This window comes from Shewanella waksmanii (assembly GCF_043643685.1).
Classification (GTDB): Bacteria; Pseudomonadota; Gammaproteobacteria; order Enterobacterales; family Shewanellaceae; genus Shewanella; species Shewanella waksmanii_A.
This window is the reverse complement of sequence record NZ_JBHZSN010000018.1, coordinates 1-57,538: the sequence shown is the minus strand read 5'-3', so window position 1 is coordinate 57,538 and position 57,538 is coordinate 1. Positions and strand designations below refer to the sequence as shown.

The 57,538-nt window shown below is 43.2% G+C and carries 59 protein-coding genes (1 of these 59 cut by a window edge); 22 read left to right on the top strand and 37 right to left on the bottom strand.

Going from position 1 to position 57,538, the window contains the following annotated elements:
* From ACHUFW_RS20230 to asnB, 3 genes are all read left to right on the top strand, one after another.
* A protein-coding gene (locus tag ACHUFW_RS20230) for an HAD-IIA family hydrolase (RefSeq protein WP_394205697.1) crosses the window boundary here: on the top strand, positions 1-260 show its 3' portion. The gene continues 487 nt to the left of window position 1, outside the view; the window shows 260 of its 747 coding nt (coding positions 488-747); its start codon lies beyond the left edge, outside the window; the stop codon is at positions 258-260.
* 249 nt (positions 261-509) lie between these two features.
* Positions 510-2,153 carry a M28 family metallopeptidase gene (locus ACHUFW_RS20225; RefSeq protein ID WP_394205696.1) on the top strand — a complete coding sequence of 548 codons (1,644 nt, stop codon included), beginning with the start codon at positions 510-512 and terminating at the stop codon, positions 2,151-2,153.
* Between the two features lie 360 nt (positions 2,154-2,513).
* Positions 2,514-4,172, top strand: a complete 1,659-nt coding sequence (gene asnB / locus ACHUFW_RS20220) for an asparagine synthase B (RefSeq protein ID WP_394205695.1) — start codon at positions 2,514-2,516, stop codon at positions 4,170-4,172.
* Positions 4,173-4,237: 65 nt separating this feature from the next.
* Here asnB and ACHUFW_RS20215 read toward each other — a convergent pair whose 3' ends face one another.
* From ACHUFW_RS20215 to ACHUFW_RS20185, 7 genes are all read right to left on the bottom strand, one after another.
* Positions 4,238-4,921, bottom strand: a complete 684-nt coding sequence (locus tag ACHUFW_RS20215) for a class I SAM-dependent methyltransferase (RefSeq protein ID WP_394205694.1) — start codon at positions 4,919-4,921, stop codon at positions 4,238-4,240.
* Positions 4,922-5,059: 138 nt separating this feature from the next.
* Complete coding sequence (locus ACHUFW_RS20210; RefSeq protein WP_394205693.1) at positions 5,060-5,389, bottom strand: zinc ribbon domain-containing protein YjdM; 330 nt, start codon at positions 5,387-5,389, stop codon at positions 5,060-5,062.
* A gap of 287 nt (positions 5,390-5,676) precedes the next feature.
* Positions 5,677-6,426, bottom strand: coding sequence for a substrate-binding periplasmic protein (locus ACHUFW_RS20205; protein ID WP_394205692.1), 750 nt, complete (start codon positions 6,424-6,426; stop codon positions 5,677-5,679).
* Between the two features lie 58 nt (positions 6,427-6,484).
* Positions 6,485-6,838: a 5-carboxymethyl-2-hydroxymuconate Delta-isomerase gene (locus ACHUFW_RS20200; protein ID WP_394205691.1), complete on the bottom strand. Its 354-nt coding sequence runs from the start codon at positions 6,836-6,838 to the stop codon at positions 6,485-6,487.
* A 3-nt stretch (positions 6,839-6,841) separates the two neighbouring features.
* A complete protein-coding gene (locus ACHUFW_RS20195; protein ID WP_394205690.1) occupies positions 6,842-7,192 on the bottom strand; it encodes a VOC family protein in 351 nt (116 codons plus the stop codon).
* A gap of 110 nt (positions 7,193-7,302) precedes the next feature.
* Positions 7,303-8,007 (bottom strand): DUF445 domain-containing protein, encoded by a 705-nt coding sequence (locus tag ACHUFW_RS20190; RefSeq protein WP_394205689.1) that lies wholly within the window; start codon positions 8,005-8,007, stop codon positions 7,303-7,305.
* Between the two features lie 157 nt (positions 8,008-8,164).
* On the bottom strand, positions 8,165-8,584 hold the full coding sequence (locus tag ACHUFW_RS20185; protein ID WP_394205688.1) for a GNAT family N-acetyltransferase: 420 nt from the start codon (positions 8,582-8,584) through the stop codon (positions 8,165-8,167).
* A gap of 341 nt (positions 8,585-8,925) precedes the next feature.
* On the opposite strand from ACHUFW_RS20185, the gene ACHUFW_RS20180 reads away from it, so the two are divergent.
* Positions 8,926-9,315 (top strand): VOC family protein, encoded by a 390-nt coding sequence (locus ACHUFW_RS20180; RefSeq protein ID WP_394205687.1) that lies wholly within the window; start codon positions 8,926-8,928, stop codon positions 9,313-9,315.
* Positions 9,316-9,403: 88 nt separating this feature from the next.
* Here the strand turns inward: ACHUFW_RS20180 and ACHUFW_RS20175 are convergent, their stop codons facing one another.
* Positions 9,404-10,402, bottom strand: a complete 999-nt coding sequence (locus tag ACHUFW_RS20175; RefSeq protein ID WP_394205686.1) for a 2Fe-2S iron-sulfur cluster-binding protein — start codon at positions 10,400-10,402, stop codon at positions 9,404-9,406.
* Between the two features lie 164 nt (positions 10,403-10,566).
* Between ACHUFW_RS20175 and ACHUFW_RS20170 the strand changes: the two genes are divergently transcribed.
* The gene (locus ACHUFW_RS20170; RefSeq protein WP_394205685.1) at positions 10,567-13,737 is read left to right on the top strand and encodes a DUF748 domain-containing protein; all 3,171 of its coding nucleotides are present in this window, start codon (positions 10,567-10,569) and stop codon (positions 13,735-13,737) included.
* Between the two features lie 298 nt (positions 13,738-14,035).
* A complete protein-coding gene (locus ACHUFW_RS20165) occupies positions 14,036-14,392 on the top strand; it encodes a glutaredoxin family protein (RefSeq protein ID WP_394205684.1) in 357 nt (118 codons plus the stop codon).
* An 81-nt stretch (positions 14,393-14,473) separates the two neighbouring features.
* Here ACHUFW_RS20165 and ACHUFW_RS20160 read toward each other — a convergent pair whose 3' ends face one another.
* The 4 genes from ACHUFW_RS20160 to ACHUFW_RS20145 are packed head-to-tail and all read right to left on the bottom strand — an operon-like array spanning position 14,474 to position 16,761.
* Complete coding sequence (locus ACHUFW_RS20160; RefSeq protein ID WP_394205683.1) at positions 14,474-14,899, bottom strand: CBS domain-containing protein; 426 nt, start codon at positions 14,897-14,899, stop codon at positions 14,474-14,476.
* A complete protein-coding gene (locus ACHUFW_RS20155) occupies positions 14,896-15,246 on the bottom strand; it encodes a P-II family nitrogen regulator (protein ID WP_394205682.1) in 351 nt (116 codons plus the stop codon). The genes ACHUFW_RS20160 and ACHUFW_RS20155 overlap by 4 nt, the downstream gene beginning before the upstream one ends.
* Positions 15,236-16,027 carry a DUF1538 domain-containing protein gene (locus ACHUFW_RS20150; RefSeq protein ID WP_394205681.1) on the bottom strand — a complete coding sequence of 264 codons (792 nt, stop codon included), beginning with the start codon at positions 16,025-16,027 and terminating at the stop codon, positions 15,236-15,238. The genes ACHUFW_RS20155 and ACHUFW_RS20150 overlap by 11 nt, the downstream gene beginning before the upstream one ends.
* A complete protein-coding gene (locus ACHUFW_RS20145) occupies positions 16,024-16,761 on the bottom strand; it encodes a DUF1538 family protein (RefSeq protein WP_394205680.1) in 738 nt (245 codons plus the stop codon). The genes ACHUFW_RS20150 and ACHUFW_RS20145 overlap by 4 nt, the downstream gene beginning before the upstream one ends.
* Before the next feature lie 293 nt (positions 16,762-17,054).
* Here ACHUFW_RS20145 and ACHUFW_RS20140 point away from each other — a divergent pair, with 293 nt between their 5' ends.
* Positions 17,055-17,474, top strand: coding sequence for a hypothetical protein (locus ACHUFW_RS20140; RefSeq protein ID WP_394205679.1), 420 nt, complete (start codon positions 17,055-17,057; stop codon positions 17,472-17,474).
* 222 nt (positions 17,475-17,696) lie between these two features.
* On the top strand, positions 17,697-17,894 hold the full coding sequence (locus ACHUFW_RS20135) for a DUF2986 domain-containing protein (RefSeq protein ID WP_394205678.1): 198 nt from the start codon (positions 17,697-17,699) through the stop codon (positions 17,892-17,894).
* A gap of 52 nt (positions 17,895-17,946) precedes the next feature.
* Here the strand turns inward: ACHUFW_RS20135 and ACHUFW_RS20130 are convergent, their stop codons facing one another.
* Both ACHUFW_RS20130 and ACHUFW_RS20125 read right to left on the bottom strand, forming a co-directional pair.
* The gene (locus tag ACHUFW_RS20130; protein ID WP_394205677.1) at positions 17,947-19,455 is read right to left on the bottom strand and encodes an MATE family efflux transporter; all 1,509 of its coding nucleotides are present in this window, start codon (positions 19,453-19,455) and stop codon (positions 17,947-17,949) included.
* 71 nt (positions 19,456-19,526) lie between these two features.
* Complete coding sequence (locus ACHUFW_RS20125; protein ID WP_394205676.1) at positions 19,527-20,366, bottom strand: ion transporter; 840 nt, start codon at positions 20,364-20,366, stop codon at positions 19,527-19,529.
* 298 nt (positions 20,367-20,664) lie between these two features.
* Here ACHUFW_RS20125 and ACHUFW_RS20120 point away from each other — a divergent pair, with 298 nt between their 5' ends.
* Together ACHUFW_RS20120 and ACHUFW_RS20115 are read left to right on the top strand one after the other, a co-directional pair.
* Positions 20,665-21,216, top strand: coding sequence for a L,D-transpeptidase family protein (locus ACHUFW_RS20120; protein WP_394205675.1), 552 nt, complete (start codon positions 20,665-20,667; stop codon positions 21,214-21,216).
* Positions 21,217-21,233: 17 nt separating this feature from the next.
* A complete protein-coding gene (locus ACHUFW_RS20115; protein WP_394205674.1) occupies positions 21,234-21,806 on the top strand; it encodes a VOC family protein in 573 nt (190 codons plus the stop codon).
* Between the two features lie 68 nt (positions 21,807-21,874).
* Here ACHUFW_RS20115 and ACHUFW_RS20110 read toward each other — a convergent pair whose 3' ends face one another.
* From ACHUFW_RS20110 to ACHUFW_RS20050, 13 genes are read right to left on the bottom strand one after another with little or no spacing between them, the layout of a single operon-like run.
* Positions 21,875-22,399 carry a DUF3833 domain-containing protein gene (locus tag ACHUFW_RS20110; protein WP_394205673.1) on the bottom strand — a complete coding sequence of 175 codons (525 nt, stop codon included), beginning with the start codon at positions 22,397-22,399 and terminating at the stop codon, positions 21,875-21,877.
* Positions 22,396-22,902, bottom strand: coding sequence for a chalcone isomerase family protein (locus ACHUFW_RS20105; protein ID WP_394205672.1), 507 nt, complete (start codon positions 22,900-22,902; stop codon positions 22,396-22,398). The genes ACHUFW_RS20110 and ACHUFW_RS20105 overlap by 4 nt, the downstream gene beginning before the upstream one ends.
* A gap of 13 nt (positions 22,903-22,915) precedes the next feature.
* A complete protein-coding gene (locus ACHUFW_RS20100) occupies positions 22,916-23,434 on the bottom strand; it encodes a DUF2878 domain-containing protein (RefSeq protein WP_394205671.1) in 519 nt (172 codons plus the stop codon).
* Complete coding sequence (locus ACHUFW_RS20095) at positions 23,412-24,677, bottom strand: class I SAM-dependent methyltransferase (RefSeq protein ID WP_394205670.1); 1,266 nt, start codon at positions 24,675-24,677, stop codon at positions 23,412-23,414. Before ACHUFW_RS20095 ends, ACHUFW_RS20100 begins: the two co-directional genes overlap by 23 nt.
* A 36-nt stretch (positions 24,678-24,713) precedes the next feature.
* Positions 24,714-25,439 carry a DUF1365 domain-containing protein gene (locus ACHUFW_RS20090; RefSeq protein WP_394205669.1) on the bottom strand — a complete coding sequence of 242 codons (726 nt, stop codon included), beginning with the start codon at positions 25,437-25,439 and terminating at the stop codon, positions 24,714-24,716.
* Between the two features lie 12 nt (positions 25,440-25,451).
* Complete coding sequence (locus ACHUFW_RS20085; protein ID WP_394205668.1) at positions 25,452-26,705, bottom strand: NAD(P)/FAD-dependent oxidoreductase; 1,254 nt, start codon at positions 26,703-26,705, stop codon at positions 25,452-25,454.
* A complete protein-coding gene (locus ACHUFW_RS20080; protein WP_394205667.1) occupies positions 26,702-27,421 on the bottom strand; it encodes an SDR family NAD(P)-dependent oxidoreductase in 720 nt (239 codons plus the stop codon). The genes ACHUFW_RS20085 and ACHUFW_RS20080 overlap by 4 nt, the downstream gene beginning before the upstream one ends.
* On the bottom strand, positions 27,422-27,856 hold the full coding sequence (locus ACHUFW_RS20075; RefSeq protein ID WP_394205666.1) for a nuclear transport factor 2 family protein: 435 nt from the start codon (positions 27,854-27,856) through the stop codon (positions 27,422-27,424). It lies immediately after the preceding gene.
* Positions 27,857-27,868: 12 nt separating this feature from the next.
* Positions 27,869-29,272 (bottom strand): deoxyribodipyrimidine photo-lyase, encoded by a 1,404-nt coding sequence (phrB, locus tag ACHUFW_RS20070; RefSeq protein WP_394205665.1) that lies wholly within the window; start codon positions 29,270-29,272, stop codon positions 27,869-27,871.
* Entirely contained in the window at positions 29,272-30,216 is a 945-nt protein-coding gene (locus ACHUFW_RS20065) for a YbgA family protein (protein WP_394205664.1), read from the bottom strand. The genes phrB and ACHUFW_RS20065 overlap by 1 nt, the downstream gene beginning before the upstream one ends.
* Positions 30,217-30,237: 21 nt before the next feature.
* Positions 30,238-30,912, bottom strand: a complete 675-nt coding sequence (locus tag ACHUFW_RS20060; protein WP_394205663.1) for a ChrR family anti-sigma-E factor — start codon at positions 30,910-30,912, stop codon at positions 30,238-30,240.
* Entirely contained in the window at positions 30,905-31,531 is a 627-nt protein-coding gene (locus ACHUFW_RS20055; protein ID WP_394205662.1) for a sigma-70 family RNA polymerase sigma factor, read from the bottom strand. Before ACHUFW_RS20055 ends, ACHUFW_RS20060 begins: the two co-directional genes overlap by 8 nt.
* 59 nt (positions 31,532-31,590) lie before the next feature.
* The gene (locus ACHUFW_RS20050) at positions 31,591-32,226 is read right to left on the bottom strand and encodes an LON peptidase substrate-binding domain-containing protein (protein WP_394205661.1); all 636 of its coding nucleotides are present in this window, start codon (positions 32,224-32,226) and stop codon (positions 31,591-31,593) included.
* 148 nt (positions 32,227-32,374) lie between these two features.
* Here ACHUFW_RS20050 and ACHUFW_RS20045 point away from each other — a divergent pair, with 148 nt between their 5' ends.
* Positions 32,375-33,196, top strand: coding sequence for a phytochelatin synthase family protein (locus ACHUFW_RS20045; protein WP_394205660.1), 822 nt, complete (start codon positions 32,375-32,377; stop codon positions 33,194-33,196).
* Between the two features lie 514 nt (positions 33,197-33,710).
* Entirely contained in the window at positions 33,711-35,309 is a 1,599-nt protein-coding gene (locus tag ACHUFW_RS20040) for an HD domain-containing phosphohydrolase (protein ID WP_394205659.1), read from the top strand.
* A gap of 68 nt (positions 35,310-35,377) precedes the next feature.
* Here ACHUFW_RS20040 and ACHUFW_RS20035 read toward each other — a convergent pair whose 3' ends face one another.
* Positions 35,378-35,605, bottom strand: coding sequence for a cytochrome c3 family protein (locus ACHUFW_RS20035; protein WP_394205658.1), 228 nt, complete (start codon positions 35,603-35,605; stop codon positions 35,378-35,380).
* 442 nt (positions 35,606-36,047) lie between these two features.
* Here ACHUFW_RS20035 and ACHUFW_RS20030 point away from each other — a divergent pair, with 442 nt between their 5' ends.
* Complete coding sequence (locus tag ACHUFW_RS20030) at positions 36,048-38,225, top strand: sensor domain-containing diguanylate cyclase (protein ID WP_394205656.1); 2,178 nt, start codon at positions 36,048-36,050, stop codon at positions 38,223-38,225.
* Here ACHUFW_RS20030 and ACHUFW_RS20025 read toward each other — a convergent pair.
* Positions 38,217-39,701: an alpha/beta hydrolase gene (locus ACHUFW_RS20025; RefSeq protein ID WP_394205654.1), complete on the bottom strand. Its 1,485-nt coding sequence runs from the start codon at positions 39,699-39,701 to the stop codon at positions 38,217-38,219. The two genes, ACHUFW_RS20030 and ACHUFW_RS20025, sit on opposite strands and share 9 nt — an antisense overlap.
* Positions 39,702-39,921: 220 nt before the next feature.
* Between ACHUFW_RS20025 and ACHUFW_RS20020 the strand changes: the two genes are divergently transcribed.
* On the top strand, positions 39,922-40,371 hold the full coding sequence (locus tag ACHUFW_RS20020) for a DUF6942 family protein (RefSeq protein WP_394205652.1): 450 nt from the start codon (positions 39,922-39,924) through the stop codon (positions 40,369-40,371).
* Here ACHUFW_RS20020 and nadE read toward each other — a convergent pair.
* Entirely contained in the window at positions 40,349-41,179 is an 831-nt protein-coding gene (gene nadE, locus ACHUFW_RS20015) for an ammonia-dependent NAD(+) synthetase (RefSeq protein WP_394205650.1), read from the bottom strand. The two genes, ACHUFW_RS20020 and nadE, sit on opposite strands and share 23 nt — an antisense overlap.
* A 320-nt stretch (positions 41,180-41,499) precedes the next feature.
* Here nadE and ACHUFW_RS20010 point away from each other — a divergent pair, with 320 nt between their 5' ends.
* The gene (locus ACHUFW_RS20010) at positions 41,500-42,159 is read left to right on the top strand and encodes a LysE family translocator (RefSeq protein ID WP_394205648.1); all 660 of its coding nucleotides are present in this window, start codon (positions 41,500-41,502) and stop codon (positions 42,157-42,159) included.
* A gap of 14 nt (positions 42,160-42,173) precedes the next feature.
* Here the strand turns inward: ACHUFW_RS20010 and ACHUFW_RS20005 are convergent, their stop codons facing one another.
* The 4 genes from ACHUFW_RS20005 to ACHUFW_RS19990 form a co-directional block, all read right to left on the bottom strand.
* Entirely contained in the window at positions 42,174-43,427 is a 1,254-nt protein-coding gene (locus tag ACHUFW_RS20005) for a magnesium transporter (RefSeq protein ID WP_394205646.1), read from the bottom strand.
* A gap of 424 nt (positions 43,428-43,851) precedes the next feature.
* On the bottom strand, positions 43,852-44,781 hold the full coding sequence (locus ACHUFW_RS20000; RefSeq protein ID WP_394205645.1) for a M14 family metallopeptidase: 930 nt from the start codon (positions 44,779-44,781) through the stop codon (positions 43,852-43,854).
* 131 nt (positions 44,782-44,912) lie between these two features.
* A complete protein-coding gene (locus ACHUFW_RS19995; RefSeq protein WP_394205643.1) occupies positions 44,913-46,268 on the bottom strand; it encodes a sigma-54-dependent transcriptional regulator in 1,356 nt (451 codons plus the stop codon).
* Positions 46,269-46,280: 12 nt separating this feature from the next.
* Positions 46,281-47,897, bottom strand: coding sequence for a sensor histidine kinase (locus ACHUFW_RS19990; RefSeq protein WP_394205642.1), 1,617 nt, complete (start codon positions 47,895-47,897; stop codon positions 46,281-46,283).
* Positions 47,898-48,414: 517 nt separating this feature from the next.
* Between ACHUFW_RS19990 and ACHUFW_RS19985 the strand changes: the two genes are divergently transcribed.
* From ACHUFW_RS19985 to ACHUFW_RS19970, 4 genes are all read left to right on the top strand, one after another.
* On the top strand, positions 48,415-49,170 hold the full coding sequence (locus tag ACHUFW_RS19985) for a V-type ATP synthase subunit I domain-containing protein (RefSeq protein WP_394205640.1): 756 nt from the start codon (positions 48,415-48,417) through the stop codon (positions 49,168-49,170).
* Between the two features lie 159 nt (positions 49,171-49,329).
* On the top strand, positions 49,330-49,680 hold the full coding sequence (locus ACHUFW_RS19980; protein WP_394205638.1) for a hypothetical protein: 351 nt from the start codon (positions 49,330-49,332) through the stop codon (positions 49,678-49,680).
* Positions 49,681-49,895: 215 nt separating this feature from the next.
* Entirely contained in the window at positions 49,896-50,570 is a 675-nt protein-coding gene (locus ACHUFW_RS19975) for a response regulator (RefSeq protein WP_394205704.1), read from the top strand.
* Positions 50,561-51,913, top strand: a complete 1,353-nt coding sequence (locus tag ACHUFW_RS19970) for an ATP-binding protein (RefSeq protein WP_394205636.1) — start codon at positions 50,561-50,563, stop codon at positions 51,911-51,913. The genes ACHUFW_RS19975 and ACHUFW_RS19970 overlap by 10 nt, the downstream gene beginning before the upstream one ends.
* Here the strand turns inward: ACHUFW_RS19970 and ACHUFW_RS19965 are convergent.
* Entirely contained in the window at positions 51,906-52,604 is a 699-nt protein-coding gene (locus tag ACHUFW_RS19965) for a 2OG-Fe(II) oxygenase (RefSeq protein WP_394205634.1), read from the bottom strand. The two genes, ACHUFW_RS19970 and ACHUFW_RS19965, sit on opposite strands and share 8 nt — an antisense overlap.
* Before the next feature lie 116 nt (positions 52,605-52,720).
* On the opposite strand from ACHUFW_RS19965, the gene ACHUFW_RS19960 reads away from it, so the two are divergent.
* Both ACHUFW_RS19960 and ACHUFW_RS19955 read left to right on the top strand, forming a co-directional pair.
* Positions 52,721-53,986, top strand: coding sequence for an HD-GYP domain-containing protein (locus tag ACHUFW_RS19960; RefSeq protein WP_394205633.1), 1,266 nt, complete (start codon positions 52,721-52,723; stop codon positions 53,984-53,986).
* Positions 53,987-54,058: 72 nt separating this feature from the next.
* A complete protein-coding gene (locus ACHUFW_RS19955; RefSeq protein WP_394205631.1) occupies positions 54,059-54,373 on the top strand; it encodes a DUF3135 domain-containing protein in 315 nt (104 codons plus the stop codon).
* Between the two features lie 5 nt (positions 54,374-54,378).
* Here the strand turns inward: ACHUFW_RS19955 and corA are convergent, their stop codons facing one another.
* Entirely contained in the window at positions 54,379-55,326 is a 948-nt protein-coding gene (corA, locus tag ACHUFW_RS19950; protein WP_394205629.1) for a magnesium/cobalt transporter CorA, read from the bottom strand.
* A gap of 121 nt (positions 55,327-55,447) precedes the next feature.
* On the bottom strand, positions 55,448-55,813 hold the full coding sequence (locus ACHUFW_RS19945) for a hypothetical protein (protein ID WP_394205627.1): 366 nt from the start codon (positions 55,811-55,813) through the stop codon (positions 55,448-55,450).
* A gap of 214 nt (positions 55,814-56,027) precedes the next feature.
* Here ACHUFW_RS19945 and ACHUFW_RS19940 point away from each other — a divergent pair, with 214 nt between their 5' ends.
* Entirely contained in the window at positions 56,028-56,738 is a 711-nt protein-coding gene (locus tag ACHUFW_RS19940) for a YccT family protein (RefSeq protein ID WP_394205625.1), read from the top strand.
* Positions 56,739-57,538 lie beyond the last annotated feature (800 nt).

Here is a 57,538-nt window from a genome sequence, read left to right as displayed (position 1 = left end):
GTATTTCAGGTCGTAAACCTTTCTATGTGGGTAAGCCCAGTAGCTGGATAATTCGTTCAGCGTTAAATCATATTGATGGTCATAGTGAAAACACTGTGATTATTGGTGACAACATGCGCACAGATATTTTAGCCGGATTCCAAGCAGGGCTTGAAACTGTGTTAGTGACCAGTGGTGTCAGTCAGCTTAGTGATATCGACAAGGAACCATTTAGACCTAATCATATTTTCGATTGTGCTGGCGATATTGATATCGTGTAAACGTGAATGCTATTTGATGGGTTGCAATGCCAATGCAACCCATCAAAGTGCCGCCAAGCAAACGCCTCTCTAGACCGCCTTAGCGAAATACTCGCTTTACCATCAAATGTGCAATATTGAGTAACAATTTAAATTCCCGCACTAGTTGCTTCTATCAGCTTGCATCAGTCATGATACGGACAAACCGCAAAGACGGTACCAGCAAGCAAAACAATAATAAAATACAATAACAATATTACGGGAACAGACATGCGACATATTCTACCGCTTTGCGCAGCACTGATTGTCAGTGCCTGCAGTCAAGGAGCTTCAGATCCAAGCAGTGATACTTTCAGCCCCCAATTTGATGAACAGCGCTTTAGAGATGATATTCAAATCTTAGCCAGCGACAGATTTGAAGGACGAGCGCCTACCACTCACGGGGAAAAACTCACACTAGACTATTTATCCAATGCATTTGAGCAAGCTGGGTTAGTTGGTGCTAACGATGGCAGTTATCTACAAGCTGTGCCTATGGTTAGCTATACCGCTTCTGAAAATCAGTCTATCTCACTTGCAGGAATCCCCATGCAATATCGCGATGACATTGTATTAAGCAGCCGTCATAACCAGCCACAGATCAGTATTAAAGATGCGCCTTTAGTGTTTGTCGGTTACGGCGTCAATGCACCAGAATACGACTGGAATGATTATAAAGGCATTGATATGAAGGGGAAGATTGCTGTCATATTAGTCAATGACCCCGGCTTTGCTCACCCCGAATCCAAACGCTTTAATGGCAAAGCAATGACCTACTACGGCAGGTGGAGTTACAAGTTTGAGGAAGCCAGCCGCCAAGGTGCGTTAGGTGCCATCATTATTCATGATACAAAACCAGCTTCTTACCCTTGGTCGGTCGTCGAAAACAGCTGGACTGGCCCACAGCAAGATTTAGTGCTAAGCCAAGAGATTATGGACCAACGTGTTCAAGTCGAAGGCTGGATCCAGCTCGAGCAAGCAAATGCATTATTTGAAAAAGCTGGTTTATCCCTTGATACACTAATGGATCGCGCTGCGGCTGCGCCTATCGCCATTGCATTAAATCAATCTGCCGATATTGCATTTGCTAACAATGCGACTTTTACCGATAGCTATAACGTTGTCGCCACCTTACCAGGTAAAGCCGCTGCTGATGAGCATATTCTTTTCACCGCTCACTGGGACCACATCGGCACCGATGATAGTAAACAGGGCGATAAAATCTACAATGGCGCGCTTGATAACGCCTCTGGCACCGCTGGTATCTTAGAAATTGCTAGACAATTTGCCCAACAAGCAACACAAGGGCATCCCAACGACCGCTCCATCACCTTTATTGCCACAACAGGTGAAGAGCAAGGGTTACTCGGATCGCGCTATTATGCTGCTAACCCAATTTACCCCATTGAAAAATCAGTTGCTGTATTTAACCTCGATAGCACTAATGTCTACGGTAAAACCAAAGACTTCACTATTGTTGGCAAAGGTAAATCGGAGCTTGAGACTTACTTAGAAGCAGCATTAGTCAGCCAAAACCGCGTTGCGGTAAGCGAGAAGTACCCTGAATCGGGCGGCTTCTTCCGCTCAGATCATTTCAGCTTTGCGCAAAAAGGCGTCCCAGCAGTTTTTGCCGGTGGAGGGACTCAACCCCTTGATGAAGCAACCGCCATTTACAAAGCACAAATGAAGCAGAAAATGAAAGGTTGTTACCATAACGTTTGTGACGAATACCGAGAGGATTGGGACTTATCTGGCGCACTACAAGACTTGGCAATTTACTACAAAGCGGCGCATCAATTAGCTAATAATAGTGACTGGCCTGGCTATTATCCTGCAACAGAGTTTCATCACTTACGTCCTGCTAAGCAACAATAGCTAACTTAGTAGCCTAGCTAAACAATAGACAATAAGCGCCCAATGGCGCTTATTGTCTATATAAACAGCAGTCTCACTCAAATTTTCGCCGCTAATAAGCTTTTTATTAAAAAACCACAGTTTGTTGCTACTCGCTAGCAAATGATTAATGGTAAGTCAGATATAACAGGCAAAATTCAATTAATCACACAAAAATCCAAGTAAAATTAAACAAACATCAATTTACTTAAGTTTAAAATGGGTTTTTATCGACAAAAACCCGTCAAAAAGTGCGTTTTTATCAATTTTAAATTTGGAGAATTAAACGAATGCTGTCACAGTAGCAAGCAATTAAGGTTTAAAGCTTGTTGGGAGTCCCCTATGTGTTCAGTATTTTCAATATTAGATATTCAATCAGATGCGACACCTTTGCGCCAAGTCGCACTGGAAATGTCAAAGCTACTACGCCACCGCGGACCAGACTGGTCGGGGATTTATAGCTGTGAACGTGCCATTCTCGCCCATGAACGTTTAGCCATTGTCGACGTTGCTAACGGTGCCCAACCATTATTGAGTGAAGATGAACAAATCATTTTAGCGGTTAACGGTGAAATTTATAACCACAAAGAGCTAAAAGCAGAATTAGGCGACAAGTACCAGTATCAAACCAACTCAGACTGTGAAGTGATTCTTTCACTTTATCAAGAATACGGAAGCGAATTTCTTGATAAGCTGAACGGTATTTTTGCCTTTGTTTTATACGATAAAGCCAAAGATGAATACCTTATCGGTCGCGATCATATGGGTATCATTCCCCTATACACAGGACGAGATGCTGACGGTAACTTCTATGTGGCATCTGAAATGAAGGCACTAATGCCTGTGTGTAAAACGGTTGAAGAGTTCAAACCCGGTCACTACCTAACCAAAGCTGGCTACCAACATTACTATCAGCGCGACTGGCAAGAATTTGATGCTGTTGCAGACAACGAAGCCAGTGTTGATGAGTTAAGAGAAGCGCTAGAAGCTGCTGTTAAACGCCAACTGATGTCTGATGTCCCTTATGGTGTACTGCTTTCAGGAGGCTTAGACTCATCGGTTATTTCTGCAATCACCCAAACGTTTGCAAAACGTCGTATTGAAGATGACGGTGAAAGCAATGCCTGGTGGCCACAATTGCACTCATTTGCCGTAGGGTTAGAAGGCGCGCCTGATCTTGCTGCTGCACAAAAAGTGGCCGATGCCATTGGCACGATTCACCATGAAATCACCTTCACATTCCAAGACGGCTTGGATGCCATTAAGGATGTGATTTATCACCTTGAAACCTATGATGTCACCACTATTCGTGCGGCAACGCCTATGTATCTGATGGCGCGTAAAATTAAAGCTATGGGCATCAAGATGGTGTTATCTGGCGAAGGTGCTGACGAACTCTTTGGTGGTTACCTGTATTTCCATAAAGCCCCCAATGCACAAGCATTCCATGAAGAGCTGGTGCGCAAACTAGACAAGCTACACCTGTTTGATTGTTTGCGTGCCAACAAAGCCATGGCTGCCTGGGGATTAGAAGCACGAGTGCCCTTCTTAGACAAAGAATTTATCGATACGGCGATGCGTATCAACCCTGAAGCTAAGATGTCTAAAGATGGCAAAATTGAGAAACACATTCTGCGTCAAGCCTTTGAACACAAACTACCAGAGGAAGTCGCATGGCGTCAGAAAGAACAATTTAGCGACGGTGTGGGATACTCGTGGATTGACGGCCTAAAAGATCATGCCGCTGAACAGGTCGATGACTTACAGCTTGCTAATGCTAAATTCCGTTTCCCTTATAACACCCCGGAAACCAAAGAAGCCTATTTCTATCGTACCTTCTTTGAAGAGTTGTTCCCGCTTCCTAGCGCCGCAGAAACCGTGCCCGGTGGTAAATCTGTTGCGTGCTCAACACCAGAAGCATTGGCATGGGATGAGAGCTTACAAGGGATCATCGACCCATCGGGACGAGCGGTACAGTCTGTACACGAGAGCGCCTACTAACAACCATCAAGGAGTGGCAAACCATTGTCGCTCCTTTTGTTATTTCTGACGATAACAGCCTATATCTAGGCAACTTTCTCGACAATCATATAAGCATGCAGCTCTGGGTGTTGGTCAAACTCCAGGTGCCGTAGCTGACAACCCAACTCGCTCACTAAATCAATAAAGCCCTGCGTCCCCAATGATGAGTAGTAAACAGCTTGTCCCATAGCGTCATCAACATGTTCGCCAGCTTCTGTGGTACCGCCAAATGAAAAAATTAACACCCCGCCAGGCTTTAGGCTTGTAACGAGATGGCTGATGACCTGTTGCTGACTTTGCAATGGAATATGCCAAATGCTATCCCATGCGCTAATAAAATCGTATTGCTCATGCAATGGCATTTGGCAGATATCAGCCTCAATAAAGCTCACCCGCGCCTTATCTTGTTTACCCGCATAGTATTGCTTTGCTAATCGAATCATCTCACTGGAAATATCTAAGCCTGTAACGGCAAAGCCCTGTTGCAGTAGCAAATCCGTTAATCGACCAGTACAGCCGCAGCCTACATCAAGGCCACGCAGTGTGTTCGCCGATGAATCTTGGTGAGGGTTTTGTGTACGATTTGTACTTGGTGACGGTTTAACCTTATGCTTTAAAAAGCTTAACGCACGCTCATGCTGCACAATGCCATTGTTAAGATTAAAGCCGCTATCTGTCCATAAATGAGTTAGCTTATTGTACGCGTGCGCAATGTCCAATGGTTTCAAATCTTATCCTTAAGCAATGATTTCACTATAAAAAGTTTACTGTCAACCTAGGGGGTTGACCTTTCACCGCTAAATTCTGTTCAAATGGCGACAGCTAGCCAACTCAGTAAAACACCACCAAACAATGGAGAAAACGCCCTAGGCTTTCTTTACATATTTAGCAGTGATGAGAATATCGCCGGCACCATCAACCTTGCAATCTAACTGATGATCTTTACGGTCAGAAATTCGTTTAATTAGCGCCTTAGTGCCAATTTTCAAGCCATTGGAGCTGCCTTTAACCTTTAAATCCTTAACTAAAGTCACTTTGTCGCCTTCAAACAAGGTATTGCCGTTGGCATCTTTCACATCAAGCTTTTCTTCCTGTTCATCAGGATCCCATTCATGGGCACATTCAGGACAAATCAACAGTTGTTGATATTGGTAAACAAACTCCGATTGACAATGCGGACAAGGCGGTAATGACATTAAATTTCCTAAAACTTAACTGAGTCTTGCTCTTTACAACAATGCGGTAAATGGTAACGACTAAGTTGATAATTTTAAAGCTAGATTGATTGTGAATGATAAAAATCACTTACATTAGAACAACTCAACTCAAAACCGATTAATGCCCCGCGCTAAACGCAGGGCACAATGTAAAGAGCAAAAGTTAAAGATAAGAGCCTTGCCACTACAGTTCGACATCTTTCAACAGCTTATTGATTTTATCAGCCATACCCAATAACGCATGGGCAATCACTAGTGTAACAGCGTTAATACCAATCAACGTTTTGCTCAACAAAACGCGCTATTTCATGAATAAATAGCTGTTGTTGATAAGCACTATCTATCACAGCTTTTAACTTGGCATCATCAATTTGCAATTGGTGCTTGCGACTCACCCCAAAATAAATCACCCGCTGCTCTTGAAACTGATAGGGATGAATTTTCAAACGTTGTTCAAATTGTGGGAAGCGTTTTTGTAAACTTGCGATGGTAATTTCAGGCACTATCAATAGCTCAAAACGGCCGCGCAATAGCATATTCATGGCAATTTCAGCACTATTGACCACGATTTTACGCAGCTGTTGGTCCTGATCAAATCTTTCAAAGTAATATGTATCCCTAGACACACCGATGGTATGACCTTGCAAAGCGTCATATTGATAAATATCGGCGACGGTCAAATCACTGATAAAACGATAAGCACTATCTGGCCTATATGGCAAAAAGTGAGCATAGGTCATGCGTTGCGGCTGTTGAATAAGCCCTGCAATTAAATCTACATCACCGGTTTCGAGCATACGCAAACATCGAGCAAAATTAGGGCTTTTTACTATCTCAAGTCGATGTTCAATCAAAGTCGCAAATAATCGAGCAGCAACAAGGTTTTCGCCGCTAACATGTTCACCTTGGACAATTTGAAAAGGCGGATAATGATCAACACAAAGGCGCAATTTGGGCTGTGCCCAAATTGGAAAACTCATCAATATCGCTAAGACAACCCAAGCATATTTACTCAATCCATCCAACTCCCCTGTTGTTCGCTTTGCTTGGTTTTCGCGCTCACTCCGCGTTGTGTTAACCGGCCTGATTTACCACTTTAAAGTAATGCGGTTTGTCGATATCCGAAACCGACATAGTCACGCTATTAACATGGGAAACGCTAGGCTCAATGGCATAATAAATTAGCTGCATTAAGCTCTGCTTTTGCTCAGTTGTTCGCCCTGGCATGATGGTTAGTTGAATATGGATGAAGCCATCATCAACTACCTCACCGACAAAGGCATGTTCGGCCGAGTAACCACGCGTTTTTACCGCAGAGGGTTCAAATAGGCCACTTTCTATAACAGCCAAATGAATATCTTTAATAAGTTGGCTGATATTCACGTCATGCTGCAACGCAGCGTCATATTCGACCACACAATGGGGCATGTTTTACTCCGTCCATACTGCATATTCATTGCCATTAGGATCGCTAAAATGAAATCGCTGACCACCGGGGAAGCTGAATGTTGGCTTAGTAATTTGACCGTTGGCAGCGATAATTTTTTGCTCAGTGTCAGATAAATTATCACTATACATGACCATCAATACTGAGCCATGTTGCGTTTGCGCCTGTTGATTAGATAAGTAAAAGCCACCAGTTATCCCCGCATTGGTAAAACAAGTATATTCACGTCCGTAATCAATAAAGCCCCAGCCAAACACAGATTTAAAAAATGCTTTACTGATAGCCAAATCCTGACTAGGTATCTCTAGGTAATTGATTTTATTGTGTTCTGACATGTGACAGCTCCTTCGGTTCCCCTATTGAGAATAGCAATACTTTTATTATTAGCCCAACCTAAAGCGCATAACGAACCTGATATTATATCGATATTAACGACTGATATTATCTACTGAATAATACCTGCGACTAAACCAATCACTCCACCAAATACGCCGCCCCAGATGACCAACCACCCCAAATGCTCTTTAATCATTTGTTGCACAATCTCTTTTACTAGTTGTGGGGTCAATTCGCTTAAACGTTGTTGAACAATCTCTTCAATCTTATTACGCATGTCATCCATCACGTCCGGCTGTTCAAGTTCATCTTTAATCAGTTCATAGAACTTGTCGCTTTGCGCTATTTCAACGAGTGATGATTTCATCTTCTCAACAAAAGGGGCTTTCAACGGCGTAATGGCTTCACTGCCACCAAACATTGCTAACATGCCCCCTAATGAAGACTGCTCAACCGTCACTACCAAGGCATCAAACGCTGGATCTAAGTCGACCTTTTCAATCACAGGCGCTAAATCAAGCTTCATTGCGCCTTCACCGTTTTGGCTTAAGAATCGGTCAATATTTTCATGAGTGAAAAACTGTTCCATCATTAAATCAGCTATTGCTTGCTTAAACTGTTCAAAACGCGCAGGAATAACACCAGAACCGTACAATCCAGGTACTTTTTCAAATAACATATGCACCGCAAGCCAATTGGTTAATGCACCAGAGAACGCGAACAAACCAATACTCAATACAATAGGCTGTTGTAATGCATATCCAATTGCAATCAGCCCCGCTGCGATAACGTTAGTTATAACACTCTTGTTCAAGCCAAAATCCCCACTACTATGAAAAAATAAACGCCATATGTTACCACATGGCGTTATTGTTAGTGCAAGTTGACCATTGCTGTCTCAGCAACACTTAGGCTTAAATCAATTGGGGCTTAAATAAATTGGGACTTAAATTAATTGAGGCTTCCAGCAACTAGGGTGACACACACATCACACCATCTAAGTAATCAACTTCAATCGGCAAGAAACCGGGGCTTGCGAGTTTATCGCGCCTAACTGCAAGCACTTGCGTTTCATCAGCCAACTCCTTCGCTTTGGCTATCAGCTGTTTCGCAATACCTTGACCTCGAAATTCTGGCGAAACATAGAGATCATCAAAATACCAAAGAGGTTTAAGTAACAACGAAGAAAACGAGGGATATAGCTGAATAAAGCCAACAGGCGACTCCTGCATTAAACAGAGCAAAATAACACTATCATTTTCAGCTAATCTAGCTGCAATGAATTGCTGGCTTAATTCAATATTACTCGGTTGCCCTAAACAGCAGCGATAATCATCAAACAAAGGCGCGAGAGCCGCTAAATCGGTTTCAATTGCGATGCGAAAAAACATATATCTTCCTTGATTTTATCATTTGGCGACGTTGAGATATCGCAGCAAACCAGCAGGAGCTGTATTTGCTCATACCTAAATTGTCGACGACGTTCCCTATACACAGCAAGCCCTTGACCTGCCGGGCACCCACTCACTCAATCCCAAGAAAAGGCAAGAACACCTATAAACATTATTTGCCCTTACATCCTTACCCTAACACAAGCAAAGCCGCTGACTAATAATAGAATAGGTTGATTTTTGTACATTTAAACCGCTTTTTTCGCCATTGTTTTCAACCGAGATAAAATTTGTCAACTACACTGATAAACAAACACTTTCTATACGGAGTTTTGCTCGCCATGACCTCTCCTTTTACAACCAACGGTGCCGTCAGCTGGCATGAACTCAGTTCTAATGATACTGATGCTTCTATTGCGTTTTATGCCGAAGTATTTGGCTGGAGCTTTAAAATGCTGTCTTTGCCCCATGGCACCTACCATGTGATTGAAAGCGACGGTCAAGGTATTGGCGGTATTTGTGACAATATCCAACCAAACACGCCGAGCCATTGGACAGGTTATGTAACGGTAAAGTGCGTTGATGATGTGGCAATAAAAGCCAAAGAATTGGGTGGTGAGTTACTTTATGGGCCAGAAGACATTCCCAAAATAGGACGGTTTTGTTGGATCAAAGATCCCCAAGGTGCGATCATTGCGGCAATTACCTACCAGCCTCAACATCAGCCATAACTAACATAACTAACATGACTAATTCAGTTAACTCACTGTCTTGACAGTTTTACAGCCTACCTTACTAGACCGGGCAGCATAATGCGGTCTAGGCGCGCTCTCTGGATCTTAAATTTTTATATTCAAATGCTATAGCATGAACACGTTCAATCGGTACACCATTAAGAAAAGCGGTTTCTCGCCCCGCGTTCACAAAACTTGGCTCTCCACATAAAACCACCCGATGTTGGCGATCAAATTGATGCTGCTCTGCAGCATGTTCAAACGGATCACCAAGCACCACTTTACCTGGTAGTGTTTGCATTGAATCTAACTTAGATACACAGCCCAAGTATTGCAACTGCCGATAACGCATCGCCGCCTGCAGAAGCTGGCTGTGCATATAAAGTTCGTCGATATTATTGGCACCATAATACAAATAAATCGGTCCTTCATGGTGCCGTTCAATCGCCGCTTGTACCATAAAGTAAGCAGCGCCTAGTCCAGTACCAGATGCAATAACAACTAAGGTATCTTGCTTAAAATGGGGTTGGTAATACGCTTTACCTAGAGGCCCCTGAACTAACAAACGTTCACCATTACCCGCTCTGTGAAATAACCAATCACTAAACTGGCCGTTGTATTTACGCCTTACGTGTAGCACAACTTGTCTGGCGTCACTGCCGCTGGCTAATGAATAGCTGCGAGTTAAGCCATCAAAGCGTCTTAAATTTACGTATTGTCCCGCGCGTGCCTCGATGGGCTGACTAAGCTTAATCACCACCTCAACGACACTTTCTGATAAGAACTTCTTACTCAGTAACGAACCACTGATAAACAGATCTTGGGTCATCACTGATTTGAGCTTTAGTCCATCGGTAGGCCGGCATTGGCAGGAGCAAACATAGCCATTTTCTTTCAATGTTGAATCAAGGCCACGCTGCGAACCAACAGACAGGGTTCCTGACACATGCTGCACAATGCAGGTCTTACATATGCCTTTCTTACAAGAATAGTTAAGCTCATGACCAGCCTTAACGAGGGTATCTAAAACGGACTCGCCCTCACTTGACTCGAATCGCTGCCCATCGAAATAAAATTGTGTCATCTGATTTAAGCATCATCCTATGGTGGTGTTTTGAAAACATCTGCCGACTGCTATACTTATGAAAGCAGTCAATTTTTATAACAAAATTATCTTGTCAGCCCACTTTATAATAATACGGCAACGTATATTTCGTCTTAGATTGCACCAGCAATAAAAAGGTTTACATGTCTAGTTCAAGATTTTCACCAGCGCAATTTATCCGCTTTTACCAAAGCTTACCTAAGTATCAACGATATGTTGGAATTTTGTTATGCTTTTATCTGCTATTTTTGATTGCGATAAATCAGCTCACTCCCTATCTGATTAAAAAGTACGCACCACCAGCCTTATCAGAGCAACTAGGTCGCCCAGTTCAACTCGATAATATCACCATTAACCCTTTTACTTTTGATACGGTTATCAGTGGCTTCAGCATCAGTGAGCAATCTGGTGCTGAATTTGTCGGTTTTAAGACACTATCATTTGATATGCGATTTTGGCATTCGGTAGGCCAATTTGCTTTTAGTCTCAATCAAGTCCATTTACAGCATCCCTATGGGTTATTTGAAAGTTATCATGATGAAGCGAGCGGTATTAAATTTAACTTCTCAGATATCATCGACAAATTAACAGCACCCAATGCTGTTGCAGCAAACAAGCCAGCAACAGATCCATCAGCAGATGGCGCCCTGCCCCATGTGTTGGTTAATAATATTACGATTGAACATGGCCGCTTACACTATCAAAACCTAAACTTAGGTACTGGACTAAACTACCCAGACTTAAATGTCGTTATCAATGCCTTAGATACCCGCGCCCAGCTTACTCAATCTGCAACAGGCAATCAGTTTAACATCACGATTCAGGGCGAAAATGGCGGTCGAGTCTCCAGCCAAGGGCAAGTCCAACTTAAACCGTTATCGCTAAACGCCCAAATTGCGATAACTGACGTCAAGCTAAAGCAGTTTTGGTCTTTTATCGATAATCAACTGCCAGCTCAGCTCGATAGTGGTGCACTGAGCTTAAAAGCCAATCTTGATGTTCATGAGCAATCAAGCCAAACACAACCATTAAGTGTTAGGGTTACAGGCGGTCAACTAACAGTCGATAATCTCGCATGGAGTGATGGAACCGGCAAAAATGCTAGCCGGAAGTTAGTTGCACTAAAGCAACTACAGCTTGTGGGCATTAATATTGATGCCAATGATCAGCACATAGATATTGAGCAAATTAACAGTCACGGCTTAGACGTCACTGCCACGCTTTCAAGCCATGGCATCGACTTGGTCAACGATTTCAGCATCACCTCAGCGGCTACGCAGCCATCTAAGCTAACTCAAGCAACTGCGCTATCCCAATCGACAACTGGGCAAGCCCAAACAGCAATTAAGCAAGTCAATAGCGATAAAGGTGGATTGTTTGCTATTCCGGAGTTGCCATGGTCTATTAACGTGTCAAAGCTTGACCTTACAAAGTACGATGTCAAATTTACTGATAATAAGTTTGCATCAAACAAAGCATGGAACATCAATAACCTGTCTTTTTCCACCGGTCCGTTTAACGCCAAACTTGATACACCTATTGATTATCAATTGAGGTTTAATATCAACCAGCAAGGGCATGTGAGTAGTACAGGAACCCTTAACGTTTTATCCCCTAATTATGTGGCGGCTTGGTCAATACATGACTTTGACCTAGCGATGCTACAAGCCTATCTCGAACAAAAAGTAAACTTGTCGCTTAAACAAGGCAGTTTGTCAGTCGACAGCCAAGTAACGTCTGATTTTGCCGACAACGCCATTGTTGAACTTAAAACTAACATCGAAAATCTAAAAGTGCTCGATAATCGCCAAGATCAGCCCTTATTAGAATGGAAGAACATGCAGGTACAAAAAGCTGTTTTTAATCAACAGCATAATAGCTTAGCAATCACAGCCATTGATTTTGAGCAACCATTTGCTCGTATTGTCATTGATAGCGACAAACAAACTAACTTTAGCGATATTGTTCTAGCCCAAAGCAGCCAAGCAACCAGCGCCATCAACTCGCCGGAGACAACCAAGTCTGCCCTAAACAACACAACTGTTAGTGACGCTAGAGAAAAAGATAACGGCGATACAAGGGCCTCAGCAATAGATATTCGCATTGATGAGATAAACCTCAACCAAGGAGCCACATTCTTCGCAGATAATTCATTAACACCTAAATTTGCCGCCAGTATTGAGGCGCTCAATGGGCAAATCGCCAACCTTAATTCTAAGCCCGATCACATCGCCACTGTCGATATCACAGGTAAGATAGACAAATATGCCCCTGTTACAGTCAAAGGAAAGCTAAACCCATTACTGAGTTCCCCCTATTTGGATTTAGACCTCAGCTTTAAACATGTAGAGCTGACGTCGGTCAACCCCTACTCAGGCACATACGCTGGGTACTACATTGATAAAGGTCAGCTTTCGCTGGATCTCAGTTATCAATTGCAAAATAATCAGCTTGTGGGCAGTAATCATATGGTGGTTGATCAGCTTAAACTGGGTGAGCCTACAGATAGCAGTTTAGCCACCAGTTTGCCGGTAACATTAGCCATTGCCTTATTGCAAGACCGTCACGGCGTCATTGACCTAGGAGTGGATGTCACAGGTGACGTCAATGATCCTGACTTTGGTATTGGAAGTATTGTGTTAACCGCATTCACCAATGTCATCACCAAAGCAGTAACCGCCCCTTTTTCACTGCTTGGCGATCTGTTTGGTGAAGATGATCAACTCGATAAAGTGGAATTTACTGCAGGAACATCGACTGTCACAACTCAAGAGCAAGCTAAACTCAACACCTTAGCAAAAGCATTAGCAGATAGACCGATGTTAATCGTCAATATCGAAGGTGCAATCAATAAAGCCGATGATATTAAGGCACTGCAGCAACTTCAACTTAACGAGCAGTTGCACAGCATTGCCAATCCACAGCTTGCTCCCGCAATGACCAATGAACTGAGCCCAAGTAATATGCCGACATCAGGTGAGCTATCTGACGCGCTCAAACAACTAGTGTTAGCGCAAACAGGTCAAAGTGACGAGCAAGTTCTTGAGCAACTAAAACTGAACAATGCGCAAAGTGACATAACCGAGCAGCAAGTCCTACAGCGCTGGCATATGGCAATGTATAACCTGACCCTAAATAGTTACGATATTTCTGACTCGCAATTGGCGCAGCTCGCAAGTGATCGCGCCAAAGCCGTTAAAGCCTACCTTGTTGAAAAGCAAGATGTGAGCGCAGCACGGATATTCTTGCTTGATAGTCAAGTTGATACCTTGCACGGTGAGTCGATTGCTCAACTAACCTTAGATGCTCAATAAACTTAGATGCCTTATATTAGGCGCCTAATATTAGATGCTAATATGAAATGCCCAGTATTAGATGCTCAGCAATTAATGCGCTGGTGAACTTTTGAGCTGAGTTTTACCGCCCTTTGTGGCAAGTTTATGCAATACAAAGGCTTTGAACTGTAGCTAGCCTGCATGCAAAGCCGGTAACACTGCATCCATGAACCACAAAGGCTGCCTCACTACAAAATATAAATAACTCACCCGAGTCTTTAACATTGATGAGTCATCAGCTAGAATCAGCGCCAGCTAATAATTAGAGAGGTGGTTCATGTTTGTTGTTCGCTGGATTTTAGGTCGTATTATTTTACTATTGAATTTTGTATTTGCTCCGAAAAAGCGCCAAAGACCGGTTGCAGAGCAAAATAAAATCGATGAGCAAACCCAATCTCTGTCTCTTTATCAATATGCAGCTTGCCCGTTTTGCGTCAAGGTTCGTCGAGCTATTCGCAGACAAGGACTCAACATAGCACTAGTCGATGCCAAACAAGCTGAGCACCAAAAGACACTCACCGAACTAGGTGGTAAAACCATGGTACCTTGCCTACGTATTGAAGAAGCCGGAGAGGTAAAGTGGATGTATGAATCATCAGATATTATTAATTATCTAAATCAACGCTTTGCTTAATAAACTAGGTACTTTGCCTAGATTCCCTGCTTCAGTTTAGAGTTTATCAGGCCGCCACAAATAGTTGGCGGCCTGTTTATATTATGGAGTATCCATCTGATCTGTGGTGTTAGCTACCATCCCTTTAACCACAATATCATGATAAGTGACAATCCCGAGAATATTACCAGCCTCAATCACCGGGGCTTTGTTGATCCCAAAACGTTCAAAAAGCCTCGCGGTATATCTGACGTCCATGTCAGGATCCACCGATAGCACCGGCTTTATCATAATTTCATATACATTCATACGTTCCGGTGCCCGATCTTTTGCCAGAACTTTACGGGCTATATCACTCATGAGCACCATGCCATAAGCGTCATGTTCATGACGTTTATTAACCAATAAAATACTGACATTCTTCTCTGTTGCCATACGAATTGCCGCAGCAACAGTATGCAGGCCATCTACCATAACGTAATCTTGTGTCATCACATCACGATTAAATGTTGGGCTGTGCGATTTCATATTTGATCCTCTATCTCTTTGCTTAGCAACTCAACCTGATGTGCGACGCCCACCGCATCTTCAACATCAATTTGAATAGCAATTCCTTGCCCAGGATTAGTGTCAAACTGACCTACCTGACATATCGTCTCTAAAATATGACGACTCATGTGTTCTTCAACTAACCAAAGTACCACATCTCGCTGAATATCTAACCCAAGCCCCATAAAGGTTTTTTGCTTTACAACCCCTTCCCCTCGAGCATGATTGATCACCGTAGCACCGGTTGCTCCAGCTTCTCTTGCTGCATCCAACACAGCGTCGGTGCTGGTTTCATCGACAAACGCAACTATCATTTTAAAGCGCATGTTCTCGCTCCTTTGCGATTTTTCTTTTACTCACAAGTTCTACCAATTGTGCATAAGCCATCACTGTGATCATCGGAAACAAACTGGCAAATGCGATTAATCCAAATCCATCGATTAGTGGATTACGCCCGTCTACATTGGTTGCAAGACCAAGGCCCAACGCTGCAACAAGCGGGACAGTAACCGTTGATGTTGTTACGCCTCCGGAGTCATAAGCTAATGGGATAATCATTTTGGGCGCATAAAAGGTCTGAATCACCACCACTACGTAACCCGCTAAAATGTAATAGTGGATCGGATCACCAACCACAATACGAAAACAGCCTAACGCGATCCCCATTGCCACACCGATAGCGACGGAAATGCGTAGGCCTTGAATACTGATGGTGCCACCGGAAACTTCATTGGCTTTTATCGCAACAGCAATTAACGAAGGTTCTGCTATCGTGGTACTAAAACCTATCGCGGCGGCAAAAATATAAACCCATAGATAATCTTGCCAGGCAAACTGAGTTAATTGACTATCGCCATCTTGCAAAAATGACGTTGAAGTTAGCTGCTCTGCCATACTCTCACCAATGGGAAACAGCGCCATATCTAATCCCACAAGAAATAGACTTAAGCCGATAATGACATAACCAAATCCGAGTAAAACTTTACGCCAATTGGCAATCGGCCGCTTTAACACCCCAAGCTGAAACCCGAACAATATTATCGCTATTGGCACAACGTCGCGCGCTGTCAGTAAAAAGGTTTCTAGAATCATTGCCCAATTAGTCATTTAAGCACCACCATTCCATAGAGCAACACAAAAATCATCGGAGTAAGACTGGCAAAGGCAATAAGCCCAAAACCATCAAGCATTGGGTTACGTCCTTTGATAACAGTTGCCAGTCCGACACCAAGTGCGGTTACAAGCGGGACTGTGATTGTCGAAGTTGTCACGCCGCCAGAGTCATAGGCAATACCAATAATGTCTGCTGGTGCAAACGCGGTGAGAATCATCACGGTGACATAACCGCCAATGATCAAATAATGAATCGGCCAGCCTTTTAATATCCGAATCACCCCCAACAAAATGGCTAAGCCCACGGCCAAGGCCACAGTTAAACGTAGCCCCATCGCATAGCTGTCCATTGCCTCTTCAGAGCTCGCAATGGCTCCGGCTTGGGAAGCAACTTCTGCCGCTTCGTTAGCCACCGCAGTAAGAGCTGGCTCGGCCAATGTTGTGCCAAAACCCAAAGAGAAAGAAAACACCACTAACCAGAATATGCTGCCTTTGCGCGCTAACGCTTGCGCTAGGGACTCACCGATAGGAAATAGCCCCATTTCAAGACCAAACACAAAGAAAGTGAGACCAACAACAATAAACACCAGGCCGATGAGGATGGAAACTAAGTTATCCGGCGCTTGTTGAAGCACGAACACTTCGAAAAAACCAACAACCAATATGATGGGAACGAGATCCCTAAAACTGCCTAGAAGTGACTTAAATAATGTAACTATTGCGGCCATGCTATCTCCCTGCCAATTCGGCGCTCCTACTACACTTTACTCCTTAACGCCACAGTTTCAGTGTGCGCTCACCAATCTAAAACACAACAGAAAATTAACAAAAACAGCATGATTTGTGACCTAAATCAAAACAGAGTGATTTTTCAGGTTTACGCAAGCAAAGGGCAATGGTGATTAACCCATTGCCTGCATCACGACTATCGGCATCAATTAGTCACCATTTGTTACTCGTGATGCTTGAGCCTGTTACAAGGCTCGTGCTTTAATGTAATGAGAACAGGATGAGAATAATAATGAAATTGATAAAGCCCTTAAGTGTTTTACTGATGATGTTCATGGTCGGATGCAGTAGTAAGCAGGCGACGATTGAAGACTTTAACGAACAGGTCGAAGATCAGTTTAGAACTTCAATCAAAGGCGACGGCATTAAACTGTTCGTCTATAAAGTGAAAAAAGTCAGCAATAACGAATTGCCCCACGTTTACCGGGCACAACAAGCTAAACGCTCTAGTCGTAGCCGCAATAAAGGGCCCGACTTATCTGATTGGACTGAACAAATTGAACTTGGCCTACTAAAGACCATTGATATGACAGGTTTTTGCCGTGAAGGCTATTTTGAGCTTAGCCGTATTATAGAATATGGACGCGGCGAAATTCGTGGCGAGTGTATTGAAGGCGCGACAGAAGCAGATAAAGAAGCGTTCTCGTCGTAATAAAAGTATTAATCACGACAGCTTAAGCCGCCCCTTGAACCAAAGTATCGGTAAGTTATGGCTAATGTGGTTAACCATGTTTGCTAAACTAATAAAATAGTTTAACAAGCAAACCTAGCCGATTCGCTAAGTTTACGTTAGAATCCGACGCCGCCATGGGCTATTGCACCTATGTGGTAACACCACATCGCATTGTTACAATCATCAAAGTTGGTAATGGGTATGAACAGAAAGCAGAAAATGATCAAAAAGACGGCTAAGCGAGCCAAAGCGCGTAAAAACAAACATACCCCACCCACTATCAAAAAGTATGTATCAAAAGCTGAACGCGCAGAAAACCAAGCAAAACTGGAAGCAGAAAAAGCACAACAAGTAGACGCTGAACAGCAGACCGCTGAGTCTACTGAAGACAGCGTTTAATCACTCTGATGTCGCCTCGCGCAGTAGATGTTTCTACTAAAATGCTGCGCGATTAACTGCGTTTACCTTCCTCACCAATAATCAAATTAGTCACTTCATTACTCGCTTCACAATCTCGCTCTTCACTGACTTGTGCCATTTGAGTACAGCCCGAAGACAATGGATTGGAGGTTGCTGTGAGCACTTCTTTTTCAAGCTCGCTATCGTCTGGCTGTTGCTGCGTGCCATTGGCTCGGTAACTCGCCTCAACGCGATCCACTAACCGATAAGCGGTTATCACTCCTAATACACCAAACAAGATTGAGCCTAATACTTGGCCTATCAGCACCCCGTAGATACCACCGAACTGTGCACCAAAGTACACAAAAGGTATGGTTCCTATCGTGGCTTTCCCCACATTAAATGCGGTTGAGTACTTCGCCTTACCCAAATTATTAAAGGAGGCATTAGCAACGAATAATGCCCCAGAAAACACAAAAAAGACCGCGATATAACTACAGAAAAAATCAATTAACTCAGCACTATCTCCGCGCATATCAAATACGTTGATAATGACATTTCGTAGTAAAAATAAAATCAGCGATACCCCTAACACATAGACAACACAGAACTGCAAAGCTTTAGTTAAACTCTCTCTGACCCTATCAAAAATCATCGCACCAAAGTTTTGCCCTACAATTGGACCAATAGCGCCAGATAACGCAAAAATCATCCCAAATGCTACGGGTGTGATGCGCCCGAGTACCGCCCACGCAGCAACATAACCATCACCAAAATCCGCTATCGCCCGAGTCACCACCGCATTGCCAATCGGCGTCGCGATATTGGTTAGCATTGCCGGTCCCGCAATTGCGAAAATCGGTTTTAAATCTTCTTTGAAGTGAGTGAGATTAAATTGTCCAAACAGATCATGCTTAACAATCACCCCTTTGGCTGAGATAACCAACACTGCAATCCTAGCCAGCACCGATGCCAGCGCCGCCCCTTCAATTCCCATTGACAACATAAAGATAAAAATGGGATCAAAAACTAGGTTAACGCCGCCCCCTGCTAACGTAGACATCATTGACAACTTGGCATCACCAACGGCTCTTAATGCTGCGCCCAATGCCATGGCCAAACAGATAATCGGCATTGATGGTACCAAAATATACAGATAACTAGCGGCCAACTCAGCGGTATGCCCCGTTGCCCCAACTAAACTAAGCAAAGTCGGTATTGATAAGGTGACGATAATCGCAATAAACACCGTCACAATTAACGTGGCAACAGCACTGTTTAGCAGTTGCCTTTTAGCGGTTTCAACTTGTTTGGCCCCAATGGCCTTTGACACCAATGCGCCTAAAGCAATCGATAGTCCGATACCGATAGATGTGGTAAAAAATGAGATAGTACCGGCATAACCAACCGCCGCTGCAAGTTCTTTCTCTCCCAATAAACTGAGGAAAAAGATATCAATGAGATCAACAATAAACAGTGCTGAAATCCCGATAGCTGCAGTTGAGCTCATCACTAAGATGTGGCGTAAAATAGACCCTTGAACAAACTTCGCCGCAGTCATGACTTTCCTTGATGATTCATTTTATTTTTCTAATAAAGTTATATTACGTATTAATTCAGTGTTTGGTGCAACTATAATTCTTTTTCTAGCTCACTCGCACATTGATCGCAGTATTTCGCGCCGGGTTCATGACCGGTTTTTAAACAATTACTGCAACGACGAAGATCTTTGCTACGGCTGATTTCCTGTGAAATTTCTGCAGTCAATATTCCTGTTGGAATGGCAATAATCGAATAACCGAGCAACATAGTAAAAGCTGCAATGGCTTGGCCTAGATTAGTCACTGGCGTAATATCGCCATAACCAACCGTGGTGATTGTTACTATGGTCCAGTAGATTGATTTGGGAATAGAACTAAAACCATTTTCAGGACCTTCAACCACGTACATAATGGCACCAACTACCATCACTATCAGGCTGACAGAAAAAAAGAATATAAACACCTTACGACTTGAATGTATCATAGCGCGAAGCAACAGGTTGCCCTCACTAAGATATCGTAACAATTTTAATACTCTAAATATTCTAAATAGACGCAGCACCCTAATCACTAGGGCAAAATTACTGCCGGGGAACAGCAACGCGAGATAAGTTGGCAGGATAGAAAGTAAATCCACAATCCCGTAAAAGCTGCGAGCATATTTAACAGGATGTGCAGAGCAATATAATCGCAACAAATATTCAACCGTGAACACCCCAGTAAACACCCACTCTAACGTGCGGATTTGCTCGCCAAAGCGAACATGAATACTGGCGACAGTATCGAGCAAAACTAATGAGACGCTGCAAATGATACAAACAATCAAAGCGATATCAAAATACCGTCCATATTTAGTATCTGTGCCAAAAATTACTCGGCGTAGTTTAAGACGAAACTGACTTTCATCCTCATGATTATCTAGAGAGGTCATGGAACCCGTTTTCCCTGTTACGTGACTTAGCTGTTAGTGTGATAAAACGCATCAAAATAAACAACAATCGTATCATAGCCATAGCAATATCTTGGAATATTTTTGCTCTGACTGACAGTTTAATTACGCAACCAATACCTTATGAATAGAGACCTGTAGTTACGTATTTTTGCCTTCTCTCCCGTTGCTCAAATCCTCCTTCTGCAACTATCCAAAGCGATAAAACAGATCGCCACGACTTAAAAATTTCAGGTATGATAGACCCAAAATGTCTACTAATTGATAAAACTCAAGTTCTATGCGCATTCTAGTTTCATTAATCACGTTTTGTCTGGTTTGCTGCTTTCAAGCAACCGCAGCGCCAAGTATTCAATCTCAAGGGACTCAGATACCTTTATCAGCAGCAATTGAACCAAAAGCAATTGGCAAAGTAGACTTAGTGGTTGTCAAAAAATCTGCGCGGGTAATGCATTTGATGCGTAAAGGCGAGGTCGTTAGACAATACCATATCGCGATGGGAGATCGTCCTGAGGGTCATAAGCTTACCGAAGGTGATCAGCGCACCCCAGAAGGCCGTTACTTACTTGATTATAAGAAATCAGATAGTGCTTACTACCGGGCCATACACATCTCTTATCCAAATGCAGAAGATCGCCTACGGGCATCGGCGCTGGGGTTAGACCCCGGTGGACAGATCATGATCCACGGCCAAAATCCAAATTCAAACCTCTCTCCAGCTGAAGCACAAAAGCTCAATTGGACTGACGGCTGTATCGCAATAAAGAACCACGAAATGGATGAGCTTTGGCATGCCATCGAGCTCAACACGCCAATCGAGATCTGGCCATAACCACTTTTGAGTCACCAATGAAAAACACCATTAATCCTACGCAGCTACTATCAAGCTGGACTAATTTTGAACAAAAAATACTCAAGCTACTCAATACGCTACAGTTGGATTCATTGAATCTAACCTGTGATCACGTTGCCCTGAGGGTCAATAGTGTAGAAGCGGCAGATGAGCTTAAACAGTGGTTTTCCGATCAGGGGGAAATCATCTCTAATAACATGATTAACGGCCGGCCAATACTCATTTTTGACCTACATTCACCACTGAAACTCGGCAATTTCAGCATCGAATGTGTTGAGCTTCCCTATCCCAGTGATAAAGTGTACCCGCAAGAAGGATGGGAACATATCGAATTGGTACTACCCGGTGGAGCAAAAACCTGCGAGCAGCTCACTGAGCAGCTTTACCAAGCCTCACCTGCCATCGAGACGCTGCTGGCGGATAACGATCAGTTTAACATTAAATTGAGCTCACCAAAGGGAGACGGTGAAAGACTGGCTAACCCCACCATCGCCATAAAAGCAGATGGCATTTGTATAAAAATTCATCCTCACCACATTAGAACCATCATCGAGTCAGAGCAGCATTAAGCCGTAGGCCATTGAAGGTTTTGAGCCGAACTTATAAGGGCAGCCATTGAACGCTGCCCCTTGCGCATTTAACTCAATTTTTCGATATACAGCACCACTTCACCTACTTTAAAGCCAAACTTGCTCATATCGGTTTTGTTGAACAACCTTTTGTCATCTAACAGATACATCCAATCATCAAGGGTGACGGTATAAGTTTCACCATCGACTTGAATGTCTAACTGATATTGCCAATAAAGTGCACTCCCTGAGGTGGTACCGCGTGCTATACCGACTACATCGTTCGCTTGGCCTTGATACTCGTTATCAGCCAATTTCTCTAACTGCCAAATACGAGTCGATTTCTCACCATCATCGAAACGAAACCATTCTTTGATCTCTCCCTTATTGCCTTGCCAATCCGCCACCAGGTCAACTTCAAAGCGTCGTAGCATCTTGCCGCCGCGATCAACAACGATACCGTAAGCCACTAATTTTCCATTAAAAAACTCTTCCAATTTTAGTTCTGGTGTGGTGTTGGCATAGTCTTTCAGATCAACTGTTGAGCAAGATGAAACCATCATGACCATCAACAAAACCAATAATTTTTTCATTGGACAGCTCCTAACAGTGCTTGACGTAACTCAGGCTCGGTGGTGTTCTCTGATAACCAAATCGATAAGAACGCCGGCCCAAAATTAGCATTTGTCACCGTACCTAACGCCTCGTCGCCGTGATAAAAATCACTGATACCTTGCTCATCGACGATAATGGTGAGTACATCGCCCTCTTGGATATCTGGCCAAAGCGCATTAAGTGGCTCAGACCAACGACTGATTTGCTCATCGCTATAGGCTAAGTGCTGCCATTGCTCCTGGGTGGCTTGGATCAACACATCGCTATCAATGTCGCGCAAATAGTGAATCTGTAACGCTAGCGGATAACTGCTGTCTAAGGATTGGTATCGACTGCTTTCACTGTAGAGCGCGGCTTTATAAACATCCCAAAACAGATAACTCATTTGTCCTTCGCCAACCTTATTCATCGACTCAATGGGGGCTGCACTCAATAGCTGACTTTGAAAAGCCATCACCATCAACATCAAGAATCTGACCATACTAACGCCCTCCTTAAATGTGATTAACAGGCACTGGTTTCACTGCCGTTATCAACATCCGATGACAACCAACAAGTACTGGCATTAACGCACTCCACGCCACAGCCAATATCGCGACAAAGGGAAGTAACGGCCATTGTTGGGTTAAGCCACCAACCTGAGTTCCAAGCCAATAGGTAAATGAGCCGGCGATTGCGCCAATCACGGCAACATAGCTAAGGGGTAGCTGTGTCAGCCACTTCAAGCTGTGGTTTAACGTCAATATGAACATATACCACAGCAGAGCAAGCCAAAGCGGGAAAACACTGTAACTTGCGGCGCTAAACACACCAACACTCAACATCAATTGATCGATGGCAATACCAATGGGGACTAACATCACTAGCTTTAAATCATCCTGTTTACTTGGTGAGCAAGCAAAATGAATAAATATCGCCGCAGCAATTATCCAGGCTGCATAATCCGTATACTTAGCCGCCACAAACCAGCTAAGCTGAAACAGGGCTAGATTAATAATCCAGAACGCTTTCATCGACTTGACCTAGATAATGTGGTTTTCTGGCAACTAAGTGATGGGTACTAATGACTCTTTGCTTAAACGCACCTTCACAATAGGCAAAGTAAAATAACCAAAGACGCTTAAACTCCTCACTGTAGCCGCGCTCAGATAATGCCTCCCAGCTAGCTTCAAAATTAATCCGCCAATCGTTCAACGTGCGAGCATAATGCAAACCAATGTCTTGTAGATTCTCAACCACAAGATCTGTTTGCCCTGCAATATGGCGGGTCATTTCAGCCACAGAGGGCAAGCAGCCGCCTGGGAAAATATACTTTTGAATAAAATCAGTGCCTTTGCGGTAAGTCTCATAACGGCTGTCAGCAATAGTAATCGCCTGAATCAACATTTTACCGTCGCTTTTTAACAAGCTTGCGCACTTATTGAAGAAACCACCAAGATACTCATGACCCACAGCTTCGATCATTTCGATAGAAACCAATTTGTCGTATTGGCCTTCAAGCAGTCGATAGTCTTGCTTTAGCAAAGTGATTTTATCTTCTAGCCCAAGCTCAGAAATTCGTTGCTTAGCTAACTCATATTGCGCATCAGAAATGGTTGTCGTAGTCACATGGCAACCAAAATGGCTTGCCATGTAGATGCCTAGGCCACCCCACCCTGTACCGATTTCAATCACGCTATCTTGTTCGCACAATGCCAACTTGTCACAGATTGTGCGCATTTTATGTTGCTGAGCTTGTGCTAGAGAGGCATCTTTATCGGGATAAACGGCGCAAGAGTAAAGCATAGTGTCATCTAAGAAACGCTCATACAGATCATTACCGATGTCGTAGTGCGCTAGAATATTTCGTTTTGAACCCGCTTGAGAATTGCTATTTTTCAATCTGAGCAGCTGCTTCTTCAATTTACTTATCCAAGCGGTACTTTGCTCTAACTTATCAAGCTGTTGCTGATTTCGAGCCATCACACTGATGAGGCTTGTCAGGTTATGACTGGTCCATTTACCGGCAATAAATGCCTCTGCGGCGCCAATACTGCCGTTAACCACCATGTCCTTGTAGAAGCTGGCATCTAGAATGGTAATTTGCGCCGTTAACTGCGCATCTTTACTACCAAAATGGTAATGCTGGCCTTTATCATTAATTTCAATCGCCCCATGGCTAATATGGCCTAACGCTGAGAACACCAAACCGCGATAGCGTTGCTCTAGCCAGCTTGTCGATTTGGTTGTCACAAGATAGTTTTGAATCTGTTCCATGAATAACCTCATTTAATTCGTTGCTAGCCAGCCTAATCAAGACTCCGGATGGGCAACAAAAGGGACCCGTTTACAAAATAGTTTTAGTGCTTGCCAATATATTCCAGCGATCATTTTTCCTGTCATCATGGGTGTTGATAGCCAGGTTTTCAAAAGCGATCCCGGTGTAATTTCTTCACGTGTCATCGCTAATGTTGCATCAAACACTTTTGAGTGCTGGTGATTTTCAATATGCACCATCACTTTGTGCTCTGGTGCAACTATCTTCCAGTGATATTGCATGTCCATTTCCATAAATGGCGACACATGAAATACCTTATCGGTTTTGCAATCGCCCTCAAGGTCGACAAGGTAATAATGCCGTTGGTTCCAAGGCGTATTACTCACCTCAGCCAACATGTACTTGCACACATCATTGTTGTCATAGCAAAAGTAGAAATTGATTGGGCTAAAGTACAAACCTAAACAGCGACATTGCGCCATCATCACAACTTTTTCACCTTGCCAATGGCCGCCAAGTTGCGCCACTTTATTGCTAATACGCTGCTTAAGTTCACCAGGTTCACTTTTAAGATAATCTTTTTCTTGGAATCGAATAGGATTAAACCACCGAGTCCCGAAAACCCGACTTGTACGGCACACAACATCAAGCTCATCAAGATCGATAGCCATCATATACATGCCATAATTAAAGCGATGCGGCCTATCACCAAAGCGTCGATGCCTGACCTCTCCACGATATACTGCACTTCTCATTAGCATGGGTTTTCTCCTTTACAAGGAAAGACCAAAACGACGTGTAACATCAAGGGCACTGCGCACACCATCTTCATGAAAGCCGTTATACCAATACGCACCAACAAAATGGGTATGGTTTTGACCGCATATACGTGTACGTTGTTGCTGGCAAGCGACGGTGTGTTGATTCAATACCGGATGGTGATAAACAAACTGGCGTAACACTTTACCTGGATCAATTTGCTCACTTTGATTGAGAGTGACGCAAAACGTGTCTTCGCTGTTGATACCTTGCAAGATATTCATATTGTAGGTTACACAGGCTGGGCGTTGGTTTTTACTATCTAACTGATAGTTCCAGCTGGCCCAAGCGAGTTCCCGCGTCGGTAATAAGCTGGTGTCAGTATGTAACACCACTTGGTTTTCGCTATAGGGGATCCCACCAAGAATATCCTGCTCATCTTCTGTAGGCTGGCCTAGTAAAGCTAAAGCTTGGTCAGAATGACAAGCTAAAATCACTTCATCAAAACGTTGCGACACACCGCTTTCAAACACCAGCTCTACACCGTCATCGTCACGGTTAACTGTGGCGATATCAACGCCTGTCACCACAGGTTTAGACAAGGTTGCCAGCAAGGCTTTGACATATTCTCTAGAGCCGCCAGGCACCACGTACCACTGGGGTCTATCGGTGATATTAAGTAAACCGTGATTGAAAAAGAACTTAATAAAAAATGCCAACTCAAATTGTTGCATCTCTTTTAAGCTCGTTGACCAAATCGCTGCCCCCATGGGCAAAATGTAATGCTGACTAAAGAAATCGGAAAAGCCATGCTGCTCAAGAAACGAGCCTAATGTCGCTCCTGAGTCATATTCTCCTTTGTGGTACAGTGCTTTACATAATTTATTAAACTTAATGATATCAAAAATTAACCGCCAGAATTTTGGACGAAAGATATTGCGTCTCTGTGCGAATAAGGTATTGACGGTGTGGCCGTTATATTCAAAACCGCTGGTTAAATTGAAAACACTGAAGCTCATTTGTGTTTTTTGACCACCAATATTGAGCTGTTCAAGAAGGCGATTAAAATTGGGATAAGTACGGTCATTAAATACAATAAATCCGCTATCAATGGCATAGTCTCGACCATTATGTTCGATATCGACCGTTGCGGTATGACCGCCCACATAATGATTTTTTTCAAATACGGTCACGTCATATTGCTTATCGAGTAAATATGCACAAGTGAGTCCGGAAATACCCGAACCAACAATAGCGATTTTTTTCATGATTGCATCCTTAGCGCGATAGCGCGCCAACAAGCTGAAGGCAAAGCTCGCAAAAACTTTAAAATGAAAATAAATAAACCTGGAAAATTAATGTCTGATTTACCTTTATCGACACCAGCAATGATGTAGTTGGCTGCTTGTTCGGCAGTTATCTTAAACGGCATGTCAAAGGTATTTTTATCGGTTAGCGGTGTCGCCACAAACCCGGGATGAACCACACTAACTGCGATATCATGCCGTGCAAGTTCAATCTGCATTACGTTAGCCAGATATGTTAACCCTGCTTTTGACGCGCCATAGGCTTGCGCGCGAGGAAACGGTAACAATTGCGCGCTGGAACTCACAAAGACTAGTCGACCATGGGGCGCTAAATGAGGCAACCAAGCCTCTAAACAATAAGCTACAGAAACAAGATTGACGTTGATCACCCGCTCAAACAACTGACTGTCAAAATTGATCGCATCATCAATGTATTCACAATCACCCGCGTTCAAAATAATGGTATCGAGTTGGCCGACCTGCGAAGCGGTGGCCATGACCTGCTCTCTGTCGGTAATATCAAACTGCAAACTAGATACACCATTAAGGTGAGTGAGTTGCTCAAGTTTGGCCTGGCTACGACCGCATGCAATAACTTGCTCACCACGTGCTTGGTAGCTACGGGTCAGTGCCTCGCCAATACCGGAGCTTGCGCCAGTAATTAATATGCGGCTCATTTAACCACCCGCCCGTTGCTTCACCTTTCGCACCAAAAAACCCAGTACGGGGATGTGCTCATACAACATGGCACCGACATCGAGGTAGTCGCGATGGTAAATCACTTTATTGTCTTGGCCTTTTAAAAGCGAATGACCTTCGACCACAATGGGATTGGCACCATTTAATTGGGTATGACGATAGGTCATGGTCCAATAAATCGCAGCATGGTTATCCATAATAAGACTATTATCTACGGTAAAGCTGCATTCCAGTAGGTTCTCGTATAAACCGTCAAAGTAACTCAGTAGCTGGTTCAACCCTTCAACCCGATGCATCGGATCCAAGAAGACAACTTCACTATGATAAACCTTATCCAAGGCAACCAAATTATCAGTCCCCAACTTCTCGTAGACGGCAATAAAATTTTCTAACCACAGCGGTTTGGCGACCATGCTAATGTATTCCTAAGCGTTTTTATAAAAAGATAGCGCACGTGATCTTGCTTGTTTATGTTCAACTATCGGTTTGACATAAACATGACTCATACCCTGGCTTGCTAGATAGTCATGGGGAAAGTGAATCGCTTTATCCGGCACGTTTTCTAACTCTGGTAAATACTTACGAATAAAGTGGCCATTTGGATCAAACTTCTTACTCTGTAATAACGGATTAAATATTCTAAAATAGGGTTGGGCATCACAACCGGTACTCGCCGCCCACTGCCAACCACCATTGTTAGCACTAAAATCTCCATCGATGAGTTGCTGCATGAAATAGCGCTCTCCCAGGTGCCAGTCCACCAGCAAATGTTTACTTAGAAAACTGGCAACAACCATTCGCAATCGATTATGCATCCAACCGGTTTGATTTAGTTGTCGCATTGCTGCATCGACAATTGGATATCCCGTTTTTGCTTCACACCACGCCTTAAAGTGAACATCACTGCCAGGCCATACGGTATGACGATACTGCGCAAGAAAACTTTCGCCTTTGATTAAGTTGGGGTAAAACACTAGCAAGTGTTTATAGAAATCTCGCCAAATCAGCTCATTTAGCCAACTAAAGTGCGAGTGAGAAGGGTCGGTCAACACGTCAATATCGCGCTGAATCAACTGCGTCACCAACCAAGATGGACTGATGGCACCTATTGCTAAATAAGGAGATAAGCCAGATGTCCCTTTAACACTTGGAAAGTCTCTATTCTGACTATAATTTGCTAGTTTATGCTCAAAAAATAATGGAATAACCCGCTCTATGACAGTTTCACTTAGGGGCCACGCAGATGAGTCTTGCTGGGCATAGCCAAAGTCATCGGCGGTAATAACGGAAGCGGCATCATCAATATCTATTGGCGGCAATTGCGCGCTCGGTAGCCCATCGCATACTATGCCTTGATAATTGACCACCTTAAGCCAAGCTTTTTTAAACGGCGTAAACACTTTAAACATCTGCTGCTGTTTGTTAAGCACCTCGCCAGGGCTAACGATGGTATCGCCTGAAAATAACTGTAAGTCTATTCCTGAGTTGATAACGGCGTTATCTCTTCGCTGTTCATCTAGCTCCAACTCTGCATTAGCCAACACCGTGTCATCGTTGTTCTGCTCACAAAACCCACGCAACACTTGTACCTGATCTGCATAAGTCTTAGCACTGAGGTGCACCAGGCGTATCCCTAAGCTAGCTAATTGTTTTGCATATTGATTAAGGTGGCGACGCAACAAATCAATTTTAAGCGGTGACTGATCATGTTGTCGCCATTGTTCAGGTGTAGATATAAAAACAGCGATGGTCGACTGCTGACCTATCGCTGCGTTAAGTGCCGGGTTATCTTGTGTTCTTACATCTCGCCTTATCCACAAAATCGCCATTAATATCCATACCTCAGCCGTAATGCACTTGGGTGCGGGTTTAAATATGTTTGACTCGCGAGATAATCATTTGGGTACTCTAGCAGGTAATGCTGAATCAAAGTCAAAGGAACCAGTAGCGGTGTCCGCCCTTCCCTGTATTCGGCTATATGCTCTGTTAATTCTTTACGTTTGGGCGCATCTAACTGCTTTTTAAAGTAACCTTGCAAATGCTGCAATGTGTTAGTGTGACTGCGTCTGGTGGCTTTATGCTTTAAAGCTGCCATTAAACCAGCAATGTAGGCATCAGCCTGTTCATCTAATGCCATATCCGCTCTGGCCAATAACCTGCCAAGCTCGCGATAGCTTTCAACGTGATGACTCATCACCAAATACTTATGCTCACTATGAAAAGCGATCAGCTTGTGCTTGGTAAGGCCGTCTGCTTTTAAATCGAGCCATTTCTGGTAGGTGAAAATGCGGGTGATAAAATTCTCTTTAATCACCGGATCATTAAGTCGGCCATTCTCTTCGCAGGGCAGTAATGGGTTGGCTGTCATTACCTGCTCAGCAAATATTCCTACACCCGTTGATTCAGACCCCTTGCCATGGTGATGGTAAATTTTTACCCGCTCCATTCCACAGCTTGGGCTTTTAGCACAGAAAACGAAACCAGACAGATTGTGATACTGCTTGGCAGCTTTTTGACCAAACTCTTTCAATGCTTCAGTCACATCACCACTACCGTCAGGTCGTGACACAGTAATAATGTTATCGCGGATGATTTGGCGAATAGTCGGTCTTGGAATGGGTAAACCAATACCGACTTCGGGACAAACAGGTTTAAACGTTGCAAACTCACCAAGTTGGTCGACACAAAAATTAGACTTCTTGTGGCCCTTGTCAAATCGAACCTGCTCGCCCATCACACAGGCACTGATCCCTATTGTCAATTGCTTTTCCATGTCGGATGCCCTCTGCCGTTATTAATAAATGAAACGCCCAATAGGATTGAGCAGTTGACTCACGCCCTGGGTAAAGTGAATTGCATCACTCGAAACAGTTAAACAAACACAGCCTTCTTGAGTAATTGGCTGATGGGTATGTTCACCATCTAACCAAATAAAATCACCCACACCATAGTGTCCCATCTCATCATCAAAACTGCCTTCCAACAGTAAAGTGACTTCAAACCCTTTGTGGGTATGGGTAGGCACGCTGCCACCCTTATCGATATGAAGTAAACTCATGCGCATATCGTCGTCATCAAAGTCGAATCGAGCACGGGACAGCTTGCCCATGCCTTGCCACTCCTTTAACGCCACTTGACGCAAAGCATGTGGCAGTTGCAAGGTTTTATCTTTGACATTGATCTGCTCAGGTTTGATTGGCGCGATTTCAGGCTCAGGTGCAAGCGCCGTTATCATTTCAATCATGTCTAGATCATCTTCTTCATCATAGCTAAAGGACGGCTCGATGCCAGAATTAGATTGCTGAGCCTCGAACGCACTGTTAGCCAGCTGCGCCGTTAATTGCTCAACTTGCTGCTGACAATGTTCACAAAGCTCTACATGACTAGCGACGATAATCGACACTGAAGCGGGCAATTGACCGCCAACAAAAGCAGTTAAAATATCATTGTTAGGATGATGCTTAATCATTTGACTCTCCCAGCTGCTTTTTCAGTTTGGCTAACGCTAATCGTAATCTGGACTTAATCGTCCCAACAGGGACACCTAATTGTTTGGCGAGCTGCTCTTGCGACATCTCCTGAAAATACACGCCTTTCACCACTGCTTTTTGCGCATCGGGTAAACTGTCAACATAACTCGCCATCTGTTTCTCCATCAGATGGTCACCAAACACTGAATCATCGGCCTTTTCATCTGCGAATGTCGGCCAAATATCATCAGCGATTTGCACCTCGCCTTTACTTTTGATGCGGCGTAACATGTCAAACGACGCGTTGCGCATGATGGTATATACCCAGGTAGTCGCTGCGCCTTTGTCGGCGTTGTAAAGATGTGCTTTTTTCCACACGTTGGTCATCGTATCTTGCAGCAGCTCGTTAGCCTGGGCCTCACTACCTAACTGTTTGATACCAAAACGTTTGATTTTAGGAGAAAAAAACTTAAACAATTCGGTAAAAGCGCGTTTACAGCGCTCATTAGCGACCGCGACCAGCCATTGTGACAGCTCTGGTGGCACCTGATTTTCTAGTGTGTTCGCGTTGATAGTGCAAACCTCTTTCTTATCAAACGCTGCGACAGTTCTCTGCATCTTGAGTGCTTAAAAGTTGGTTGACGTAATAGCCAGTACGCAGCATCGGGTTAAAAGGATCAATTTTTATTGATTTGTCCAAAAATAACCGTTTGAAGAAAACAAACTAAATGTTCGAATTCTTGTTCACCTATGAACTTTTCCTTTTCAATCAAAGATAAAGGAATGATCTCTAGAATTCTAGCACAAACCCACAAAGGATCATCTAAACGCACTTTGCTGTACAAGCGCTTCAACTCAGGTTCACGTTGGTAAATTTCGGCAAGAAAAACCGCTAGCTCATCGGTAACTGACGAATGTTGCCGCGGTGACCAATGAGACAGATGATTAGCTGTTGCGCAAAGAAGCTGATTATCCAAGTACAAAAACTCGTCCAATTGCACCAATTTCAGCGCTTTAACATCTATCACTAACACATTGTCATCACCGGCGTGGAAATCAATAATTTCGACGTGGCAGCCCCAGTTAGGCACATTAAACTCTTGATTGGCATCAAATCGGGCAATAACAAACCCGCCATCTTGATAACTATCTTTCACCATTTGCAAATATTTTGGTTCAAATATGCGCAGTTGAGTAACGGCACCAGGTAACAAAAATAAAGGCAGAGGAAACACCTTAACCCGTTTACAAGTCGGCGTTTTAGTTTGGTGATACCCCGTAAGAGGCTTGTTTGATGTGTTTTCTACAACCACGAATTCTTCCTATTGCGACAGCTAAACAATCATACGTAATAGCAAAAACGACCGATCACCTAAGACACTAATCAAACTAACATTGATAGAGAAGCCTAGTAATAGATGATGCTTTACACTCCGCTGCAAATTGACATCAGGAGTCACTATGCATCACTTTGCTATCAGATTAAGACACACCATGCTCGCAATGCTAAAAGGACTGATCGTGGCACTACCGCTAATATTGCTTAACTCCGCAAATGCCAATACATTGATTGGATGGCAAAGCGAGCAAAGCCAGCAGCGGTTTCAAACAAGCCAATTTAAACAGGATTTTTTCCAGCTTACTCCCCACTTTGAAGGGCAAATAAACAAAGTTTTTTGTGGCGTAGCATCACTTACCATTGTGGCTAATGCACTAAACGTGACGCCATCAAATACCAGCTTGCCACTCAATCAGCTATCAGCTCAAGAGCCTCATTATCATCAACATACCTCCCCCAATTGGAGCCCTTTTTTTCATCGTTACAACCAAAAAAATCTGCTAAAAGCCGCACAATTTCCTGCAAGAGCTTTATTTGGTTACCCGGAAAAACAGCGTGCAGCAGGCCAACTAGGGCTAAACCTTGCAGAGTTGCAGCACATCGCGACACAATTACACTTAAACGTAAATAGCGTCACAGTCAGGCCTGAATCACAACAACGCCCACAGCAATATCAGCAATTAAAGCAACAGCTTATCGATACATTAGCTGCTACCGATCAATACGTCATCGTTAACTATGATCGCGCATCCCTTGAGCAACGTGGCGCAGGGCATTTTTCTCCCTTAGCTGCTTATGATAGCCACAGCGATAGTTTCCTAATCATGGATGTGTCCAATACCTACCAAACTTGGACATGGGTAACATCGCCGGCACTCTTTAATGCAATGGCAACCAAAGATGGTGACCATTACCGCGGTTTTCTAACTATTACCAGTGGTTAACTATAATCTTTAGTTAACCATAATCTTGCTTTGACCTATTTAAATAGAAGGTCAAAGCAGCTATTTTTGTATCTTTTGTATCTTTTTGTATCCACACCCATTATTAGCGTATGACGCTAAAGTTGTTATTTAATTGAGCGAAATTAACTAGACGACCAAACAAATAACCATCATTAATACCGGATTATCGGATTAATATAGCTTCAAACGAGGATGAAAAACTCTCAACTTCTAAGTTACTTATTTTTACAAATATTGCGGAAATACAGCACGTAAGGCTTTTCATGCTTTACTAATACAGTATTTAACTCTAACCAATGAAGCTTACGCAGCATATAAAGATAGGCTGTTGATTTTTACCAACACCAAGTGGTGATCAAATGCAGTAAATTTGAAGTTTTGACTCAATAGATCAGTTTTATTAACTGTTGCATAATAAAGCCATTACAATATATAAGGTCTTATAATAAAAATGACTCGCCTGCTGTTATATATTATCCCGTCGGCTATTTTAATGTTAGTTGTGATGGCATTTGTCACCTTAGATATCCATTATAAAAATAGCAATGCCCAGCTAGAAGCCAATAGTAAGCTGATGGCAAAGTCTCACGCCATCTCAAGTTTCGTTGCAACCCAAATGCGCCAAGACCAACAAGAGGTCAATTATTTAGCGAACCTGTATAGTACCCGCAATGCACTTGCGAGCAGCAACTATCGATATATAGAGGACATTTTCACCGAATTAATGGCCAGCAAGCCACGAATAGTCCAGGCGCGCTTGATAGATAATCAAGGTGTCGAATTATTTAAAATCGTTCAGCGCGGTGGCGAGCCACAGACGCTGTCAAAACAAGAGCTACAAGATAAGTCAGGGCATTTTTACTTTAAAGAGCTGACTAACCAGAGTGAGCACAAGCTGTATATGTCTAAAATCAGCCTTAACCGTGATTATGGCGTACTCGAGCTTCCCCACCGTCCAGTCGTGCGGATCGGTAAAGCTGTATTAGATGAAACAGGTAATAAGCTTGGCAGCATCATTTTAAATTATGATATCAATACCCTATTTAATGAACTAGATAAACTCGCCAAACCCAATATCAATGTCATCATTGTCGATAAACAATCACAATTTCTATTTCATCCCAATCAATCCGTCACCTTTTGTGAAGACTTAGGTTGTAATAGAAAATTTGATTTCAACAACTTTAAGATTGGTCAAAATGGCTTGATGTATTACGAAAATAAAATGGCGTTTTCCAATATTTTTAAACATGCGGATAATACGCACTATTTCGACCGTATCGTGCTGCAATATCAAGCAGAATATGCCCCGCAATTAACCACCTTACAAGCTGGCCATAACCTTTACTTAACCTCTAAGAAATGGTGGGGGTATTTAGTATTTGCATTAATGTTTTGCGTGCTTTTGAGTTTAGCGCTTTATAAAAACTATCAACGTATTCAATCGCAAATTCAAAAAATGAAAATGCACGCGGTGCTAGAAAAAGTGACTGAGCTTATCGAACGGTTGCATGAAGGCGATGACCCGGTCACTGGTAGCCATGTGCAACGTGTTAGCCATTTTTCAAAACTAATGGCTGAAAAAGCAAAATTGCCGAAAACGATCATTGAAGATATCCACCGATATGCCTCGCTACATGATCTGGGGAAAATCACCACCCCGGATGCCATATTAAGTAAACCCGGCAAGCTTGATCCACACGAGTGGGAAATCATGAAGCTCCATGTGGACAACGGCTATAACTTAATTCGCGAGTTTAATTTAAGTCCGGTAGCAGAGAACATTGTCTATTGCCATCATGAAAGGTGGGATGGTAAAGGTTACCCGCGAGGCCTTAAAGAAAATCAGATTCCAATTGAAGCACAGATTGTCAGTATTGTGGACTGCTTTGATGCCTTAATGTCTATCAGACCCTACAAACCAGCTTATGATTTCGAGAAGTCAGCGGCAATCATCAACGAGCTTAGTGGCAAAGCATTTAACCCTGAGCTTGTGGTCATTTTCAATCAACTCGCACACGAGTTTAGACATTGCCGAACTCAAATAGAAGACACCAGCGTAAAACAGTTATCACCAACGACATTGGCGTAAATATCCCACACACAAAAAAGCCAGCTAACGCTGGCTTTCAATCCTATGTAATACACAGGTAATAGAGATTACATCTCGTGGCAGTCAGCACACTCAGTGATCTTAAGATCTGGAGTATGTAGATCCATATCGATGTCGTGCGCATCTTCAATAGAGTGACAATCTACACAGTTAGCGATAGTCGCTTCTGACTCAACGTGCATATCTACGTCAATTTTCTCGTGACAATCAGTACAGTCAACTGCAACCGCTGAACCAGCGAAAACCAATGCCGCTACCATAGTTAAATATTTCATACATGCTCCTCATCAAGTGGGCTCAGGCCCTTTATTGATGTCATCTCACATCAATTTATGGAAACAATTAGAATGAGTCACTTCGAAAATAGAAGCACAACGACCTTAATCCAATGTTTCACTTATTAGTTAATTTTCCCTGCCTAACGTGCATTAAAAACCATGAAAATAATCAAGTTAGCATGGTATCCATTAGCAAGTTAAGGCTATTTTTAGGTACGTTCCTTAATTGAAGCTTAAGAATGTTATACTTGGTAGTAACTTGTCTAGTGGTTAACGTTTTATCCTTCGACGTTGTGAGCTACATCCAATTATCCCAAAGCTTCAATACACAAGAATACCATAGCATCAAAATAATAAATTAACATTTGCAACATTTTGTTTGAACAAGTCCTTATTTGCCGCTAGCATGATAACTAAGCAGAAACAAAGCAAAAATGTTATGCATGAAGCTCGATTAGCGCGGCTCAAGTTCACACTTTTACTAGGCCTGATAGGCTTGGTTATTAACCTCTATCCCCTACCATTATTTGGCAATGTCCAACTCATCATTGGTAATGCCGCTTATGTGATCGTCGCAATATTACTAGGGCCTTGGTACGCATTACTGTCCGCTATCATTAGCTCTATCGGACTCTTCATTGTCTGGCAAAGCTGGCATATTTTTGCGCTATTTACGGTACAGGCGTTATGGCTTGGATTTGCAAGAAAACGAGATATCTATTCTCTGTATGCTGATATTGCATTTTGGCTGTTGGTTGGAATGCCGCTATTTTACCTCTATGTCATCACTTTTTCTGGCATGCCAAGTAGCCACCTTACCTTTGTCACCTTAAAGCAGGCGATAAATGGTATTTTTTTCACCTCGCTAGGTTCGCTGCTGGTGACTTTTACCCCCAAACTTTGGCAGTGGCCTTACAAAATAGCGGACAAAAAACCACGTGCTTTTAACTCGCAACTAACCTATACATTTACACAAATTCTAACCATGGCACTCATTTGTTCCGCGCTCTTGTTTAACCACTATTTTATTGAAAATCAGCAGCAACACTTAAAACGTAACCTAGAAAATACCGCCACCCAAATAGGCATGGCAACCAACGAATATATTGCTAAGCACAAAACCGCCATCGATAATGCTGGCCGTTGGTTAAGCCTCTCGAATCATGAATTTCAGCATTGGCAAAACATGTTGTCACGTATGCATCAGAACTATCCGAGTTTCATCACCATGTTAATGGCTGATGAACTAGGTAATATTAGCGCAGCGAGCCCCATTTCACGCCTAGATAAGCAACAATTAGCACAAAAGTCGGTCAACATCGTCGATAGAGACTACTTTCAAGAGGCATTTTATAACCAAAAAACTTACGTCTCACCGGTATTTCTAGGGCGCGGTTTTGGTACCGACCCTATTGTTGCGATTAGTGCTCCTGTCTATGCCAATAGCCAGGTTATCGGCATAATCGAAGGCTCATTAAACTTAAATCACTTCAGCCAGTTTGACTTAAATAGCCATACCGATGACTTTATGATGGTGATTGTCGATGGTGATAATACGGTGATCTATGCTTCACCGGAGCTTAATATGGCGCCGTTATCACCGTTTAACTACAGCTTGAGCGGTGAAAATTACAAAACAATTCTGCAAATGATTAATTTTGGTGATGTCGATAACCAAAGTCCTGAGTTTGTCTTTACCCAATTTGCGATGAACAATCATTGGACGCTATATACGGTCAAACCCTTTTCCCCACTGCTTAAACTACTTGAGAATCAATATCTATCTACTTTTGCCATACTGTTAATTTCGTTAGTTGTGAATGTGGTTTTAATTCAAACCGTCAGCAGCCGTTTGACCAAACCACTTGAAATTATCGCCAAAAGATTTTCTGAGAAACAAACTAACTTTAAAGAAGAGACAAGCAATATTGATGCAGAAAGCCCGCTTGAAATTCAAGCTTTACACGCCAGCATCAAGAAAAGTAAACGCGAATTAATTAGCTATCAATTGGAACTGGAAGAGAAAGTCGCTATTCGCACTTTTGAGTTAGAAAACGCCAATAAAAAACTCAAAGCGTTGGCGGAACGCGATGAATTAACACAATTATTCAATCGGCGCTATGCCGAACAACAATTTAAACATATTCAGGAGATGTGTCAGCGCGGTGATGAAGCCATGACGATTGCCATGATAGACATAGATCATTTTAAAACGATTAATGATGAACATGGCCACTTAGTGGGAGACCAAGCTTTAAGGGTACTTGCCAAACACATGCTTGCCGCCTTCAAACGTGAAACCGACATTGTTTGTCGATATGGCGGTGAGGAATTTTTATTAATCCTGCCACTGTGTAATGTGCTGAAAGTTGAAGCCCATCTGAATGCTTTCCGCCAGCAAATTGCAGCCCTGCAGCTAGATTCACCCCAACACAACACCAAGTTTTCCATGACAATTAGCATTGGTGCCGTAATGGGCAATGCGAGTTTTTCAGGTAATTTAGATGACTGGTTTAAAATTGCTGACAATAACCTCTATCAAGCTAAAGGCAATGGCCGCGATCAGGTAATAACGTCGATAACTCCTGATGCTAAGATGATGGCATCTTCACATTGACCTATTACCAAAATACTGGTCGATACGCTCTATCATGTAAGGATAAAACGGGTTCCATTTTTGACGTAATATTTCATTGGCTGGCACACTTAATAGTCCACGCTCGCCGCGAGAGTCGGCCGCACCGATATGAACTCTTGGGTTATCCATCTCAGCACTAGGCCCATATAAGCTATCGGCCTCAGGTATTGGTAAGGCTACGTGAGATAGGGAATAAACCGAATCAGGCCAATACAAACCTAATGGCGTCACCACTTTCCCTTTTGGACCAAATCTAACCGATTCAACTTCATCTTGTGGCTTTATGCCTAATAGCGTTGTCAGCGATGGCTGTGGTTTGTTTTGCACTAAGGTAAAATCCACCGCAAAGGACTCACTATCAAGCAAACCGCGATAAGGTAAAAGCGGATCGTTTGGAATAAGCCCCATATTGATTTGAGTGCGGTTGATATCAAACATGACATATTCATGAGCTACCGTTTGCGGTAACCACTGGTAAAAATCATTAAGCACTGCCCCCGTTGATACCGTATCATCCACCAGCGATTGAAATGTTAATGTTGGTGGTAACTGAACAAGCTTATCTTGCGACATACTCATCAACATTTGACGATTACGCTGTGCTAATTGATAAACAACATCACCAGCATTAACTGCAAAAGACATATATTTAAACGGATCGTATTCCGTTTGAATGCTATTCCAAAGCAGCTTATCTAGGGACAAAAGCCGGCCAAGATTAGCTTGCCATTTAGCACCAGCCGCAACAGGTGGCAATCCTATTGCTGGTGAAATAAACACCATTGCTGAATAGGATGGCTGCTGATCACGACTAATGAGTGTCAATTCATGATTCAGTGCCAAGGCGGCCCCAGTAGAAAAGCCAATAACAAAAATCGGTTTACCATTAAGCTGTTCATTAAGGTGCTCTGTCGCTAAAGCCACAGCACTAGCGAGATCCTGCCAAGCTAAATTGACTAATCCTGACGGCAAGGTGCCATGACCCGGCAGTCGCAATCCGACAACATGAGCTTGAGAGCGAAAATGCTCAGCAAGGTGCGACATGGCATAGGGCGAGTCTGACATACCATGCAATAACAATACACCATATCGAGCTTGTGAATTTGGCCACTCAAAGCTGCGATTCCATGGCGTCTGCCAATGCTTGGGATCCGATAAACTCCCCCTCACATAACGAGTTATCGGCGAGTGCTCAGCTAAGGTGGTATGAGCATAAATCCGCTGTTCTACTTCGCTAAACAAACGCTGTTCATTAGCTAAATATTCATTGAAACTTGTAATGCCTTTGTCATGTTGAAATTGGTTTTCTAGCAAGGTGCTATGCCAAATATTTAAATCTGGCCTTGCATTAAGAAACATCACAGCGGTCACAATTAACGTTAACAGCCCACCAAGCGCTATATATATTGCCGCAACCAGCAAGTGTTTTGTTGAACCAATAACAAAGGTTTTCATTATTCACCACAATCGAATTTAACCGGGTTAGCCAAATCATCGAGCCAAACCGCTTATCACTTAGGCTCTTTTCGTTAAGCCTCTTGCTGGCCATCCAATCAATAAATACAGCTATTTTATAGAGTTAGTATGCCTACTAACCAACAAAGCCTCAAGCTGTGCTGGAGGAAATTTCCAGTACTGTTACCATAGCTAATACATTTCAAATTCATGGCTGCTTATGATTCTCGGTCCCACTTCCGCTACCACGATTTTCTATCTGCCCACAGCGCCAACATTATGTGCCTCATGGCATTACCGTAACGATGATGCCATTGACAAAATTGTGGCAGACAATGGTAACCATTGGCGAAAAATATTGGTGATCATGGCCAAATTAATGAGCCCGGATGATGATTGGCGCCAATATATGGCGTCTGAACTATTGAAGCGTCATGAAGCCATCGTGATTGACGCACAAGCACTAAGCGCTAATGCACACAGACATATCGTCTGTGGTCAAAAAATGTGGCAACAATTGCAGTTAGCCAACGATAACCCGGCGAAGGTAGCGGAAAGTCGCATCATCCAACTACCTTATTTAGACTATCGACAATGCCCTAATACACTCATTCAAGCGACACGAGAGCAGTATCTTTTGGCTGACATTAATCGTAAATCGTCGGAATAGCAGCCCGTTTGTGTTGAGTTCTCAAGTAAATAGCCGTCAGTTTATCTTCAACTTGCTGACTAACAGGTTTACCTTCAAGAAAGTCATCAATTTCATCATAGGTTAACCCAAGTGCGACTTCATCTGCTAACTGGGGTTGATCATCTTCGAGATCGGCTGTGGGCGCTTTAATTACCAACACTTCTGGAGCGCCTAAATAGCTAGCCAACTGTCTAACTTGACGCTTACTTAACCCAAATAGTGGCGCTAAATCACAAGCACCGTCACCCCATTTAGTATAAAAACCAGTAATATTCTCCGCACTGTGGTCAGTACCAACCACTAGGCCTCCAACCAAACCTGCAATTTCATATTGCGCAATCATACGCATTCTGGCTTTTACATTGCCTTTGTTGAAGTCTATTTTGCTTTGGCTTGGCAGCGTTAAGCCTGCAGCTTCCACCGCGGCGACTGTTTGTTGATGAATACCGTCAACGCCACTATGAACATTCACCGTTACCAACTTTGAGGGTGAGATAAACTGACAAGCCAGCTGCGCCTCATCCTCATCTTTTTGCACATCATAGGGTAACCTGACGGCAATAAACTGATAGTCAGCGGTGTTTAACTCAGCATTGAGTTCATCCACCGCTAGCTGACAAAGTTTACCCGTTAATGACGAGTCAACCCCGCCACTTATCCCTAACACTAGCGTGGTAGCGTGAGCATCTTTAAGTTTCGTTTTAATGAACGCAATACGACGTTGCACTTCGTAGTTAACCTCTATTGCAGGTTGAACTTTCATTTCACGAATGATTTGTCCTTTCACAAGCTCAGCTCCAAATTAAATAAATTAGCCCCAAAATAACGCTCACCATTATGTGACAGTTTGGCCAGAATTTCACGACCAAATTAGCAAGTTTTGCAGTTCGATTGCGCTAGAGTCTGTTGCCCTTGCATGGGGATTTTTGCTTTAGGTGCTGGAGGCACGGCTCGTTTAAAAGCACTTTACTCATTGTTGCCAGCGAGTTAATTTAGTTGACTAGACACTATTGCTAGAGCCTCGATTAAAGTGCGTTTATTAGAACAAGTTCTAAACGGACAATAGTCACAGACCCTAGCCTTCCCCCTTTGTAACTGAGTATCGAGATGGATTGGCAACTACTTTTATCTTTAGCAATTATTCACACTGTTGCCTTAATGAGCCCAGGCCCTGATTTTGCGTTAGTGGTCAAACTGGCGACTCAACAACGACGTCAAGTCGCCTTAGCTGGCGCTGCCGGTATTTCCTTAGCCATTCTGGTTCACTGTATTTTGAGCTTAACCGGTGTAAGCTTGGTCATCCAAAGCTCCAAGGTGTTATTTTTCTGCGTGCAATTGGCTGGTGCAAGTTACTTGGGCTGGATGGGACTCTCGGCAGTAAAAGCGGCGATAAACCATTGGCGAGACCGACAATATGCCGCCCAATTAACCCAAGCCCAGACCACCATGAGTTTAACTCAAGGCTTTATGCAAGGACTCTACACCAATCTGTTAAACCCTAAAGCGCTGGTGTTTTTTATCACCTTGTTTTCGGCCATGATCACCCCTCAAACTCAGCTCTTAACCAAAACCTCTGCCGCCATATTATTGCTGACATTATCTCTCATTTGGTTTTGTTGCATCGCCTTGTTTTTATCACGGCCGCGCATTCAACAAAAATTACTCAATGCCAGCGCGTTAATTAACTTAACCACTGGCACTTTGTTCATTATTGCAGCCACTGTGATATTGATATCACTTGCTGATACGCTGATATCAACCGCTTAATCAATCCAATGTGATTAAGATAGGAGTATTGACGTCGTCACGTAGAAATAAATCAATAAGCCAGTAATGTCGACCAGCGTAGTAATTGCTGGGCTGGCTACAACCGCTGGGTCCTGCTTTAGCACTCTAGCCAACAATGGCAGCGCTGCGCCAATCACCGTTGCGGATATCACTTGTAAAAACAAAGCTAAACCAATGGCAAAGGCAACCAATGAGAACGTTAAATTCTCAGGTAATTCGACACCATAAGACAACAAATACACTTTTGATGCGGTCAGTATCCCTAAACAGGCGCCGATAAACAGTGAGATGCGAAACTCTTTCCATAGCACTTGTAACCATTGCGACAGTTTAAGCTCGCCAAGTGCTAAAGCTCTAACAATCACAGTAGCCGCCTGACTCCCAGAATTGCCACCAGTATCCGCAACCATCGGCATGTACAATGCCAATATGGTCAGCGCCATAATCGCGTCATCATAGCTTTGAATTACCATTCCAGAAGAAATGCCGACAACCGCTAAGCCTAAAATCCAATAGATCCGCTTACTGATATGGGAAAACACTGAAGTGTCTAAATACGTTCCACCTAGCGCATCGGCCTGGATACCCATCATTTTTTCAACGTCTTCGGTTTGCTCTTTTTGCATAACCGTAATGGCCTGCTCACTGCTAAAAAAGCCTACTGGTCGGCCATAACTGTCAATCAATGGCAGACTATCGATAGCAGACTGATTCAATAAGCTGACAGCCTGTTCTTGATCGACACTGGCATGATACACCGGAACACGGTGCATTAAGCTTTTAATCGAACGATTTGCCGGCTGTGTAACTAGTTTTGCCAGCTCCAACACCCCAAGATATAAACCATCAGCATCAGTAATAAAACATGCCGAATGGCTATCCCCGTGGTTCCGTATTAGTGTAATAACATCTGCTACTTGCATACTTTCCACAAGGGGAACTGCCAGCGCACCGACCATTTGGGCAATAACAGGATCTGACTCCCCCAATACAATGGTTAAATCGGCGTATAAGTCATCAGCAATAGCTGCGCGTAACTGTTGTCGTTGTTTCGGCGACAATGGCGCAAGCAGCTCATAACACTTGGCTAAACCACAATTAGCTAAGTACGCTTTTTGCTGTGGTGCACTTAAACCGAGTAAATCAGTGGTCGTTAATGTTTTGACCTCAGTCTTTTGCACATTCTGTGACTGAGCTGTATGCGTGACGGATATGCCTTGTCCACAAGGCACAACGATGTTGGACATGGTTGTCCTCCCGTAATTTAAGAGTTCGGATAGCTAGGCGTCTTGGGCACGGGAGAAGCGATTAAAGAAAAATAGCGCTAGCTGAAATGAATTAGTCTCTCAACTTCTCCAGGCCGCATATACTAGGAGGGTTATCTGATTCCATCTTATGCTCCGGTCTGAAGTAAAAAAATAACAGCGACAAACCATTTAGTGCCTTGCAAAAGCCACTAAAGCTTGCCAGTTGTGTGTTGCCGCGCATTATAGGTAAGCGAACATTGAAGTCAATTAACAACTTGAATTATCTGGATAAATAACATACATAACGCATCGCCATAACCAGATATAAACATTAACCACAGAAGTGTTAATACCTTAATCGGACTGTTGCAGATCATTATGATCGGCAACAGTCACTGAGATGTTGGGTGTCGGGTGGTGGGCGTTACGCTTGCTGCTTAATGATAAAGTCTAGACCTGCAGTAATCGCTTTGACTTGAGCTTGAATACAGTTTTCATCATCCACCAAAGGACTATCAGGATAGACCTCTGTTGTGGTGTTGTATTTTGCATCCGAAAAGCCAGTACACAAATTCAGCGCCTTGGTGGCATAGTTAATCACCCCAAACTGGCTTATCGGAACACCAATTAATTGGCCATTGTTGTCTGCCGGTGCAATATGGGTAACGCCAGAAACAGCTTCAATGATGGCATGTTGAAACTCATCACATGGGTTTTCTGAATCCCCCACTAAATAGAAACCATCAGGAATATTCCAGTTGGTATGCTCTACCGCATCTCTCGCCGCTAACGCTGGGCGAAACTCACTATTATCGGTGTCGGTTGTCTCATGCAGATCGATATGGGCAATTAGCTGCACATTAAGCTTCGCAACCATGGCCATTAGTGCAGCAGATTCTGGTGCTGGGCTATCAGGCATAAAAGAGCGATTAGGATCAATTGCATCTGGGTTCCAGCGATTAATCGTTTCATAACCCCAAGGGCTCACGCACGGTGCAACAACAAAATTGAATTGAGGATAGGCAGCAATTTGGGTTTGTAAAAATCGCAGCGCGCCCTGTACGCCACTGGTTTCATAACCGTGCACACCACCGGTGACTAGCACAGTGGGCTTAGAGTCATCCCAGTGGCTATTTTTCACAACATACAATGGATAGGTTTGTTGCGGGTAAGCTAACTGCCCATATTGACTCACCGTTAGCTCTGCTGGTAGCGCATCAAGCTTTGCCACCACCTCTTGGACATAGCTACGCTGAATATTTTGTTGACTCAACCACAACTTACGCTCGGTATCGCCCCATTTTTTGCCCTGCTCGCCAATTCCATAAACAGATTTTTGCGTGTCTAACGTCATTGCCTTTCCACTTTTATTTGTTTTGACGCAGAGTAAAAAAAGCCATCACTATTTGCAATATAAAATATTTCATCGGTTGCCGACGATACCACGGCCAGTGGAGCTTTTGCAGCTCAAAAGAGCATCATCGTTTAGACCAGCTGATATTTCTCTAGTCTGTATAAAAACGCTTTATAACTTAGACCAAGAAACTTAGCAGCTTTAGTCCGATTACCTTGGTGACGATCCATGGCTTGTTGCAAACACAGCTTTTCAAAGTTTTCCCACTCTATTCCTGATTCAGGCAATTGAAACTCAGAAGTTGACAAGGTGGTGGTACTAAGCGCTAACTCATTAAGCATTTCCTCCTCATCGGCCAACAACACAAATCGTTCAATACGATTAGCAAGCTCGCGCACATTGCCAGGCCAAGGGTGATCAAGTAACACTTTTAGCGCTTGAGTTGATAATTTAGGGGGCTCTACGGCGTATTGTTTTGCATGTAAGTTTAAAAAGTGCTCCACTAAGCGGCCAATATCTTCACGCCGCTCTCGCAGTGACGGCATCTGGATCGGAACCACATTGAGACGGTAGTAGAGATCTTCCCTAAAACGGCCCGCTGCCACTTCAGCTTGTAAATCTCTATGGGTCGCAGCAATCACTCGCACATCAAGTTGCATTTCACTGTTTTGACCAACGCGGGAAATGACCCCCTCTTGAAGAAAACGCAATAGTTTCGTCTGCTGAAGTAACGGTAATTCACCAATTTCGTCCAAAAACAGCGTACCACCGTCGGCAGCTTCGATTTTACCGATTTTCAAGGTATTTGCGCCGGTGTAAGCCCCCTTCTCAGCACCAAACAGCTCAGCTTCTGCTAATGACTCTGGAATCGCACCACAATTGATGGTGATAAAGGGTTTATTATGCCTGTCTGACAATTGATAAAGCGCTCTTGCTGCAAGCTCTTTACCTGTACCACTTTCACCGCCAATCAAAACCGTTGCATCCGTGGCACTGATTTTTTGCACACGAGTGTATACCTTTTGCATACAGGGTGCTTTGCCCACTAACCCGACAAGCTGTTGCTGCTCTGAAAGTGCTGATGTGAGTTGACGGTTTTGCTGCTTTAGTTGGGTAGATTTAGCCACTTTATCAATCGCCAACAACAGGGTCTGGCGCTGGTATGGCTTGGCCAAATAGTCATCTGCACCGGCCTGCATTGCATCCACAGCATGGGTAATCGTCCCATAAGCAGTAGCGATAATAAACCCGATATCTGGATGATGCTGACGCACATAACGCAGCAGATCCATACCGGTTAATTGCCCTAATTTCCAATCGGAAAAAATCAAATCCGGCGTTTGCGATTTTAGGTAAACAATCGCCTCTTCTACACTTTCAGCACTGGCGACGCGGTGATGATTAGCTTCGAGCATTTGTACGATTAGTTTTCGTTGCTCGGGTTCATCTTCCACCACTAAAATCGTTATCTGATTTTGCTCTGTCATGCATACTTCCTTTTAAGCGTCTATTGGCGCACTGTCATTGGGCAAATTAAAACAAATTCTCGCTATCGTGCCGCCATCTTGGTGATCACTCAGTGACATACTGCCATGGTAGTGACCTTGCAAGAGTCGCTGTGCAATATATAAGCCCATCCCGGTCCCTTCGGCTTTTGATGTAACATGGGGCTGGAATAATCGAGCTTTTATCTCATCAGCAATACCTTTACCGGTATCCACCACCTCGATAACTTGTTGGTTATGAGTTTGAGAAATTGATACAGATACCTCTCCTCCTTCGTCAGAGGCTTCCACAGCATTAATCAATACGGCATGAACAATACTACGAAGCTCAGACTCTGCTCCCATTATAGGGCGTAACATAAGTTGTTCGTCAGACGTGAACATGATCTGCACTTTAGCGCCATTTACCGCAAGCTCTAACATTATATCCTGTATGATTGCCACGATAGGCACTGGTGTGTCGCGGCGAACTTGGCTACTAGATAAGGTCAACAAAGACTGAATACTCTTATCCATCAAGGTGATTTTCTGCTGAATTTGCGCCAGCATCGTTTGTGCTTGTTGAGCATTTTCAGCTTGTGCTGCGGCTTCAGACAGCAAACCGACCGTATGCAGAGGATTGCGTAAGCTATGGGCGATGCCGCGAGTCACCTCTCCGAGCTCCGCCAATTGTTTTTGTTGGCTCATCAATTGCTCTTTTTCACTCAACCTAGCCAACTGCTTACTCATACTATTAAAACCTTGCAAGATAGACTTTAACTCCTTCACCCCTTGCTCTTTGACTTGAAAACCGAGTTCACCTTGACCCAATTTTTGATGACCATTGGCCAATTGACTGAGGGGTTGGCTAATAAAGTGACTTAGCCAATAGACCAAAATCAAAGCCAATATTGAAGTGATCGCAATCATCAATAGCATAATATTTGTCAGTTCATCCAGCTGCTGCGTAGTCCCGGAATTGGGAACCGAAATGGCTCGCGATATGTTAATTTGCGAGGGGCCATTCGGATCTGGCAAGGTGATCACCTCAACATTACCACTAGTTAACCATGACTCAGCGTCTAAGTGCACTTCACTTAGTGCTTGATTTAATCTGTCTTGATAGGCTTCTGCAGCTTCCCGTTTCGCTTCGGCAATTTGCAGTTGCTGATCTTGCATTAAGGCATGCTCATAGGCAGAAATTTGTTTTAGATGCTGTTTTAGTCGGCGCTCTTTTTGCACTAATTGCTGCTTTACTTCTTTCTCTTCTTGTACCGTTTTAGTTTCAAGTCGTTGAAACTCTAGCGCAGATATCTGCCTGCTTATCTCGCCCACCTCACGGCTTAATTGTGAAATTTCCACATTAAAATCATTGTGTAACTCGGCAATTTCTTGCTGAATTTCCTCCTCAACCGCTTGTTCATCAAACTCATTAAACTCAACCACAAGCTCTTGTTGACTGGCAACGTTATCAATCAACACCTTAACTAGATTTTTTGACAAGACTTCAGATTGACTGCTTAATTCTGACTGTAATTGATCTTTAAAGTAGTGGGTAACAAGAAACTGACTGACTCCCAGTACAATGATAAGCGTGCCAAAAAGCACAAAAAGATAGCGTTTAATCGACATAATTTTCCTTATCTAGCCGCATTAGATTGATTCAAATCTGAGGCAGTTAAAAAGCTGAGAATTCCTGCAGTGTTGGCATCTATTATCCATGCTCGCTATTTGGCAGCTCCCAGCATAGCAATCTATACAACTAAGATGCTTTTAGCACTTAGTTTGTGTATGGCTCCATGGACAAGTTCTCACGCAAATAAATTCAGTGATGCATTGCAAAAGCTCACATAGCAAATGCAAACTTGATACAAAATTCGTACCAAACATTTTCCCTGTCGATTTAGTCATTTAGTTAATGCGACCGATGAAAGTTTCCTCATATAAGGAAACATCAACCTGATATCCGGCATCTTGCGATCCCTGAAACTAAACCTTATGGCAACAAAATCTCATAATTCTTTGTTTTATAATGCAATTCTATTTATGGCACACAATTCGCTAATCCATAAGTGATTTCTGATTAATGAAATCAAACCAATACATACCATGTTAACTTTCAAAAATTATCGATTGAAAAGGATGCCATATGAAATTCTGTTATCTTCTTGCCGTGACCGGTCTTATTTGCAGCGCTGTTGCCACTCAACACCTACAGGCAGCACCAACACAATTGCAGCAAGCGGAAGTCCATGACAAAGTCATCACTAAAATTCATCAAGATGAAAATGAGCTCATCAATGTGAACGTTGACATAAATGGTGACCGCCAGCAATACACCTTTACGCCAGACGAAGTCAAAGACACTCAAGGTTTAAAAGAGAAACTGGCACACCTAGACGAAAAGCAGCAAAAAGCACTGATAAAGACATTGCAAAAAATACCTAGCCTTGGCCAATATAAACATCTAATTAGCAAATCAGAACTCTCACCAGAAATGCAACAAAAGCTCGCCGACCTCAAGCAACAAATGGCCAGTAAAGAAGAGCAAATCGCGGTGATCGTTAAACAATTTGAAACCGACGCCAAAGCATTAGAAGGTCATACTGCCGCAATGGAGCAAAAAGCGCGTGAGATAGAAATTTACTTTGACCAGCACGGTGATGAAATGCATCAACAAATTGATGTTATCGCTGACGAAATAACTACGTTAGCCGAACAAATTGTTGAAATAGAAATCGGTGATTTGGATATTGACCTGGACAACCTTCAAGGCGAACAAGTATTTGTGTTTCGCAGCCACGATGAAAAACTCGATGAACAGCAACTATCCAACATCATAGAACATGCAGATATTTCCGAGCAAAAGAAACAGCAAATTCTGCAACTTTTGCAAAACCACTAACAGCGAGCTCGCCTTACCTACCCTATCGTGAGTAGGTAAGGTCATCTGACTCCCTAAATACGCCATTTAAACGTAAATTTCGTGAAACTGTGAACAAGCCTATAGCATGCACCTTTAAGATTAAGTAGGCTCTCTATACCAATAGATGGGGGGCATTTTATGTGGTGGCGTACACTGATTATTTTTTTAGCATTTGTTTTAATTGGCGCGCATTTCATGCGTTTTGGTAATAACTTAGTGGCTGTGTGCTTTGCTATCGCTCCACTATTGTTACTCATCAAACACAAACTGATTAATCACCTTTTAAGTATTGTTCTAGTTATCTGTGCTTTTGCTGTTTGGGGACTGAGTGGCTACGACTACGTACAAATGCGTATCGCGATGGATGCACCTTGGATGAGATTAGCGGCAATTATGACTGCTGTAGCAGTGTTTACCTTGCTAGCCGCCAACTGCTCCCAGGGTATCGCTAAGCTCAGAGCCAAGCGCAGCGCTACATTATTGAATTAACGGCAAGATCAACCCGCTCATAAATAATCACCAATTGCAGTGACTCACCACTGTAATTGGCTACCTGTATCTACCTTTCCAAATTTTGTTGCTAATGATTCAGCCAAGATTAAGTTTTGTTTAGTTACTATTTTGCTATTAAACAAATCAATCTCAGTTGGCAACGTTTAGATAACTAGCTAAACTGAACAAAATAATTTTGTAGGCAATAAATGATGAGAATTCTGGTAGTTGAAGATGATCCAATCCTTTCACACCACTTAAAAGTGCAGCTCTCAGAGCTAGGAAATCAGGTTCAAGTTGCACTGACCGCCAAAGAAGGCTTCTATCAAGCAACCAATTACCCCATTGATATTGCCATTGTTGATTTAGGTTTACCCGATGAGGACGGCATTAGCTTAATTCAAAACCTACGTAATGATGGCCTCAAAGTTCCCATTTTAATTTTGACCGCCCGAGTTAATTGGCAGGATAAAGTAGAAGGCCTTAATGCCGGTGCAGATGACTACCTAGTTAAACCATTCCAAAAAGAAGAGTTGGTTGCCAGACTAGACGCCCTCGTAAGACGAAGTGCCGGCTTTGTAAAACCACAAATTACCAGCGGACCGTTGGAGCTTGATCTTGCGGCCAAGCAAGTGTCATTAGACGGCCAACCGATGGAGGTGACCGCTTTTGAATACTTGATTCTTGAATATCTCATGCGTCACTGCCATGAGGTGGTCGCCAAGCAACGTTTGTTAGATGTGATTTATGGTGATAAAGAAGGCGACCCAAATACCATTGAAGTGATGGTGAGCCGACTACGTAAAAAGCTTACCAAAGGTGGCTTAGAAAACCCAATAGCCACCATCCGTGGCCAAGGGTATAAGTTTAACTTGCCATGCAATTAAAATTTTTTAAACCCAAGAAACGTCTGCTGACGCGGATGTTTCTGACTTCCTTATCCATTATCGCCTTGGTCGGTTTTGGCCTTGCTTGGCTGGTCAATATTCTGCATGCACAGAATAACTATAACGAAGAAACCGCGCAGCTTATCGCTGAAATACCCAAAGTTGCAGCCGAGCTTCGTGAGCATGATTTAATTCCAGAAACCAGTTCCTGGTTAGATGACAACAATACTGAAGAGAAGTATGTCATTGCCAGTTGCGACGACAATTTTAATCAAGTGTGGACCTCATCATTAGCGGTCGATAAAGGGTTATTCGACACCTGTGAGCGATTTGATGCAATCCGTAATGACTCTCCACCCTATTATCTCAATCTTGCCGATGACAGAGGCTACTTTGTCTATTTATTAGCGGTAGAAATCGCCCATAACCAATACAACTTATTGGTGATGAAAGATGCTGAAAAGCTAGAGAAAGAGTTAGACAAATTTAGCAGACTCACCTATATCCGCCTAGCAATGGTTTTGGCATTAGCCCTAGTTCTGCTGATCAGTGCTGGCTATTGGGGAATGCGGCCACTTAACCGTATGCGCAATGAATTGCAAAATGTTAGCAGCGGTAAAACCAAATCTTTATCAGAGAATTACCCTGTTGAACTAGAAGGGGTGACCCAAGCACTTAACCAACTGCTAGTGCAATCTAGTGCCCAACAACAGCGTTACCAAAATGCCATGAATGACTTGGCCCATAGCCTAAAAACCCGTTTAGCAGCGGTGCATGCACTGACCGACGATCCCGAGCTCAGTCGCCAAGCTGCGAATGAAAAAATCATGGAACAGGTCAGCCAAATGGATCAACTGGTGAAATACCAGCTCAAACGGGCAATGCTTGGACGCAAAGGTCTTAAGCAGGAGCAGACACAAGTTGCACCACTTATCGAACAGCTTTCGTCGATGTTATTCAAAGTCTATCGAGACAAAACCGTTGAGTTTGAAGCGGATATTCCCAAGGAACATGTGTTTCCTGGCGACAAAGGTGATTTGATGGAGCTGTGCGGCAACTTAATGGAAAATGCCTTTAAGATGTGTATCAGCAAAGTGCGTGTTAGCGCGACCTACAATGACCATGGCGAGTTTGAACTCATCGTTGAAGATGATGGTCCAGGCGTCGATGAGAGTATTCGTAAAAAAATCATCGAACGTGGCGTTAGAGCCGACACCCAAAAAGCAGGTCAAGGTATCGGACTTGCGGTTTGCAACGAGATTGTATCCAGTTACAACGGTAAACTAACGATAGGCACCTCCACCTTAGAAGGCGCCTCTTTCAAAATTACCATTCCTATTTAGCGGGTTGTTGATACAACTGTTCTGCTCGATTAAACATGATCCAAGAAGTGGCAATATACTTATCGCCACTTCTTGGGGTATTCCCTCGGTGACTATGGGTGAATCCAGCAGGGGCAATGACCATGGTGCCTTTTTTAGGTGTTAATTTACGTTGCTGGTAATAGAACTCCGTTTCACCGCCCTCTTCCACATCATTGAGATAAAACATATACAACACGACTCGATGCAATGCTTCATTGTGACCCAGCTGGGGAAACTGTTCTGAGTGCCAATGGGGGTAGCCGCCCTCTCCCTGTAAATAATGCTGCACATTCACTGCGCCACTGCGATACAAATACTTCACTAGCGCTTCTGCTCGAGGTAAGCCTTCTTGTGCAAAATTATCTGGCGACAACGTCACTGGTTGACCGTCTGCTCCTGCAACTTGTACCGCCACTCCCCCCATTAATGCTAACGCGTATTTTGAAAAGTACTCTGTAGCATGACGTAAGGTATAACCCAACAACTCATCTCGAAGAGGTAATAACTCTTGATAACTGTCTAACATAATGTCAGTACTATGCTTTTTAGACTTATCAATACCGTGACCTGTATGACCTGGCTGTGCGCCTTGATGATTGTTCACCGTTTCCATGAGTCGATCACAGAGATCATCAGGTATCGCATTGGGATATACTTCAATAAAGTCCATTAGTCACTTCAATTTGTTTAATTTATAATCCTTCTATGCTGACATATCGGTTAAGTAATTGTAAAGCCAGTAAGTTCATATAGAATAGTGCTAACAAAAATGCAGACCTCGTATCTATGAAGAAAACCCGTAAAGTCATGGTTAATCAACTTCAAGTCGGTAACTTTGTTCGGTTACCTGTTTCTTGGAAAGATCACCCATTTCTATTCAGTTCATTCAGACTAAAGCAGCAAGCACAAATCGAGCTGATACGTAAGCTCGGCATTGAACATGTCTTTGTAGATATAGATAAAAGCGAAACTGACCCCTTAACACCTGAAGTCGCAAGCACTAAGCCACAACCTAAAATTGATACTGATTTGGCAAGCCTCAACGAAGAGATGCAAAAGTCAAAAACTGAAAAAATTGATCAGTTAAAGAAAATGCGTCGAGACCTTCAGAAAACTCAGCAAGAGTTCGATCGCTCTGTGGCGAAAATGCGTAACCTAGTCAATAAGCTCAGAAGCAGGCCACTAAACGCCGTAGAAGACGGTAAAGAGCTGATTCATGACATCAGCAACCAATTACTTAACAGTGACAATCTAGTGCTTCATCTCATGGATGAAGCAAAAAACGACGATGGCATCTATTACCACTCGCTTAATGTCTCTGTGCTATCAATGATTATGGCTAAAGAGCTTGGCTGGGAAAGAAACGAAATTGAGTTAGTGGGTTTAGGCGCCTTATTCCACGACACCGGTAAGCTAAAAATTCCAGCTCAACTTTTACGCAAGAAAACCCCATTAACCCCACCAGAAATTAACTTTTTAAAGCAGCATCCCATCATGGGGGCAGAGCTACTCAAACTCGCTGATAGCTTTCCAAAAGAGGCACAGTCAATAGTACTCAATCACCATGAATATCTTGATGGCTCTGGATACCCGAAAGGCCTTAAAAAAGAATCGCTTAGCAAATTGGATCAATTGGTTACCGCCATCAATTTGTACGACACACTTTGTCACCCAGAAGGGGCTTCTAAAGCAAAAACCCCCTACGCAGCTCTGGGCTTCATCTATAAAAATTATAAAGAAAAACTCAATCAAGAAGTCGTTGGCAAATTAATTAAGATGTTGGGGATCTATCCACCAGGTAGCATTGTCGAGCTGTCTTCTGGTCAATTCGCCATGGTAATGGCCGTTAACTTAGACAAAATTTTATTGCCTAGAATTATGGTCTATGACAATTTGGTGCCCAAAGAGCAGGCACCTATTGTCGACTTAGAAGATGAAAAGTTAACGATTGTGAAATGTATTCCGCCTGCCGCACTTCCAGAAAAAGTGATGCAATACCTAAATCCACGAGATAGAGTCAGCTACTTTTTCGGCTCAAACGGTAAAAAATAAGCCATAAACTTGCCCAATTACGATCCCTTGTCTAGGTTGAATCTATCAAGGTTCAACTCTCGGGGTGAGCAGATGACGCAACTTCCAGACTTCGATAGGTTATTATGGCTTGCAGAAAATGACCCTAACTACTTAGATCAGTTACAGAAAAGAATCTGTGAAGAAACAATTCAATCCTGTGATGAAGGCAATCGCGCGCAGCTGTTATCGACGCAGCATCACTTGGAACAGCAGTTAGCGCGGTGCAGCAACCCTTATCATCGTTGTAATACTGCAATCGCCGTAATGCATGAGAAGTTCTTGGTACTTAACGAAGCCATGACGGATCCACATGCATTTAGACAAAATAAAGCAACTGTTGTGCCTCTAGCTCAAAAGACACGCTAGCGCGCTTACAACCAGCCTTTTCTTCTAAAGAACAGATAAGTACTCGCAGCGCTACCTAACATCATTAATATCGCCATTGGATAGCCAAGTTGCCACTCTAATTCTGGCATGTTCGCAAAGTTCATGCCGTAAGCACTTGCAATGACTGTTGGTGGTAGGAAAATCACTGCGGCAACCGAAAAGATTTTGATAATTTTGTTCTGTTGTAGACCACTAAAACCCATCGCTGCATCCAGCAAGAAGTTTAACTTATCAAAAATGAACTGACTGTGGGGCATGAGCGAGTCGATATCCGACAACATTTCCCGCAAATCTTTAAAGTCATCTTCACTAAGCTCCTGACGATAATAGCGTTGCATATAGCGTAAAGACCGCTGTGTATCGAGCAAACTTAAACGGATCTTACCGTTTGAGTCTTCTTGCAAAGTAATCAGCTTAAAAACATCGTCTAGCTCATTATTATCGAATACTTGCTCACTAACCCCATCAACTACTGAATAAATATCCTCAATCAGATCTGAAAGGTAATCGACCTTTAGGTTAAACAAGGCCAGCAGTAAGCCTTGTGGCGTCGCACTTTCAATTCGACCTAAGCGTAAATAGTTACGCAGCAGACGAATAAGGCCAATATCATCTTCCCTTATCGTGACTAAGTAGTTGTTGCGTATGTTAAACGACACGTTGACGCTTTTTATATCTTGGCCTGCGCGCTGCGGAAACAAAGAGTTAATGTGCAAACCATCTTTATTTTGATAAAAACGCGCTGAGGCTTCAATCTCATTAATATCGTCTTCTTCAGGTACCTCTTCGACCGAGTAACGACTTAGCCATTCCCGCTCATCATCGTCGGGCTTATACAGGTCTAACCACAGCGTATTATCAGGAACCGTATCTTGGATCGCTAATTCGACAATAGACAGTTTTCGAGATTGGTATACATAAGCTGTGATCATGAAGCCTCCTGAAAAAACACCATGAGAAAAACACGCTTATCTCATGCGCAGGGAAAAAACCAAGCTATTCTACCTGATACACAAGTATTGAAAAGGTAAAACCCAGAATTAATGAGTAAAACTATTGTTGCGGTTGTTTTGAAATGACAATGCGCTCTTGGTTTGATAAGCGAATATTCAAGCCATCAACCGTCGTTATCTGATTATGGCCAATATCCTTTTTATGAACTTGATAAACCGTTTCATTAGCATCGAGTGGCGACACAATGGTGACATGCACAATCTGGTTCCCGTCTTGCCAATTCCAATACCAATAGCCGCCACTTGCGATAAGCGACAGCGCAATAATTGCAAATAACACGTAACGCATCATCATTCGTTGCCCTATATTGGCAGTTGACTGAGTCTGGTTATTTTCCTTTGGGCGACGAATATAAAAGAAAGCCCCGGCTATCACCAACAAAGTGACTAAAATCTTGGTTAACACATTGCGCCCTCATTATTTTTAGGTAGCCAGTATAGCCGTTTCAGTAACAAAAAACTGTTAATGATGTCCACCTATAAACAAACTAACCTCATAAAACTGATTTAGCGACAAATTAGGTAAATAATGCCTTGAATTAAGCCTAGATCACGCTCTGTAGTGGTAGCTTTGCCAAACAAATGCTATAAAAACTTAAGCTTCTTTTTGGGAACCGCCGATGATAAAAATTTCGCCCCTGTTTACGCATGCCTTAACAAGTGTCACCTGTTTCGCTAGTGTACTTTATAGTGCTAATACGCTGGCTTCAGTTGAAGTTAGCTTTCCAACTGACACTCAAGTGTTAGTTGCTAACGGTAAGGCAAATACCGCTACTACGCTCACGTTAGACAATGGTACGCAACAAATTTTATTCAAGCATGTTGATAGCTATCGTGACTTTGGAGATAAGAAACGCTTTATCTCAGAAGCCGTCATTTTAACCTTTGAAGCCAATGACAATAGCTACCAAGTTAGCTTACCCAATATTAACTCTAATCGAGGTGCGGATAACTTTAATCGCAGCCCAAGAGTAACATTGACTGATAGCGCCGGTGATAACGTTAAATTCAAGGTTGATATCTTGAAAAAAGACGGCCTACAACTAGGCCGAAACTATGTTGAAGAGTTAAATTTATATAATGGCTATGCGCCGCAACCCAAAGCGCCAGCTAGCCCACCTAAAGCCGCGATTGCTGCCGTCCCTGCGGTCGCACCAGAGTCAACGCCAGCAGCTAGCAGTAACGTGGCTAATACTTCGGTCATGGCTGTTAGCGAAGCGCCAGCAATCAACAATGAGCAGATCAATGTCGGTCAAATGCTCGACTTTTGGTATAGCCAAGCTGATGAAAAAACAAGAGAAGCATTTAAGCAACGTATAAAAGATAAATAGCCGCCAACAGGCTTTATCAGTTAAACCTCATTCGACGTTTAACTGTATGATTTAAAAATTTGGGGTTAGCTTAATTTTACTGAGCTACCCCACTCTCATACTGTCTCTAATTTCACTCGATAGCCAATACTTCATAATAGCCAATACTTCATAGATAAAAACACCGACGCCCTTAAAACAAACAGGTTCTAAACCAGTAACCCAAGCTAACCCTTTCAGTTCACGCAGCGAACACAAAGGCGCAAGAAGCTTGCAATGAATGTAACGCATTCAGGCGCTCAGTAGCTTAGTGACTTGTTACGAAGCTGGAGGCGAGGCACACGGCCTTTCCTTGGCATCCTTGACTTCCTTAACATCCAAGCCATCAAGGCATTTGTTAATCCTAAACATCAGAAGTGCCGAATGCCAGAAACGCAGGAGCAGTTTCTTGCCAAGTTTAGCGACCGGGTAACGTAGGGGGTAGGCATTGCACTCACGTGCTTAAGTGGATAAGCCACCTAATATAAATACTGGCACATTCGAGCCATTAGTTAGCCTATTTTACTACGCTCCAAATGCAAAAAAGCCACCTGCTCATACCAAATAAGAGTAGGTGGCTTCTTCACGACTCTTTACGAGTAAACTAGGCATCTGGATATGGCCAGCTTCGAGCATGAATCAACACTTCATGGGTTGACTCTAAGCCTGACATCAACATACATAACCAAATTATCAATCATAAAGGAAATGACCTACTCTCGTAGTTCGCGCAGCGAACACATGGGGGCGAAGAAGCTCTGCTATGAATGCAACGCATTCAG

Bases quoted from the DNA above. Each gene is read 5' to 3' on its own strand.
- ACHUFW_RS20140 (WP_394205679.1), top strand. From the start codon at position 17,055: ATGAAATTGATAAAGCCCTTAAGTGTTTTACTGATGATGTTCATGGTC.
- ACHUFW_RS20200 (WP_394205691.1), bottom strand. From the start codon at position 6,838: ATGCCCCATTGTGTGGTCGAATATGACGCTGCGTTGCAGCATGACGTG.
- ACHUFW_RS20005 (WP_394205646.1), bottom strand. From the start codon at position 43,427: ATGTCCAACATCGTTGTGCCTTGTGGACAAGGCATATCCGTCACGCAT.
- ACHUFW_RS20135 (WP_394205678.1), top strand. From the start codon at position 17,697: ATGAACAGAAAGCAGAAAATGATCAAAAAGACGGCTAAGCGAGCCAAA.
- ACHUFW_RS19940 (WP_394205625.1), top strand. From the start codon at position 56,028: ATGATAAAAATTTCGCCCCTGTTTACGCATGCCTTAACAAGTGTCACC.
- ACHUFW_RS20120 (WP_394205675.1), top strand. From the start codon at position 20,665: ATGCGCATTCTAGTTTCATTAATCACGTTTTGTCTGGTTTGCTGCTTT.
- ACHUFW_RS20025 (WP_394205654.1), bottom strand. From the start codon at position 39,701: ATGAAAACCTTTGTTATTGGTTCAACAAAACACTTGCTGGTTGCGGCA.
- ACHUFW_RS20100 (WP_394205671.1), bottom strand. From the start codon at position 23,434: ATGAAAGCGTTCTGGATTATTAATCTAGCCCTGTTTCAGCTTAGCTGG.
- ACHUFW_RS20030 (WP_394205656.1), top strand. From the start codon at position 36,048: ATGCATGAAGCTCGATTAGCGCGGCTCAAGTTCACACTTTTACTAGGC.
- ACHUFW_RS20180 (WP_394205687.1), top strand. From the start codon at position 8,926: ATGACCTCTCCTTTTACAACCAACGGTGCCGTCAGCTGGCATGAACTC.
- ACHUFW_RS20065 (WP_394205664.1), bottom strand. From the start codon at position 30,216: ATGGAAAAGCAATTGACAATAGGGATCAGTGCCTGTGTGATGGGCGAG.
- ACHUFW_RS20105 (WP_394205672.1), bottom strand. From the start codon at position 22,902: ATGGTCAGATTCTTGATGTTGATGGTGATGGCTTTTCAAAGTCAGCTA.
- ACHUFW_RS20095 (WP_394205670.1), bottom strand. From the start codon at position 24,677: ATGGAACAGATTCAAAACTATCTTGTGACAACCAAATCGACAAGCTGG.
- ACHUFW_RS20145 (WP_394205680.1), bottom strand. From the start codon at position 16,761: ATGGCCGCAATAGTTACATTATTTAAGTCACTTCTAGGCAGTTTTAGG.
- ACHUFW_RS20185 (WP_394205688.1), bottom strand. From the start codon at position 8,584: ATGTTTTTTCGCATCGCAATTGAAACCGATTTAGCGGCTCTCGCGCCT.
- ACHUFW_RS20080 (WP_394205667.1), bottom strand. From the start codon at position 27,421: ATGAGCCGCATATTAATTACTGGCGCAAGCTCCGGTATTGGCGAGGCA.
- ACHUFW_RS20155 (WP_394205682.1), bottom strand. From the start codon at position 15,246: ATGCGCTTTAAAATGATAGTTGCGTTTGTCGATGAAACCAGCACCGAC.
- ACHUFW_RS19995 (WP_394205643.1), bottom strand. From the start codon at position 46,268: ATGACAGAGCAAAATCAGATAACGATTTTAGTGGTGGAAGATGAACCC.
- ACHUFW_RS20035 (WP_394205658.1), bottom strand. From the start codon at position 35,605: ATGAAATATTTAACTATGGTAGCGGCATTGGTTTTCGCTGGTTCAGCG.
- ACHUFW_RS20085 (WP_394205668.1), bottom strand. From the start codon at position 26,705: ATGAAAAAAATCGCTATTGTTGGTTCGGGTATTTCCGGACTCACTTGT.
- ACHUFW_RS19980 (WP_394205638.1), top strand. From the start codon at position 49,330: ATGTGGTGGCGTACACTGATTATTTTTTTAGCATTTGTTTTAATTGGC.
- ACHUFW_RS19960 (WP_394205633.1), top strand. From the start codon at position 52,721: ATGAAGAAAACCCGTAAAGTCATGGTTAATCAACTTCAAGTCGGTAAC.
- ACHUFW_RS20055 (WP_394205662.1), bottom strand. From the start codon at position 31,531: ATGCAGAGAACTGTCGCAGCGTTTGATAAGAAAGAGGTTTGCACTATC.
- ACHUFW_RS19970 (WP_394205636.1), top strand. From the start codon at position 50,561: ATGCAATTAAAATTTTTTAAACCCAAGAAACGTCTGCTGACGCGGATG.
- asnB (WP_394205695.1), top strand. From the start codon at position 2,514: ATGTGTTCAGTATTTTCAATATTAGATATTCAATCAGATGCGACACCT.
- ACHUFW_RS20040 (WP_394205659.1), top strand. From the start codon at position 33,711: ATGTTAGTTGTGATGGCATTTGTCACCTTAGATATCCATTATAAAAAT.
- ACHUFW_RS19990 (WP_394205642.1), bottom strand. From the start codon at position 47,897: ATGTCGATTAAACGCTATCTTTTTGTGCTTTTTGGCACGCTTATCATT.
- ACHUFW_RS20020 (WP_394205652.1), top strand. From the start codon at position 39,922: ATGATTCTCGGTCCCACTTCCGCTACCACGATTTTCTATCTGCCCACA.
- ACHUFW_RS20210 (WP_394205693.1), bottom strand. From the start codon at position 5,389: ATGTCATTACCGCCTTGTCCGCATTGTCAATCGGAGTTTGTTTACCAA.
- ACHUFW_RS19985 (WP_394205640.1), top strand. From the start codon at position 48,415: ATGAAATTCTGTTATCTTCTTGCCGTGACCGGTCTTATTTGCAGCGCT.
- ACHUFW_RS20125 (WP_394205676.1), bottom strand. From the start codon at position 20,366: ATGACCTCTCTAGATAATCATGAGGATGAAAGTCAGTTTCGTCTTAAA.
- ACHUFW_RS20000 (WP_394205645.1), bottom strand. From the start codon at position 44,781: ATGACGTTAGACACGCAAAAATCTGTTTATGGAATTGGCGAGCAGGGC.
- ACHUFW_RS20010 (WP_394205648.1), top strand. From the start codon at position 41,500: ATGGATTGGCAACTACTTTTATCTTTAGCAATTATTCACACTGTTGCC.
- ACHUFW_RS20045 (WP_394205660.1), top strand. From the start codon at position 32,375: ATGCATCACTTTGCTATCAGATTAAGACACACCATGCTCGCAATGCTA.
- ACHUFW_RS20060 (WP_394205663.1), bottom strand. From the start codon at position 30,912: ATGATTAAGCATCATCCTAACAATGATATTTTAACTGCTTTTGTTGGC.
- ACHUFW_RS19965 (WP_394205634.1), bottom strand. From the start codon at position 52,604: ATGGACTTTATTGAAGTATATCCCAATGCGATACCTGATGATCTCTGT.
- ACHUFW_RS20115 (WP_394205674.1), top strand. From the start codon at position 21,234: ATGAAAAACACCATTAATCCTACGCAGCTACTATCAAGCTGGACTAAT.
- corA (WP_394205629.1), bottom strand. From the start codon at position 55,326: ATGATCACAGCTTATGTATACCAATCTCGAAAACTGTCTATTGTCGAA.
- ACHUFW_RS20130 (WP_394205677.1), bottom strand. From the start codon at position 19,455: ATGACTGCGGCGAAGTTTGTTCAAGGGTCTATTTTACGCCACATCTTA.
- ACHUFW_RS19975 (WP_394205704.1), top strand. From the start codon at position 49,896: ATGAGAATTCTGGTAGTTGAAGATGATCCAATCCTTTCACACCACTTA.
- ACHUFW_RS20110 (WP_394205673.1), bottom strand. From the start codon at position 22,399: ATGAAAAAATTATTGGTTTTGTTGATGGTCATGATGGTTTCATCTTGC.
- ACHUFW_RS20090 (WP_394205669.1), bottom strand. From the start codon at position 25,439: ATGCTAATGAGAAGTGCAGTATATCGTGGAGAGGTCAGGCATCGACGC.
- ACHUFW_RS20160 (WP_394205683.1), bottom strand. From the start codon at position 14,899: ATGAAATCGCACAGCCCAACATTTAATCGTGATGTGATGACACAAGAT.
- ACHUFW_RS19955 (WP_394205631.1), top strand. From the start codon at position 54,059: ATGACGCAACTTCCAGACTTCGATAGGTTATTATGGCTTGCAGAAAAT.
- ACHUFW_RS20195 (WP_394205690.1), bottom strand. From the start codon at position 7,192: ATGTCAGAACACAATAAAATCAATTACCTAGAGATACCTAGTCAGGAT.
- ACHUFW_RS20150 (WP_394205681.1), bottom strand. From the start codon at position 16,027: ATGACTAATTGGGCAATGATTCTAGAAACCTTTTTACTGACAGCGCGC.
- ACHUFW_RS20165 (WP_394205684.1), top strand. From the start codon at position 14,036: ATGTTTGTTGTTCGCTGGATTTTAGGTCGTATTATTTTACTATTGAAT.
- ACHUFW_RS20170 (WP_394205685.1), top strand. From the start codon at position 10,567: ATGTCTAGTTCAAGATTTTCACCAGCGCAATTTATCCGCTTTTACCAA.
- phrB (WP_394205665.1), bottom strand. From the start codon at position 29,272: ATGGCGATTTTGTGGATAAGGCGAGATGTAAGAACACAAGATAACCCG.
- ACHUFW_RS20075 (WP_394205666.1), bottom strand. From the start codon at position 27,856: ATGGTCGCCAAACCGCTGTGGTTAGAAAATTTTATTGCCGTCTACGAG.
- ACHUFW_RS20225 (WP_394205696.1), top strand. From the start codon at position 510: ATGCGACATATTCTACCGCTTTGCGCAGCACTGATTGTCAGTGCCTGC.
- ACHUFW_RS20175 (WP_394205686.1), bottom strand. From the start codon at position 10,402: ATGACACAATTTTATTTCGATGGGCAGCGATTCGAGTCAAGTGAGGGC.